The following is a 57,671-nucleotide window of genomic DNA, read 5'->3' as shown; positions in this document are numbered from 1 at the left end:
TGATATCAAAAATAGTATCTCCATCATTAAAATTAACCTTCGTTGCTCCAAGAATGGTCCCGCGGTCTTTTGGGCCAATGATAGAAAGAGTAACGGAAGTGACAGGTTTTGGCGTTTGAGTCGTTGTATTTGGTTTTGGTGTCGTGGCAGCGGCAGATGGTTTACTTTGTTGAGTTGAAGTCGACGTACCGTTTGTTTTTGCCGGCTGGGTGGTTGTCTTGCTTGGTGTTGTTTTCGGCTGGCTAGTTTGGGCAGTTTGTGTTGTTGAGTTAGCTTTTGGAGCTGCTTGCTCAGGTTGTTTTTCTTCTGTTGGAGCGGCAGTAGTGGTCTCATTCTCTTTCACTTGTTCGGGTTTCTGTTCCTCAACAACTTTAGAGTCTTTTTCTTCCTTTTTTACTTCTTCAGTCGTTTTAATTTCTTTTTTTGTTTCCTTCGAACTGTCAGAACCTTGACTGCAGCCAATTAAACTAAAAGCTAATAGAAAAATAAAGATTAATAATGCAGATTTTAGTATTTTCATCCTGTTGCCCTCCCCATCCGCCCCCTCCTTGTAAAAAAGAGGGGGCAAGGAATTATAATGCCTTACGTTTCCTTTGGATCATGTATAATACGCTGCCAAGCATTAATAAAAATAATCCCAATGCTAATAAGTTATACATATTTGAAGCTGTATTTGGAAGCTTGTGGCCTTTTTGACTAGTAGTTTGATCTTCAGTTGCCGGCGTTTGGACTGTAGGCTGCTCTACCTGTGGTGTTTCCGGCTGTGGTGTTTTCACCTCAGGTTTTTGTTCTGCTAACGCCATTTTATAAAGAGCACCATTTCCTTTTGAATATAGCTGATAGGCAACTACTGCTTGAAATGCAAGTGAGGTTGTAAATACGTCACTTGTGTCTCCGCCTTGCCAATCAAAACCGCCATCGGCATTTTGGAAAGATAAGAAAAATTGGAACAAGCTGCTGTTACCTCTTGTAAATTGTGTATCATTTGCATCCATTCCTAATGCAGATAGGGCAATAATCACTTGTGCAGCGGTTGAGCTATTATCAATTTTACCGTTTTGATATTGCGATATTAAATATTGAATCGCGCTATCTACTTTTTCTTTTACGCCTGCCTGATTTTTATAAGGTGCGAGGGCTGTTAGAATCATTCCGGTTGTGTCAATGTCACTTGTTGTGCTTTCATCCCAAGCCCAGCCGCCATCAGCGTTTTGTCTTTCAATCAAATGGTTAACGAGCTTTTCCCTTGTCCATTGGGCCGTATTCGGAACAGTGAAATCCGCGCTGTCTAATGCAATCAATGCGAAGGCTACGCCGTTCAATCCCTGCTTAGTAACATTGCCGTTATAAATTGATTCAACAAGGTTGTATCCTTCAACATTCGTCGGGTCACCTCCTGCTGCAAGAATCCCAAGTACATAGCGCTCAGTATCAGTAATTCTTGTAAACTTCCCTTGTCGCTCTTTAACTAGCGCCTTTACGGAATCCAGATAGTTGGCAGGAATAGTTTTACCAGCTTGCTTTAGGGCTATAGCTTCCCATTCACCAACTTGTGATTTTAAAACATAGTCACTCACTGAATCGACTGCATGTTGAAGGTCGGCCGCTGAAACAGTTCCTGCCGGAGGATTTGGATTTGTAGAAGGATCCCCATTACCTCCAGTCCCCGGATCAGGCTGAAAAGATTCTAATTGAAAGCTGATTTGGTTTCCCGACTGAAGCGAGTACCCTTCAGCCCCAGTGGATGCCATTTCTCCGTTGATATAGAAAGCCCAGTAATTGTTACCTTCTGCTTTAATCCCATTAAGGGATGTAATCATTTTTCCGTATTGGGTATCGGTGTATCCTACATTTTCAACGCCAAGCGCGACTTGTAAAAGCTGAAAAGCATTAGGGTGACCGATAATTTCAATTTCAGGTAATTCCTTAACAATGTTTTTCTTATTATCCATTACTTTAAGTGAAACTTTATTTTCGACAGGCTTGGTCCAGTCTTTTAATTGGAAGGTTAATTTATCGCCATTTTGAACGATATAGGAATCCGATCCAACCTGAGCAGAAACCCCGTTAATGTAGAAAGCCCAAAAATTGGTTCCTTCTGCCTTTACTCCATTAATACCGGTTAACATTTTTCCATATGTAGTGTCGGTAAATTCAACGTTACTCTCTCCAACTGCACTAATTAAACTTTGCGTTGCTGTTTCGTTTTCACCAAATGAAACAGATGTTTCAGGCAGTATTGGATTTGTTTCTTCTGTCCCTATTACGGTAATAGTCCCTTGATTTCCAAGGCCAGCAGCAAAAACAGGTGTCTGAACGCCGCTTATGATAAGTGTGAATACAAGCAACAGAGCCAGCCATAAATTCTTTCTCTCTAACATCCTCTTTTCTCCCCTTCTAGTAATCTCAAAATTTTTGACATAAAAAAATCCCCCAAAAAGGAGGAGTGCTATGTACCAAAATAGAAATACAATAAAATTCCTATTTTAACACACTCCTATCCGCGTAGGCTTTAGGTGTTTAAAACAGGCAGGTTTCCTGGCTCATGGTCATCGCTTCCTATGTCTTCCCATCTATTTGACAGTGACAGTTTATAGGTTGCTCCCATTTACAGTGGCGGGACCGCGTTGGCTCTTTCCAACTTCCCTTTTAAGCTTAAGTTCAAAGACTTTAGCACCTGTTTTTTCATCATATTTTTTTATGTTATTTCTATTATAGTAAAACGCTAATTGTTTTGTATATGGTTTTAAATGAATTATTGCTCAATGTTTCGGCAAAGGTTTGCCATTTCAATGGCTGCACTCGCAGCTTCCCAGCCTTTATTGCCGGCTTTCGTACCTGCACGTTCAATAGCCTGCTCAATCGAATCAGTCGTTAATACGCCAAAAATAACAGGCACACCGCTGTCTAAATTGATACGAGATACTCCTTTTGCGGTTTCATTACAAACATAATCAAAATGTGGGGTTGAACCGCGAATAACAGTTCCGAGTGTAATGACAGCATCATACTTTTTACTGTTTGCCATTTTTTGAGCGATTAATGGAATTTCAAAGGCGCCAGGAACCCAAGCAACGTCTACATCTGTCTCGCTTACTCCATGCCGTTTGAGTGCATCCTGCGCTCCGCTTAATAATTTACTTGTGATAAATTCATTGAAACGTCCTACCACGATTCCAACCTTTAATCCTGAGCCAACTAAATTACCTTCAAAAATATATCCCATCTTAATTCCTCCATTTTTTTATTTGGTGCGATAAACTAAGTTGATGATTTCGCTACGGGCTCTCGCTTTCCGCGGGCGTGCCGGGGCCTCCTCTGCGCCTAAGCGCCTGCGGGGTCTCCCCGGACCCGTACTCCCGCAGGAGTCGAGCACCATCCGCTCCAATCACCAATTTCTAAAAAAATTTATTTCTTTAGAATTTGTTTGCAGTATCTTTTTCTTTATTCTTTCGGTATTTAATTAAATCTTCAATGGTAATCATTTTTACCTTTAATTTATCAGCAATTTTACGGAGTTCTGGGACACGAGCCATCGTTCCGTCTTCATTCATAATTTCACAAATGACTCCCGCAGGCGCTGAGCCGCATAGTTTGGCTAGGTCTACGGCCGCTTCGGTATGTCCTGTTCGCTTAAGAACTCCGCCATTTCTTGCGACAAGTGGAAAAATGTGCCCCGGTCTTTTAAAATCTTCTGGATTTGATTCTGGATCAATCATGCTTAGGATCGTTGCTGAACGTTCAAATGCTGAAATTCCTGTAGTTGAAAATTTATGGTCAATGCTTACGGTAAAGGCGGTTCCATGCGGGTCCGTGTTTTTTGAAACCATCGGATCAAGTTCCAGCTTTTGTGCCAGTTCTTGGTCAATTGGAACACATATAAGGCCTCTTCCATGGATAGCCATAAGATTGATGACATCTGGTGTCGCATATTCAGCAAGGGACAAAAAATCTCCTTCATTTTCCCGACCCTCGTCATCACAAACAATGATCACTTTTCCCTCTTTTAAATCGGAAATTGCTGCTTCAATGGTATCAAACACGGATAATCACTCCTTTTAATAAAAGCCGTTTTCTTCTAAAAATTTAGCGGAAATCCCTCCACTACTTTTGTTCTGATTATTTTTTCCAAGATTATTCATAAAATGCCCCACGTATTTGCCAATCATATCGCATTCCAAATTAACGATATCACCAGAGTCTTTTTGCCCTAATATACTTTCACCAAGGGTATGCGGGATTAAAGATAAGGTAAAGCTATTTTCGGAAACTGCAAAAACGGTAAGGCTAGTCCCATCAACTGCTATAGATCCTCTTACAATGATATATCTTAATAATTCGGGGTCTGTATCAATTTCATAATATACGGCATTTTCTAATGCTTTTTTGCTTTTAATGATTCCTGTTCCATCAATATGCCCTGAAACGAAGTGACCACCAAACCTTCCTCCAGCAGCCATTGCTCTTTCAAGGTTGACTTTAGAACCACGTTTAACCATATTTAAACTCGAAGCCCTAACGGTTTCCGGCATTACATCAACAGTAAAGCGATTTCCCGAGAAGGAGGTCACAGTCAGACATACACCATTAACAGCAATACTATCACCAAGATGGACGTCTTCAAGAATTCTTTTCGCGTCAATGGTTAATACAAACGATTCTCCTGTCCTCTGAATATTTAAGATTGACCCAATTTCTTCAATAATTCCGGTAAACATTTTTTCTTCTCCTTTATTAAGGAATACAAAAAACCCTGAAGAATTTTCTCTTCAGGGTAAAATAAAGACAATAGGAAAGTAAGGCTTAGAAATAGGCAATTTTTGCCATTTTCATAATCCTGTTTTTTCCTTCTCCCATCCAGACTTTAACTGTCGGCCCTGGAATTTCACCAGATCCACCGTTTAACGAGTACGTTAACCGGGTCACGGACTAAGAAGCATCGCTTCATCACCGCCGGTTAGGAATTTCACCTTACCCCGAAGGAATTATTAAAATATACTTTCTATAGTAGTATACTTTAATAAAAGAGTAAAGGGAAAGGACTCCTATTTTCAGAAAAATTCTGGAATGTCATATTATTTTAATATGTTTTCACAGGTAATAAGATTTCAAAATGGAGATCACCATTCGCATTTTGTTGTTTATGTTCTTCTTTATAGACTTCTAAACTTAAAGCATAATGATCCTGTTCATAGCCATATTCCTTCATCCATTCGAACATTTGAAGATATGTATTCTTAACTTCTTCGGGTCTGCCCTTATGGACACCAACGACATAGTTTTTTCGCGGGATAGTAAATCCCACCATGCCTTCTGGGATGGCTTCAATTTTTTCTACAGGTTTCGCGACATAATAGGTAAACTCCGTTTCCCTGCTATGAAACGGCGCAATCAACACTGGTTCTTCCGTTTGATGGGGAACTTCGCTTAAACGATTCTCCATCTCTTTAAATAGACTCGGAATGAGCTCAGCTTCTGAATAAGTTCCACTCCAAGAAATTCCAACTACTTTTATCTCTTCTTTTTCTACAACTTGGATTCCCAAGCAAATCCCCCCCTTAAAATCATCATATTATTAATATTCTAAATTTAGTACTCAAATCCCTCCTTAATAATTCGGTTAATATAATATTTCATTAAAATTTCCATTAAAAAAACAACCTATGTTGTCCTAGGTTGCGCGCGAAAGAAGTTATTTCAAAATATTTTGTGAAATATTAAATATATTCCATAGGAAAGTAGCATATATCGCTGATAGGATCCAAGCTAACCATGGTTTTTTATAGTGGACAGCCAAAACAGAAAACATAACAAAGCTAAAAAATGCAGACCACCATAAATTCCAGCCGTTTTTATGGACCATGGCTCCTAATTTCAGATCTGTGTATTCATTTATCGTATAGACAAGAGTCCAAGCGAGGATATGAAGCATTTTTTTCCAAACCGCCTTAGGCATATGGCCGAGAAAAATACTGATTGTCACAGGATATTTTATTAACATAACTAAGAAAGCAATATGTGTGTGCTTTGCCCATAATTTATCGCTTCCAATCGGAACATATTCCCACATGCTATGTTTAAAAAATAAAAACTGATACACCAAATCCCCAACCATCAAGAAAAGAAAGGTAGGGTAATAGGTCCCCCAATTTTTCCAATCACCCCATTTTATTGCTGAAAAAATAAAAATGGCCCCATACATCACGTTCAGATTCACATGACTGCTCCTTCACATTCTAATTACCTGTATTTTTTCCAGTAAATTGTAAATTAATCACATAAAAAACAGAGGTAAATAAATTACCTCTGCTTCACTAGTCTCCTGCTATAGCAACGCTAGCCGGGTCTTTAATCATCCCATCTTGAATTTGCAAATCACCGAAGGAAATTCGTTGGAGTTCATTCCAAACTGTAAGTTGTTCCCGATCATTTTGTTTTACAATTTGATCGTTAGAGATACGATAAGGCACAAACGTCATCCCAATTTTTTCATTCTTTATATCCAAGTGTAATACACCCGTTTGCGCTGCATTCCCTTTTATATAGTTTGGAAAAAGGAAATTTCCGAGCGAATAGGCAATCGGTTTGTCTTTATAATATTCAAAGCCTTGCAGCACATGTGGATGACTTCCAATGACCCCGTCCGCACCTGCATCAATCATTAACTTTGCCCATTCTCGCTGGAAGGGTTCAGGAGTGCGCTTCGTTTCAATGCCCCAGTGGATAAACACGAATAAATAATCGGCGTCCACTTTTTCTGTTTGAATGGTCCGATTGATCAGACTGATATCATAACCATTCGCTAGACCAGGTTTTGAAGTTGTCGCTACCCAGCTAAAATCAGGCAGAACCTTTGAGAAAGCCAGTATTTTAACTATTTTCCCTTTTATGCTGTAGGATTTGGCTGCATACGCTTCGTCTTTGTTCAAACCACCGCCGACATAATCCAATTGATATTGCTTTAAATTGAAGACTGTATCCGTAAACCCTTGTAGCCCAAAATCAAGCGAATGATTGTTGGCCAGACTAACGAGTTGAAACCCCGCGTTCTTTAATCCTGATAACGCAATTGGGTCTGAACGAAAAGTATATTGTTTCCCTTGCTTAGTCCCTCCGGTGGTAATGGATGTCTCTAGATTGACTACGCTTAAATCACTGGAAGCAAGTTCCGTTTTAATATATACGAAAGGATAATCCGCTCCTTTTTGTTTTACTGTTTGCTTTACTGACCAATCAAACATCGCATCCCCTGCAAACGTTAACCGAATTGGTTCCTCTATGACTGTTGAAGCTACCTTCTGTTTAACGGAGATATTATAGGGTGTTTGCTGGAGAGCCAAAAGTTGATCATAATAGGAAGGCTCCCTATCCATGGAATGAATTTGTTTATTAATTCTTTCAAAAAGCTTATCCGCATAAAAATTGAAAAACGATTTTTTTTCGTAGGTTATGTATTGTTTGCCATAGGCCGTTGAGTGTAATAGTACTTGACCACCTATAAAAATCAACATGATGACCAAGATTTTATATTTAAGCAATTCTCTCCCCCCCTGACTTTATCAATAAGTTTAATAGGAGAAAAAGGAAAATACTGTCGTATTTTGTTGAATTTTTTAGATATTTTTAATGTAAAAGACCGCTCAGTAACTGAACGGTCTTAATAGTTTAATAGATAAATTTAACTTCCTGGGGAATGGCCAGATTTAGCCCTTTTGCTATCCGCTCGCCATACTCCGGGTCAGCTTTGTAGAAATGCTGGATTTGACGGAGCTTAATATCATCTCTTTCGACAGGCTTCATCGCCCCAACGATTGTTTCTACTAAACGTGTCCGCTCATCCGCAGACATTAGTCGATAAAGATCCCCAGCTTGAGTGTAATGATCGTTTTGATCATATGCTGCCTGTTCAGCTGCACCTGTAACCTGAAAGGCCGTTTGCTTTTGTTCTGGTGCTTCCTTTGGTCCGCTAAAGCTGTTCGGTTCATAATAAATGGAACCTCCGCCATTGTTGTCGGAACGCATCGCACCGTCACGTTGATAGTTATTCACTTCAACCTTTGGACGGTTAATCGGCAATAGATTGTGGTTCGAGCCAACGCGGTAACGATGGGCATCGGAATAAGCGAATAAGCGCCCTTGAAGCATTTTATCTGGTGATGCCTCGATTCCTGGTACCATTGTTCCAGGCGAGAAGGTTGCCTGCTCCACTTCTGCAAAATAGTTCTCAGGATTGCGATTAAGCACCATGCGTCCTACCTCAATCAGCGGATAATCCTTGTGAGACAAAATCTTTGTCACATCAAATGGGTCAAAGCGGTATTTATAGGCATCTTCAAATGGCATAATTTGAACATGCAATCTCCAAGCAGGGAAGTCGCCTTTTTCAATCGCATTAAATAGGTCTTCAGTATGATAATCAGGATTCTCGCCTGCTATTTTACCTGCAACATCAGCTGCCATGTTTTTAACGCCTTGCTCTGTCTTAAAGTGATATTTCACCCAAACTGCTTCACCTTCAGCAGTGACCCACTTAAAGGTATGACTGCCGTAGCCATTCATATGTCTTAAGGTTGCTGGAAGTCCGCGGTCTCCCATTAAATATGTGACCTGGTGCAGCGATTCAGGTGACAATGACCAGAAATCCCAAACTGCATTTGGATTTTTCAAGTGGGTTTTTGGATCTCTTTTTTGTGTATGGATAAAATCTGGGAATTTAATCGCATCACGAATAAAGAAAATAGGTGTGTTATTTCCAACAAGGTCGTAATTACCTTCTTCTGTATAAAACTTCACCGCAAAGCTGCGGGGATCACGAACGGTATCTGCAGAACCTAACTCACCAGCAACGGTTGAGAAACGGATAAACATAGGTGTTCTCTTTCCAACACCGTTAAATAGCTTAGCCTTTGTATATTTTGACATATCATTTGTCACTTCAAAATAACCATGCGCACCAGCCCCTTTTGCATGAACAACACGCTCAGGTACACGCTCCCGGTTAAAATGGGCCAATTTTTCAAGGAGATGAACATCTTGGATTAATGTTGGTCCCCGTGACCCTGCTGTCATTGAATTTTGATTATCACCAACTGGTGCTCCAGTTCCTGTTGTTAAGTGTTTGTTTTCATTACTCATTTGATCACCTCGTAAACAATTTTTGAACCATTGACTAAATTATAATATAAATTTTATTAAAATCAATATTAATTTGTAATTATTATAATTTAATATTTAATATCAATTATTAAACATGTACACACACTATTACATAGGATTAAAAAGAAAGGACGTTATTCCAAAATTAAGGAAGAACATCCAAAAAATTTGTATATATAAAATTTTAATATGTAAAAAAATAGATTATACTGTATTTATCATCTATTTTAGGAGGCAATTATGTCAGAATCCAATCAAGTAAATCCGGCTGAAACACAAAAAAAGAAAATTAGCTTACAAGAAGCTATGAAACAGCAGCTAGAAAACAAAAAGAGCAAGGCAGCCGCTGGAAGTGGGAATATGAGCGGTTCTCAAGCGACGAAAAAACTAACAAGCCAGCAAACGAAAAAAGTAAGCAACTCACGCAGAAAAATGGGAGTATAATGAAAGGCTAATACATTAAAAAAACAGACTCAGTAACCTGAGTCTGTTTTTTTAATGTTACTTATGATTTACGGACGTTAACCGCTTGTGGTCCACGTTGTCCATTTTCGATTTCAAACGTAACCTCTTGACCTTCATCTAAGGTTTTGTAGCCTTCACCTTGAATTGCTGAGAAGTGAACGAATACATCATCGCCGCCTTCGCGCTCAATGAATCCAAAACCTTTTTCACCGTTAAACCATTTTACTCTACCTGTTTCCATTTCTTTGTAGCCTCCTAGCATGTAGCCATAACATTTTTTTGCAAATTATACTTGCTTGATTATTTTTACCAATCCTTTTTCTTCCTATACAATCTTTATTCCAAAACATGAAAATTTTCTTATTTAAGCACCCATTTGCGAATGGCTTTGGCAACTCCATCCTCTTCATTTGTTGATGTAATCCAATCAGCAGCCTGTTTGACCGTCTCCTGGGCATTACCCATTGCCACCCCAAGTCCGGCCTCTGTAATCATCGCCATATCATTTAGACTATCCCCGACTGCCATCACTTGATTCATTTGTATCCCTAGGCGTTCGCAGACAATTTTGAGTCCTTTTGCTTTATTGATTCCCGATGGATTTACCTCGATGTTTTTTAAGGTGGAATTGCTTAGTTCGAACTCCCCTTTAGCCTGTAATTCTTTTTTAATCAGCTCTCTTGTTGCATCATCCTCGATATTAAAGCCAAATTTTAACCATTCCTTAGTATGTAAATCCTCAGGCATATCATCATGCCAATTGCGTTCGGTGCTGATTGCCCAGAATTTTGTTTTATGCTGTTTAGATAACTCCCACATCCACTCGATAAGCTCCGATTTAACAAGATTTCTTTCAACTATTTCGCGTTTTTCATCCCATATTTCGCTGCCATTTACAGTAACCAAATAGGATGTGAGTTCAAGAGCGTCAGCGTGTTCCCTGCTGGTGAGCAAAGAACGGCCTGTGCTTAGAACTACAAAAATGCCCTTTTCTTGTGCTTCCTTAATTGCCTGCCTATTCTCTTCTGAAATTTTTCCTTTGTTGTTTAATAGTGTCCCGTCCATATCCAGAGCAATCAGTTTAATGTCAGTATCCATTTCGAAATAACTTTCCCCTTTCAAATGTTTTCATTGTTTAAGTAAACACTTTTTATGAATAAAAATCAAAATTTCTTGACTGTATGAATAAGAAAAAAACTGCGATTTTATCAGAAACTAAATTCCAAATTTATTGATTGTCCCTGCAAATAGTCCTGTTGATTTCAACCAAAATTATTGCAACACACCTATTCTTTCTGGCTAAATGAGTTGCAACTTATTTTATATTTTTGACAAGCTTAGTAGGGAGGGCCTGTTCTCATACATGCTTTAATCCCCTTTACCGGCAGTTTCGAAACCTTTCAGTTCTTTTAAACTGCATAGCTGCGCTAAATTTTCTCCTTTTAAAATTTATAAAGCATTTTTCCCATTAAAAAACACTCTGTTGATTGGCGCGGAAGGCACTAAGACTCCTGCGGGATTACGGGGCAGGGGAGACCCCGCAGGAGCGCAGCGACGAGGAGGCTCCCCGACAACGCCCTCGGAAAGCGAAGTGCCTGGAGAGCCAATCAACAGACATGTTAAAAACTATAAAATTTATTACTAATAATATAACAAATTAACACGGTGAATTACTAAAGGACACAAATAAAATAAAAGGCTATCGAGAGTTTTTCGATAGCCTGACTGTGATTAATTTGCAGTTTCAAATTATTGCTGGTATTGCACACGGTGGAGATTGGCAAAAATTCCTCCCTGCTCAATCAGTTCATCATGACGGCCCTCTTCTGCTATGCCGTCCTCGGTCACGACGATGATTCTGTCGGCATTTCGGATCGTTGCCAGCCTATGGGCAATGATTAATGTCGTTCGATTTTGCGCGAGTTCTGTCAAGGCTTCTTGAATTACCAATTCCGTTTCTGTATCAAGTGCAGAAGTTGCTTCATCCAATATTAAAATTGGCGGGTTTTTCAGGAACATCCTAGCAATGGCAATTCGTTGTTTTTGACCACCGGAAAGCTTTAAACCTCTTTCCCCAATTTGTGTTTCGTATCCATCTGGAAGGGAAGCAATAAATTTTTCAAGATGGGCGCGGCGGGCCGCTTCTACGATTTCCTTATCGGTTGCCTCATGTTTTCCATACGCAATATTTTCCCTGAGTGTTCCTGTAAAAAGAAATACATCTTGTTGAACAATGCCAATTTGTGACCGCAATGATTTTTTTGTCATATTCCGAATATCAAGTCCATCGATGAAAATAGCGCCGCTGTTAACATCATAAAATCTGGGAATCAGCGAGCAAATTGTTGTTTTCCCTGCGCCAGATGGACCGACAAAGGCAACAGTCTCGCCAGCAAATATATTTAGATTTATTTTTTCTAGCACGGGTTTTTGCATGTCATAGCGAAATGAAACCTCATTAAAGGTAATTTTGCCATTAAGTGCAGAAACTCTAACGGCGCCTTCTGTATCTTTTACATCCGGCTCATCATCGATTAACTCGATAAACCGTTTAAATCCAGCCATTCCTTTTGGGTACAGTTCCATTATTGCGCTAATTTTATCAATTGGATTAAAAAGGACATTAACATAGAGTACAAATCCTACCAGTTCCCCGTAGGAAAGCTGTCCTGAAAAGCTTAACCACGCACCGTAAACTAAAACGATAATCGTAATTAGTCTTGTCATCATGTAAATGCCTGATAAACTGAAGGACATAACTCGGTATCCCCCAAGCTTAGCAGCGCGGTATCGTTGATTATTTTTTCTAAATCTAGCAATCTCAAATTCTTCATTTGTAAACGATTGAACGACACGGCTTCCAGAAACACTATCCTCGACGCGGGCATTAACATCAGCGATGCTTGAATACATTTGCCCCCACGCCTTGTTCATTTTCAAATTACAAACAATCACAAGTAAGATTAATAATGGAAGAACTAAAATAGAAACGAGGGCCAGCTTAACGTTTATGGTAAGCATAATCCAGAATGCCCCGATGAACGTCATAACCGCAATAAAGACATCTTCAGGCCCGTGATGGGCAAGTTCTCCGAGATCAAATAAGTCATTTGTTATCCGGCTCATTAAATGCCCGGTTTTGGTATTGTCAAAAAAGCGAAACGACTGCTTCTGTACATGCTCAAACAGTTCTTGCCTCATATCCGTTTCAATATTAATCCCAAGCTTATGCCCCCAATAATTGACGACAAATTGCAGAAATGTACTTAATAAGTAAAGCAGGAATAATCCAATACTAACCGAAACAATGGACGGCCAATCTCCTCCAGGCAGCAGTACGTCAATAAACCACTTGACTGCGAGCGGAAATGCTAATTCTAATACTGCAACCACCACTGCACTGCTAAAATCTAAAATAAATAGCCTTTTGTGGGGTAAATAATAAGAAAAGAAGCGCCGAATCATACCATTCTCCTTTGTTCAAAAGTAGCAATAATAGGATTATATGTAAAAATTATGAACAATTTCAATATTTTTGAAAATAAGACTAAAGCGTTTTTTGGGGGAATTTTTTTAGGTGAGCATTTTTTTAGGCGGGCTGAATTTAAGGCCTCTTAAGGACAAAATTGGTCTTGTTTTCATCCAAAATGTCCTTAATTAAGACCTCATTAATGGCAAAAATCGGTTTAGCACCAAGCAATTTTTTTAATGATGATGGTGATGGCTGCCTTTTGATGGATTGGTAATGACCCATTCCTCTTTTGGCACTTGGAAGTATTGAATCCATACGCCATCCAAGTACTCATCGTTTTTATCGAGTATAAAATCAATATCCTTATCGGTTCTAACAACTTCATCCTTTTCAGTTGGCGTATCAAGCATTAAATCATAGTGCGCATGATCTCCATGAATACTGGTGACGTATACGCGGAACATTTTTCCTTCTGCTTCTTCCACATCCATCATTTTTTTCAATGCTTTGGCTGCAATTCGATTAATTTTGACTTTCATCGTACCTGTCTCCTCTTTCTATGTAGTATTAACATTATCTCATTATTATTCTAAAATAGACAATTTTAAGCCATTTTTCAACAATGATTAAAGCTGTGGAATTATATTTCCAAACTATTCCATGATTAGCATTTTAAATCCTTAACAAATTTGTCACAACTTTTTTTAAAAACCTATATTATCATCATAGACATCTTGGTAATATTGTGAAAGAGGAAACTTAATCCGAAAATTAATCTAAAATAATAATTAGTTTAATTGGATTTTTTGCTTGAATTTTTTTAAAAACGGAGTTATCCTATTGAAGTTTGTGAATGAATTCACGTAAGGATTGTGAAAAAATGAACAATTTGCCTGAGAGGAGCTTTACAATGTTTAAAAAGGGCTATTTAATCCCCCTGTTGGCTTTCCTGCCTGTCTTATTATTAAGTGGCTGCAACAAAATGGTGGTATTCGACCCAAAAGGTCCTGCTGCCAGAGACATTCTTGGTTTGATAAACTGGTCACTCGTTTTAATGCTGATTGTGGTTGTCGTTGTTTTCGGATTATTCGGGTACATTGTTTGGAAGTACCGTGCTACACCAAAGAATAAAGACTACGTGCCACCTGAAGAGCACGGCAGTACAAAATTAGAGATCATTTGGACTGCCATCCCGATTTTGATTGTTATTGCTTTAACAATCCCTACTGTAAATACCATTTATAAACTAGAAAAAGTGCCTGCAGGCTATGAAGATAAAAAGCCAATTACCATCAATGTCACTTCAGCTGATTGGAAATGGATCTTCAGCTATCCTGAGCAAGGCATTGAAACTGTGAACTATGTTAACATTCCCGCTGGGACACCGGTTAAGTTTAAATTAACCTCTGCTGGAACTATGCAATCCTTTTGGGTTCCTGCACTTGGCGGTCAAAAATATACGATGAACAAAATGGAAACAGAGCTTTATTTGACTGCTGATAATCCTGGTGAATTTTTAGGAAGAAATACGAACTTTAACGGGAAGGGATATGCCGATATGGAATTTACTGTTGAAGCAAAATCCTCTAAAGACTTTGAAAAATGGGTTAAAGAAGTAAAAACAAACGCTCCTAAGCTTACAGAGAAAAAATACAATGAGCTTTTAAAACCAACTCACTTAGGACGTGAAACATTTACTGGCACCCACTTAGCATGGGTCGACCATGGGAAAATGAATTCGAAAACTTATACAAATCCTGAGTTATACAAGGTTCACGGAGTTCAAGGTAAGATTTTTAAAGATGAAGAAAACAACACGGAAATGAATGACTCTAACGGAGGTGAACACAATGGGAATTAATTGGCATGACTTTTTCATTGTAGGAAACCCATTAATCCTAGGTTCACAGATTGCTATAGTTTTAACTATGGTTGGTATAGTTGCTGGTATAACCTATTTAAAAAAATGGAAATGGCTGTGGCGCGAATGGCTGACAACTGTTGACCATAAGCGAATTGGGATCATGTACATCCTTTCAGGTGTATTGATGTTCTTCCGCGGTGGTGTTGATGGTCTGTTAATGAAGGCACAAACCTCCCGCCCTGAAATGAAATTTTTAGATGCACAACATTATAATGAAATCTTTACGACTCATGGCGTTATCATGATTTTGTTCGCAGCAATGCCATTGTTAATTGGTTTAATGAACGTGGTCGTTCCGCTGCAAATTGGGGCTCGTGACGTTGCCTTCCCGCAATTGAATGCCTTAAGTTTTTGGCTGTTCTTCAGCGGTGCGATGCTATTTAATATTTCGTTCGTTGTCGGCGGATCTCCAGATGCTGGCTGGACGGCATACTTCCCTCTTGCCGGTAAAGAGTTTACGCCTGGGATTGGTAATAACTATTATGCGGTTGCCCTGCAGATTGCTGGGATCGGGACATTGATGACAGGTATTAACTTTATTGTTACCATTTTAAAGATGAGAACTAAAGGCATGACATTAATGAGAATGCCAATGTTCACTTGGACATCATTTATTGCTTCGGTCATTATTGTCGCATCATTCCCTATCTTTACCGTTGCTCTTGCGTTGATGACCTTTGACCGTATTTTCGGTACCCATTTCTTTACGATCTCAGGCGGGGGAATGGATATGATGTGGGCGAACCTGTTCTGGCTATGGGGTCACCCAGAAGTATATATCGTTGTACTCCCTGCTTTCGGGATGTTCTCAGAAGTTATCTCAACCTTCTCACGTAAAAGGTTGTTTGGATATAATTCAATGGTATTTTCAATCGTCGGTATTGCATTTTTAAGTATGCTAGTTTGGGTTCACCATTTCTTTACGATGGGTGCCGGACCTGCAGTAAACTCAGTCTTCTCCATTACGACGATGATGATTGCCATTCCAACTGGTGTTAAAATGTTTAACTGGCTGTTTACGATGCGGAAAGGCCGAATTGAATTAACAACTGCGATGCTTTGGGCACTTGCATTCATCCCATGCTTTGTCATCGGTGGTGTTACCGGGGTTATGCTGGCAATGGGTGCAGCCGATTATCAGTACCATAATACCCTTTTCCTTGTGGCCCATTTCCACTATGTATTAATACCGGGTGTAGTATTTGCCGTATTTGCCGGTCTTTATTACTGGTGGCCTAAGATGTTTGGACACATGTTAAATGAAAAAATTGGTAAAATTCATTTCTGGTTCTTTACAATTGGATTTAACTTAACGTTTATGCCAATGTTCTTCCTAGGATTAGATGGGGCTGTTAGACGTTCTTACACCTATTCTGCTGAATCTGGTTATGCTCCGTTATTCCTATTATCAACGATTGGTGCCGTTATTCTAGCGATTGGCTTTGGTGCCCTTTGCTATAACATTTACTGGAGCGCAAGATATGCAGACCGTAATATCTCAAACGATCCATGGGATGCACGTACACTTGAGTGGGCTACCGCTTCTCCAGTTCAATTCTATAATTTTGCTAAACTTCCAGAAGTAAAATCAATCGATGCCTTCTGGTATATGAAGAAGCACAATGAAGGTTTAACCTTAAAAGATGAAGAAGTAGAAGAAATCCATATGCCAAGCAATTCAGGTCTGCCATTTTATATGGGTGTTGTCTTTGGAATCACCGGATTCTTCCTGGTTTTCGAATGGAAGATTGCAGCTCTTGTAGCAACAGTCGGAATCCTTGCTGGGTTGATTATCCGGTCATTCGATTATAATGATGGATTCCACGTTCATAAAGATGAAATCAAGAAAACTGAAAAGGCATGGAGAAGTGTGAATAAAGGGGTGAACAACCATGTCAGCTAACATCAATACTGCTTTGCCGCTTGAATATCAAACAGAACAAAACAGAATGAATATTTTGGGATTCTGGATTTTTCTTGGTGCCGAAATCATCCTATTCGGAACATTATTCGCTGTCTTTTCTGTTCTAAATGCCCGCTATGCTGGCGGGCCTACCCCTAAGGACCTTTTTGAAATTAAGGTTGTCATGGTAGAAACCATCCTTCTGTTAACGAGCAGTTTCACTTGCGGTCTCGCAATCTATGAAATGCGCCGCGGTAGCCGTAATGGATTGTTACTTTGGTTCATCATCACTCTTTTACTTGGGGCTGGGTTTGTTTTCATGGAAATAACAGAATTCATTCATTATGTCCATGAAGGCGCAACAATGCAAACTAGTGCGTTCTTATCAAGCTTCTTTGTATTACTAGGAACACACGGGCTTCACGTTTCCATGGGGATTGGCTGGGCCACTATGGTCATCATTCAGATTTTCCGAAGAGGTTTAACGCCAGTTACTGCAAGAAAGACATTTATCATCGGGTTATACTGGCACTTCTTGGACGTTGTGTGGATCTTTATCTTTACATTTGTTTATTTAGCAAGGATGGTGGCGTAAGATGGAGAAAAATCATAAAGGATTTCCAGTCACACATGTAATCGGATTTATTATGTCACTGGTGCTTACCTTTGCAGCACTAGGAGTTGCCATCAAAACCTCCCTTCCCTTTAAAACTATACTTTGGATTATTGGATCGCTTGCCGTCATTCAAGCAGGTCTTCAGTTATACATGTTCATGCATATGAACGAAGGCGAAGATGGAAAATCACAGGTAATCAACGTAGCTTACGGCTTCTTCATCGCAGTCATCACAGTTGCAGGTTCGATTTGGGTTATGTCTTTCGGGATGTAATAAGAAAAAACGTAAAAATAAAGGGTATCAGGCACCATTGAAATATTCACAATGGTGCCTGACACCCTTTTGTTATTTTGGATTTCGTTTTCGTTTTGTCCTTACAAGCTGGTAGCTGATAAAAGCGACATATAAAGGAATCGCCACATATATGAAGTATGGAAACCGGTACTGTTCTTTTTTAAACACGAAATAAATGGCATATCCTAAGAAAAGCGTGATGATGATCCCGTATTTTGGCAGCGGGATATCCTTTAGACTCGGTATTTTAATCGTACTAACCATTAAATAACATAAGACAAAAAACGAAATAGGCAGGATAATTTCAGGCATCTTCCATTGAAACGTTGTTAACAATGTCAACAGACCGCCTGCCGCGGTTATCGGGACACCTGTGAAATATTTAAGTGACGATTTCACCGCATTAATATTAAACCTTGCCAATCGATAAGCTCCGAATAACGGGAAAAGACCGGAAATCGCCATGCCTGGTATCCCAAAATAAGAAAAATAGGAATAATATGCCATCATCGCAGGTGCCACACCAAAGGTGACAATGTCCGCCAATGAATCAAGCTCTTTCCCCAGTTCACTTTCGACCCTCAGCATTCGCGCAATCCGACCATCCATACTATCCAGCATCATCCCTATTAAGATAAGGATGGCCGCATTTTTATAATCACCTTGTGCCGAATACATCACCGACAAGAAACCGCAAAATAAATTTAACAGTGTAAATAAGTTAGGTATACTATTTCTAATAATATGTATCACTCCAATTTTTAACCGCGAAGCTTTCAGTTCTCAACCTCATATCTCGCTTTTATATTTCTTATTATACCGTTTTTCCTTGTAAAATTGGAAAAACCATATTAATACTGCCAGCCAAAATCCACTGGCAAAATAACCGCCGATAACATCACTTGGATAATGTACCCCTAAATAAATGCGGCTAATACCAATTGAAAGGATCATCACAATACTAAAGACAATCAAAATACTTCTTCCCCATTTATTCGGAATATGCCGCCAAAGTAAAAAGGTGATGATCCCATAAACCGTAAAAGCATTCATTGCATGTCCGCTTGGAAAACTGTATCCCTCGATCTCAATCAAACGGTGCAAATCCGGTCTGACACGCTGAAAAATATTCTTTAAAATCCCATTAATACAAGCAGAACCAAGGATGGCTGTAATAAATAAAATAAGTTCAATTCTATGATGGAGTACTTTATAAAGGAAAAACATAAGCAACAGACTAAGAATGATAACAAAGTTTGCTGAACCAATATACGTAAACGTCTTCATAACGCTTGTTATTCCAGGGGATTCTTGTCCTTGAATCATCTGAATTACCAAACGATCAAACCTGATTATTTTCTGGTCGCTGATTAATAAGGAGATTAAACTAAAGCCTATGATACATACAACGCTAACAATAAAAGCCATTATCAAATAGGCTCTTAAAATCATGAAAAAATTCCCTCCACCCTAGTTTATTTTCACCTTAACAGAAAAAGAAGAAAATGTAAAAAAGCAATCCCCCTCATAGAGGAATTGCTTTCACTCATTTAAGAAACCTTTGGTTCTTTTTTCACCGGATTTGATTCCTTGTCTTTCGAGAAAAACCAGCCTGCTGCCGCAATACCAGCTAATACAATATAAAAGCTTATTTTCCAGGCAGTTGAATGGGCAAATTCCTCATTTAAAATAGCAAGCTCGGGATGTGAAAGAGTATATACAGCAAGCTTAACGCCTACCCAGCCGACAATAGTAAAAGCAGCAATTTCAAGACCTGGCCTTTTTTCCAATAGCTTCACAAACTGATTTGCGGCGAAGCGCATAATGATTAATCCGATAATCCCGCCAGCAAAAATGACCAGGAATTTTCCTCCATCAAGTCCGCCAATTGCTGGAAGCGGTGTATCTGGAAGGACAACTGCCATCGCTACCGCTGCAAGAATCGAATCAACGGCGAAGGCAATATCCGCTAATTCCACCATAAAGACCGTTCTCCAAAAGCCCCCGCCTTTACGAACCTTACCATCCTTTTCATTCTCTTTCTTTTTTACAACCTTGCGGAAAATATGATTACCAGCCATGAACAATAAATAAAGTGCACCGATTGCTTGAACCTGCCATACATCGACTAAGAAAGAAATCGCAAATAATGAAGCAAAACGGAACACAAACGCCCCTGCTAATCCGTAAAATAATGCTTTCTTCCTCTTCTCTTCTGGCAAGTGCTTTACCATTATCGCCAAAACCAAGGCATTGTCGGCAGCTAAGAGTCCCTCTAATGCAACCAAAATCAATAATACCCATCCATACTCAAGTAAAATCGTTAAATCCATGAAAATTCCTCCCTTAAAGTTAGATTTTTTCAAAATACTCCTTATGCCATAAAAATAGGCCTTTACTGTATACAGTAAAGGCCATGTAAAAAAGCATACAAAAAGACCTTTACAGTAAAGTAAAGGTCTTGCTAACAACGTAAATGTTGCCAATAAAGCCGGAGAATAAAATTCTCGGAATGACGACTTTATTGTAGCAGCTACTCCCCTTTAAAAAGGAAATATTTAATTACTATTAATATACGATATTTTATTCAAGATGTCAATTTTAATAAAGTCTATTCTTGTAACCTTCTATAAGGCTTGCTTCGATTTCATCGACCGAAACCCCTTCAATGTTTGCGTGCTCAGCTAAGATTTTTGCAGCCCTTGGAAGGAGGGCTTTATCCTTCCATATTTCCGGCTTCCAAAGCCCCGAGCGTAAAATTGCTTTCGCACAATGAATAAAACATTCTTCAACTTCAACCCCTATCCCCAGAAGAGGTCTTTTCCCATTCACCGCCATTTTTTCCAACAAATCATTATCCTTCACTAAACATGCCTTTCCATTTATCCTCAGTGTTTCACCTAATCCTGGGATAAAAAATTGAAGGCCAACACGCGGGTTTTCGAGAATATTCTTCATCGAGTCCACTCGCTTATTGCCGGGTCGTTCAGGGATCAGAAGCTGTTTTTCATTTAAAACCATGACGAAGCCAGAGTGATCCCCTCTTGGGGAAACGTCACAATTTCCTTTTTTATCAGCGGTTGACATGACTAGAAAAGGAGACAAAGAAATAAAATTTTGACAATGTTCGTCAATATAATGGATAACCTTTTTTTTCGCTCTTTCACTCGGCGTGCCAATCCAACTTCGAAGCTCTTCATAAGTTGATATAACGTCTTTAAAAACAAGTGTCCGTGGTATCATAAATTAAAATCCATATACCTCAGCATATTTTTTCTCAAGATACTCGACAAGATATTCTGCGTTTAATTCCTCACCCGTCACCTTAACGATTAATTCATTTGGCGTGTAAAGCTTGCCGTACTGATGGATATTTTCTTTTAACCATCCTTGAATCACGTCAAATCTGCCATTTTCTATATGGTTATAAAAATCAGGCAGGTCATTTTGAATTGTGCGAAGAATTTGTGCAGCATAAAGGTTTCCTAAAGAATAGGAAGGGAAATAACCGATACCGCCAAAGGACCAATGGACATCCTGCAGCACGCCTAATGTATCCGTACTTGGAGTAATCCCAAGGTAATCCTGCATTTTTTTGTTCCAAATTACAGGCAGGTCTTTTGCCTCAATCTCTCCAGCAATCAACGCTTTTTCAATTTCATAGCGCAGCATAATATGAAGATTATAGGTTAATTCGTCTGCTTCCACACGAATAAATGATGGCTCAACCGAATTCACAGCTCGGTAAAATTCATCAAGGGAAACATTCTTCAGCTGGGCTGGAAAATACTCCTGCAGTTTAGGGTAAAAGAATTTCCAAAATTCCTTGCTGCGGCCGACCATATTTTCTAAAAATCTTGATTGCGATTCATGAATTCCAAACGATGCCCCGCTTTGAAGGATGGATTCTTCAAATTCAGGATTAATATGCTGCTCGTAGATTCCGTGGCCGGCTTCATGAATGGTACCGAACAGGGCTGAGCGAACATTTTTTTCTAAATAGCGAGTCGTTAATCGGACATCCCCTGTATTAACAGTTTGGGCAAATGGATGAACAGTTTCGTCTAACCGGCCGGCATCAAGATCAAACCCAATGATCGGCAGAATAAAGCGATTAAACTCTTTCTGTTTTTCAATTTCATATGACTGTTGAAAAACTTCAGCCATTGTCCGTTTTCCATTCTCTCGAATACGCTCTAAGAGTTTAACACTTGATTCTCTTAACTTAGCAAACAATGGATCTAGTCTTTTTACTGTTAAACCAGGTTCAAACTCGTCTAATAAAGCATCGTAAGGATGCTCCTCATAGCCGTATATTTCAGCAAACTTGCGCTTATAGGCTACTATTTTTTCCAAATAAGGCAGGAACTGTGCAAAATCATTGTTCGCTCTTGCTTCTTCCCAGGCATCATTCGCCTGAGCCGTTAGGATGCTATATTCCTGAAAAAGATCGGCAGGAATGCTCTTTGATTTTTGATAATATGCTTTGTATTCACGGACCTTTGCTTTCGTATAGTCGTCTAAATCCTTTACATTTTCTGGTTTAGATAAGGTTTCCAGCAGTTCCCCCATTTCACCTGATACCATTAGCTTAAACACTTCAGTTCTAAGAGTACCGGTTGCTTTGGCGAAAATAGCTCTGCCTTTTTTCGGCGCCATGACCTTTTGGTCCCAATCAGTCAACCCTATGATACTTGAAAAATGGGTGATTTTTTCATCTAGTGCTGTAAATTGTTCCAATGCCTTCTGTAAAACTGGATCAATTACTTTCTGTTCCATATGTAGTAGACCCCCTATTTTCTTTTTTTAATGGTTGGTCGATGAACATTACCAATCCAAATTCATTATAAATTAAAAATTCCAATAAGGGAAAAAATTAGAAAATATTTTGGTTGACAAAAAATTCAGTTTAAAAAAATTCTGTCGACACCTGCATTATTACCCCCCTAATTATTAGAGAAACAGGAAATACTTTACATAAAATCGATGAGAAACGTAAAATAATAATATCGTGGGATGTTTACTGGCTTGTAAAGGATGTGCAAACCTTTGGAAAAGCAAAAAAAGAAAAAATCTCATTTTCCCTTTCGGTTAAATTTTTTGTTTTTTAGTGTATTTCTGCTATTTTCTATCCTTATTTTACGACTTGGCTTTGTACAGATTGTCTATGGGGAAAATTTTAAAAGAGATTTAGAAAGAAAAGAGGATATAACGGTTAGTAATCCGGTTCCAAGAGGAAAAATGTATGACCGTGATTTTAAAGTTATTGTTGATAACATTCCAAAAAACGCCATCACCTTCACCAATGAAGGGTTCAGTCAAAATGAAATGGTTGAAACAGCTGAAGAACTAGCCAAACTCATTGATAAGAAAACAGATAAGGTGACAGACCGCGATCAACGGGATTTTTGGATTTTGAAGCATCCAAAGCGCGCTGATGACAAGATTACCAAAAAAGAAAAAGAATTATATGAAGCCAAAATACTAACCGATAGTGATCTATATAAGTTAAAGCGGGATCGGATAACTCCTCTGGAATTGAAGGAAATCAATCAGGATCTGGAAGTACTTGCACTTTATCGGGAATTTAATAGCGGGTATAAATACACACCGCAAATTATAAAAAATGAAAACGTAACAGAGCAGGAAATTGCTGCCGTGAGTGAAAATCTTCAATCACTTCCAGGTGTTGACACCACAACAGATTGGGATCGGACCTACTTGTTCGAAAACACATTAAGATCCGTGCTTGGAAAGGTAACAAAGTCAGATGAAGGCCTGCCCGCCGACAGATTGGATTATTATTTAGCAAAGGGTTACAGCCGAAATGACCGGATAGGTAAAAGCCAATTGGAAATGCAATACGAGGATATTCTTCATGGCTACAAGTCCAAGGTCAAAAATATTACCGATAAAACAGGAAATGTGATTGAAACCCAAATAATCACGAATGGCAAAAAGGGAAATGACCTTGTCCTTACCATTGATATGGACCTACAAATGGCGGTTGATAAAATTATTGAAGAAGAACTTTGGGCGGCAAAGCAATTTCCTGGAACCAGTCTGACCGACCGGGCTTATGTGGTGTTAATGGATCCTAGAAACGGTGAAGTCTTGGCCATGTCAGGTAAAAAGATTGAAAGAAATCAAGAAACTGGTAAAGTAGAAATGGAGGATGATGCTCTGGGGACATTCACGACCACTTATAATGTAGGATCTGCAGTGAAGGGCGCCACCGTCTTAACAGGGTATAAAACAGGGGCCATTTCTCCTGGTACCATATTTGACGATGCCGGTCTGAAAATTCAAGCCACTCCCTTGAAAAAATCATATGCCTACCTTGGGAAATTGAACGAAATCAATGCCTTAAAGAAATCCTCCAACGTTTATATGTTCCGTACAGCCATCAGAATTGGTAACGGACATTATGAATATGATAAACCTTTGAAAATTGATAATACCGCTTTTGATACCATCAGAAATTCATTTGCTTCTTTCGGTCTCGGTACAAGAACAGGAATTGATTTACCGAACGAGCAAACGGGTGTAAAAGGACAAAGCAAACTACCTGGTTATTTACTCGACCTCGTGATTGGCCAATATGATACATACTCTGCGATGCAATTAGCCCAGTATGTTTCGACGATTGCCAATGGCGGCTACCGGATGCAGCCACATGTGGTAAAGCAAATTCGTGAACCGGTCGAAGGGTCCAATGAGCCTGGAGCAGTTGTAAAAGATATCCAACCTCTAGTACTTAATACGATTGATGCGAAAAAGATGTGGATGTACCGCGTACAAACAGGTTTTAGAAAGGTCATGCAGGAGCCTGGAGGTACAGCCTATAAATTTTTCAGCGGTGTTACCTATGCTCCTGCAGGTAAAACCGGGACTGCAGAAGCTTTCTATGACGGACCGCTTCGAAGCCGTTTTGGGAAAGAGCCGCCTCCTGTCATGAACCTTAGTTTAGTCAGTTATGCACCGAGTGTAAATCCAGAAGTGGCCATGGCCGTATTGGTCCCATGGGCTTACGCAGGTAAAGAGGATAACAAAGCAAACCTAAAGATCGGCCGCCGGGTATTGGATATGTATTTTCAAATGAAAAAGAAATAGGATGCCGTGGGGCACCCTATTTCTTTTTTAACACCGATTTAACAGCCCGCTCAATTTCAGCATAACCAGTACAGCGGCAAATATTCGATTCAAGCCACTCCTTGATCGTTTCGTCATCTGCATCTGGTTGCTGCTCAATTAACGAATGACAATTCATAATAAAACCAGGTGTACAGTAGCCGCATTGGAAAGCGAAGTTTTCAATAAACGCTTGTTGAATTGGAGTATTTTGCAATCCTTCGATTGTTGTCACCTTTTTCCCAATTGCTTCCACGGCCAGCATTAAACAAGATTTCATGGGCCAGCCATCGATGTTCACCGAACAGGCTCCGCAATCACCATTTAAACATCCAGGCTTCGCACCTGTCAGGCCAAGTTTCGCGCGCAAAGTGTATAAAAGAGTATCAGCTGACCTGACGGTAATCATTCGATTTTCTCCGTTAATGTTTAACGTGATTGTATGAAATTTCAAGCTTCACCACCATCCTTCAACGTAACTATCAAACTCTCACATCATCCAACGCCCCAAGCACATCAAACAATAAATTTCGCAAAACAAATAATCGGTATTCTGCTGACCCTTCAACATCATCTAAAAGTGGATCCGGCATAACTTCCAGGGCCCCTTCCACTCGGTCTTCAATCGAGAGTCCTTTATTATTTATAGCGGCCTCTACTTCCTTGGAGCGAAAAGGGAATGGACATAAACCACTGATTGCAACACGCACTAAATCGTGAGTTTTCAATGCGGCTATGGTTATCAGCGGATACCCCATATCCCATTGCTGACGGCGTTTGATACTGATAAACGGCGCCCTGACAAACCTGCTCTCCGTTGCTATTTGAACCAAAAACTCCCCTTTTCTCAATCTGAGTTGGCCGAGAAATATCTCATTAATGGGAATGACTTGTTTTCCTTCAGATCCAACAATTAATACTTGACTATCGGCAAGCAAAAAGGGCAAAACAGCCTCCCTGTAGAAAATCTGCGCACAAATATTTCCACCCAAGGTAATTTTTCCACGTGCTGTATGGTCGGCTACTTGACTTGCTGTCTTTGTTAATAACGGAAAAAGATTGGCTTTTTCAATTTGAGTTAAGGTAAGAGTGCTGCCGAGAAGTACATGATCCCCACTTACCTGCATCACCTTACTTTCCGAAATATCCTTTATGTCAATAACCGCATCCGTATAGGCTAAATCGATTCTCCCAAGCGTAATTAATTCCGTTCCTCCTGAAAAAAACATCGGCTTTTTACCCTGTTGATCTAAATATTGATACAAATCAACTGCTTCTTTCAAAGTTTCCGGCTTATAATATTCAAAATCAAACGGAAGCATTACGTTGACGCCTCCTTTGTTTTCCAAATCAACTCAGGGATCAAGGGCAGATTTTGAAGTGAAACATTTGCTGCAATCGACAAGGCATTCCCGATTGCCCCTGGCATTCCCATAAGTCCTAATTCCCCTATTCCACGAGCACCATAAGGGGAATCAAGCTGTGGGGACTCTACAAATCCCACCAAGTATTCAGGATTTTCACCATATCTTAGCGGCCGGTATGTTCGAAGCTGCGGGTTTAAGACCCGGCCGAGTTCATCAAAATAAAATGTTTCACGACAAGCGAAGGCGATACCCATACTCATCGCACCCATTACCTGCCCTAAAGCCGCTTTTTCATTCAAGACCTTTCCTGCATCTACGACACTACAGGCTTTAATGATACGGTACGTCAAATTGCGCCGATCAAATTCAATTTCCACTGCATATGCTGCAACTGACCATTCAGGCCCAGGCTTCCCTTCACCCGTTTCAGGATCTAAAGCTGTTAAATGCCTTAAGATATAATTTCCTCTTCCAATGATTTGACCGCCAATTGCGTTTCCATTCGGATACTTGTAGCCATAACCGATTTCTTTAAAATGGAGCCCTATGGTTGGATCATCTCTTAAAAATACCCTGCTATTGGCCACCTCCAGGTCTTCCTTTGGTGCCCTTAAAACACATGAAGCTACATCTTTCAGCTGTTTGATGACATCCTCTGCAGCTTTTAAGACAGCCCTTCCTGCCATAAACGTACCTCTGCTTGCAACTGTCTTAAAATGCTCAGGCATTGTTTGAGTATCGACTTCCATTCGTACATGTATATTGTCAATATTCATTTTCAATCGTTCCGCCAGAATTTGGGCTAAGACTGTTTTTGTTCCAGTGCCAATTTCAACCAGGCCTGACATCAAATTAATACTTCCGTCGGGATTAAAGGTTAGAATGGCTCCAGATGGAGCATTCGTGTCAATCGTTGAGGTCTTCCAGCTGCAGCTGACCCCTTTAACTCTTACAAATCTTTCATCTAATTTTTGCACTGCTCCTTTATCCCAGTGGAATATTTCCCTGACTTTTTCAATACATTTTTGCAGATTCCCAACGTTACTTTCATTTAATCTAACCCTGGTCGGCGTGGTGTCGCCTGGTTTAATCGCATTAATATACCTAATTTCAAGCGGATCCATATTTAATTTTTGCGCAAGCAGATCAATTGTTCTTTCTATTACAAAGGTAAGTTCGGAGTGGCTAAAGCCCCTATAGGGTGATGCATATGGATGATTCGTATACATACAGTAGGAATCGCACCAAACATTTTCAATTTTATAAGGACCTGTACAATCCACCGCTCCTGACCTTGTTACATCGATGGCTTTATCCGAATAGGCCCCTCCATCCCATAAATACTGAATATCAGCAGCTTTAATTTTCCCAGTTCTGTCTGCCCCTAATTTAACAGTGGCATCTAAACCAATGTGACAAGGTGAGGTGATAATATCTTCTTCTCTTGTGTTAAAAATCTTAACCGGATTTCCCCCGACTTCTTTGGAAGCAACATAAGCCAGCAGTTCAAGCTGAACAGGAGCTTTCCCTCCATAACCACCCCCGACAAATGGTGTGTGAACAATAATTTTCCCGATATCCTCCCCGAAATAATCGGAGATTAACCTTTTGACCATATACGGTGCTTGAGAAGAAGTCATAATGATGATATTTCCATCCGGAAGAATTTCCGCTGTCGCACACCTAGTTTCCATGGCCGAATGGTCGGAAGGGGCAAAGGAAAAGCTTGCTTCCACCATTGTTTCACTTTCCGACCAGCCCTGATCCATATTCCCCTTGCGGATTTTTATATGGTTGGCAATGTTGGTACCTGGCACAGGATCGGAATCTTCTTCTTTCTTGTATTCACCTAATTGCTCATGGACAAGTGGTGCATCTTTTTGAAACGCTTGTGTAGGTGAATTGACAACCGGCAGTAATTCATATTGGACTTTTATTAAATCGCCTGCTGTTTTGGCTTGTTCAGGAGAATCGGCGACGACAAGTGCAACAACTTCCCCGTGGTACCGAACCTTATCAACCGCAATAACAGGCCGATCACGAATCGCTTCCCCTGTTAATGGATAGTGATTCCCAGCGAGAATTGCACGCACACCCGGAACTTTCCAGGCCTCCTCAGTGTCAATATCGACAATTTTAGCATGGCCAAAAGGGCTGATAACCTTATGCCCCGTAAGCATTGAAACTGAATGATAGTCATTTGTATACTTCGCCCTGCCCGTCACTTTATCAAGTGCCTCTTTGCGAATGACACTTTTTCCTATAACCTCCAATCTCCAGCCCTCCCTTTTAATGGCCAAATCTCTAATAATGCTTGATAGTCATCAAACGTATCAATATCAAAAAAATAAATGCCACCATTTAGTTCCACTTGCTTTCCTTTCAATGCTTGCGCCCCGCGAATTAAGGAACGTGCTCCCTGGTCCCCTTCCAATTCCATTAAAGATGGAAAAAGTTTTCTTCCAAGGAGAACAGGCGGTTTAGAAATTCCATTTTGCGAATAACTTAAATGAGAATACTCATTAGAAGCAGAAAATTCATCCACTAAACGATTAATCATCGCACTTGTCACAAATGGCTGGTCGGCAAGGAGTATCACCACTCCGTCCGCTCCTAATTCCTCTGCAGCCTTTACCCCTGACTTTAATGAAACACTTTGCCCCTGGTCAGCTTCCTCACAAACTAGAATACTTATATCTTTTCTATTTGAAAAAGGAGCTAACCACTTAAGTGAATCTCCTATTCTTGTGACAATTATGGTGTGCTCCAGCTTTGATGCCACTGCAGCCCGTAAGGCCAAGCTTCCCAACCATTGTTCATCGATGGGTAAATTCAGTTTATTCCTGCCCATTCTAGTGCTTTTGCCGGCCGCCAAATATATTCCAACTAATCTGGAACTGTCCATAATAACTCCACTTTTTTGCGAACCGGCTTTCTTAACACTTCAATCATTTCGGATACAATACTGACTGCGATTTCAACAGAACCCTTTGCACCAATTGCGAGGCCAATGGGAGAATGGAGCAGTTTGGGAATCTCCTCATTTCTAAGCAGCCGTTTCGTTCTTTCTTTTGGTCCCAACACACCTAAGTAACTAACATTCTCATTAAGTATGGACAGAAGGATCTCTTGATCTCTCTGAAAATGATGCGTCATAATAATCACAAAATCATAGGATGTAAACGAAATTTCTTTCAGCAGCTCACTGGGAAATCCCAGTAAAAGACGGTCAGCACCAGGGAAATATTTTTTTTGACAGAATTCGTTGCGCCAGTCACAAATAGTAACAGAAAAACCAGTTTCCGCTGCCAAGGAAACCAATGGTCTAGCATCAGGGCCTGCCCCGAATACAATCAATCGAGGCTTTGGCTGATAGGTTTGTTGATAAATAGGCAGTCCCTCGATAACTCCAGATTTCTCCCCGATATCAACATTTGGAATAACGCCTGACCATTGACCAAATGGCGGCCCTTCCTTTGTAAGAAAAACATACTCTCCCACATTATCTAAATTTTTCAATACCATAACTGGATGATTGTTTTCTAATTGTTTCCTTACCAATATCAAATCCTTTTGAAGCTGCTCGCTTATGGGCTCAAGCAAAATATCAATTGTCCCATTACAGCCTGCCCCTTGCCCCCAGCCTAAATCATTATCGTCGCTCATGTCATACTGAAGAGTATAGGCCCTTTGCTTATCGAACACCTCCTGTACCCTGAAAGCTAGATCTGTTTCCAAACAACCCGCACTTAATAGGCCGAGTTGACTGCCATCTTCAAAAAAAAGCATGGACGCTCCTTCTTTTTTATAAGCAGAGCCATTTACACGAATGATGGTCGCAAGCACCTTTTTCCTAGAACATTCTATTGCATCCAAAATCAGGAATATATCTTCCATCCAAACTCCCTCACTTCAGACAAGTAAATTCCTATTTTATTTATATTAAGAAGGAAGCTATTCCTAGAATGGTTAATTTTTCATTCGAATCAATCATAGATATTAGTAACATCAAGAATAAGGGGAGTCATTCATGAAATTAACGAAATTTACAGATCCCTTACCAATTCCCCCTGTTTTAAAACCAAAGTGGAAATCTAAGGATTACACGTATTATGAAGTGTGCATGAGGGAAGCCAAACAATCATTGCATCGTGATTTGCCAAAAACAACGATTTGGGGATATGAGGGAATTTACCCAGGTCCTACGATTGAGGTCAAAAAAGGAGAAAAAGTATTTGTCAAATGGGCGAACGATCTTCCAGCCAAGCATCTTTTTCCAATTGATCACACCGTTCATGGAGCGGAAAAAGAAAAACCAGATGTACGAACTGTCGTCCATCTTCATGGAGGCAGGACAGAACCAGCGAGTGATGGCTATCCCGATGCTTGGTTTACCAAAGACTATAAAATAAAAGGACCCTTTTTTCAAAATCAAATATATCAGTACTTTAATCAGCAAAGCGCCCGTGCCCTTTGGTATCATGACCATGCAATCGGGGTTACCCGATTAAATATCTATGCCGGACTGGCTGGATTTTACCTTATAAGGGATGATAAGGAACGTTCTCTGAACCTTCCTAGTGGACCCTATGAAATACCCTTGCTGCTCCAGGATCGATCGTTCCATGTGGATGGCTCGTTATTATATCCGGAACAGCCTGAGAAAAATGATTCTGGAATCTTTCCCTCGATAATATCGTCCTTTTTTGGAGATTCAATCCTTGTTAATGGCAAAGTATGGCCTTATTTAGAAGTTGAACCGAGAAAATATCGCTTTCGGTTGTTAAATGGAGCAAATTCCCGTTTTTTTGGACTATCCTTGGATTCAAGGCAATTGTTTTACCAAATCGGCACGGATAGCGGATTTTTGGAGCGGCCGATTGGAGTTAAAAGGCTATTGCTTGCGCCAGCGGAAAGAGTCGATGTAATCGTAGACTTTACAAACCTCGAAGGTAAGATGGTTACGTTGAAAAATGATGCACCTACTCATTTTCCCATTGGGGACCCTGTAGACCCAGAAACAACTGGAGTAGTTATGCAGTTTCGAGTAAATAAAACCTTGTCCACGATTGATACCGCTGTGATTCCACCCCATTTAGATCCAATTGGCAGGCTCGCGGAGCAGAACGCATGGAAAAATCGATTTTTAGAATTAAGTGAGGAAAAGGATCAATATGGAAGACCGCTTTTGCTGCTTGATAAGAAGAAATGGGATGATCCGGTTACCGAAAATCCCATCGTCGGTTCAACTGAAGTCTGGAATTTCGTTAATACTAATGGCGATGACCATCCAATACACGTCCATCTCGTTCAATTTCAAATAATCGACCGCCGCCCGTTTGATGTGGAATATTTTAAAACGACCAAACAAATTAAATACACAGGCCCGACAGTCTCCGCAGATCTTTCGGAACTAGGTTGGAAAGACACGGTAAGATGTCCTCCTGGTCAAATTACAAGAATCATCATTCCATTTTTCCCCTTTATAGGACAATATGTCTGGCATTGCCACATGCTCGAGCATGAGGATTACGAAATGATGCGGCCATACATTGTACGGCCGCGGTATTAGCCTATATTTCGGGGCAATTCGTTCAACCTTTTTAACAAAGACGTTGTTTCGTGGTATAAGGTAACATGATATTGATGTTTTTCTAATTCCTTAGAGATTGTTACTTTTAAAACTTGACCTGGTGGGCTTATTTCCACCGGGTTTTCATGTGCCTGAAAAAACGGTGCCAAATTTTAGTTTTCCTAAATGGTAAACATTAATTTATCTGACTAATCAATTGAAATAAATCCTTTCAAAATAGCTTGCAGCAATGCGTAGCATAGCTCTGAATCTTGCAGCTGATTTTCTTTGACAAGTTGAAAACATTCTTGAATACTTATTTTCTTGACTTTAATTTTTTCATGTTCTTCAAGCTGTTGATTAAGGTATACCCCAACTTCTTTCGTAAAAAATACATGCGTTACCTCATTTGTTCTCCATGATGCTGGTTGTAGAGTCCCAAGATAATGTACGGATCCGCATGTATAACCTGTTTCTTCTAGAAATTCGCGTCTAACTGCTTGTTCCAGATCCTCCCCTTTTTTCACGCCGCCACCCGGTAACTGCCATACAGTAGAATTGACAGGCCTTCTATATTGCTCAATTAATAATAGAGAATCATTTTCCTTTGCAAGCATGACAACCCCATGAAAATCCTCTAATTCGAAAAAAGGTCTATTAAAGGAATCCTCCTTTAAAACCATCCCACTTAAGGCTATTAATGTTTTATCACCCATTAAAGGCCGCCCCCAGTCTCTTTTCTCTCCATTAATTTTAGGATATTCTCTTTCGGACTCCAGCAGTTAAATTTATAGTTTGTTTTGGTTTCATAGCCTAAACGGCTGCAGAAATAGCGTATTCTTTCCGGCTTCTTCTCGACTATAAAGTGTTTGCATGTTGCACAGCAATGGAAATCTTTCAACCTGCTCACCTTTCTTAAACTATTAAACTTTCTTTCATAGTTTGTTCATATTTATCGATTAAGATATAAACAGGTTCACAAAAGAACCTTAACCTCCGCCCCCCTTTATATAGATTTTGTTTGGTACCCGGCATTAGGCCGGGTATATTTTTTTGAAGACATAATTATGTATACTTCTATCAAACCCTGTCAATAACAATACCAATCAAGCTAATGAGAAGGTGTTAGGATTGAAGGGTATTTATTTTATCAATGACCGAATAAGTTTAAATGGATTATCAAAGGAAGATAGCAGTAGACTTCAGGAAGAGTCGATTAAACATTATATACTTCAGCAAAAGATAGAGATTGTAACACTCAATCCCTATCAAGTAAATGATTATTACACTATTCCGCATGCCCTTTTATATGATTTAAAGAAAGAAAAACGAGGATTGGATTGCTTGATCCACTATTCCCCTCTGGTTTTGGAGGATTTTATTTACAGCTATCCTGCCAAATGGCTTATTTTAAAAAGCTTTTTTACCGATATCATCCAGGTTGAGAACCAAAATGATGTAAATGTACAAAAAGTCATTTAATCTAAAGATTTTTTGGCTGTTTTTCGATAAATGATGACAAAATTGATGAGGAAGATAATAAGTATATAGATACCATATAAACCAAAGGAATACAGCTTATTGCTCTTAAATAAGGCTCCTGCATAGGACAAGATTAAAATATTTGGAAGCTTTCCAATTGTCGACGCGATAAAAAAGATTGGCCATTTAACATGACTTAATCCACAAATAATATTAACTACCGGGGCAGGAATGATTGGTACTAAGCGGCATGAAAGGATGGCAATGAATGAGTTTCTGTTAAGAAAATCTTCGTATTCTTGAACTTTCGTATGCTTAGCTAATTTTGCCTGCGCGAAATCCCGAAATCCATATCTGCTTAAGAAGAAAAATCCCATTGTCCCAATCATGGCGCCTGTTAAGGAAACAAACACCCCCTGGACTGTTCCAAAGACGCCACCTATGATTCCTGCCAAAACAGGAAAGGGAATGACTGGGAAAAACACACAGATGGCTACGAGAAGCATGCTAATCAGAAGAGAGACAGAACCACCTGCTTTTATTAAATGCAATAATTCATCCTTTTGAAAAAATCCTATCGCAATGATCAACAGTAAAATCGTTAAACTTACGAATCGCTTTATCATTCTATCTCCTCTAAACTCCAAATAATTTGAATTATTTTTTTGATGGAATAGGAAGCCAAATGGTTACGGTTGTCCCATGTCCCTCTTCACTCTCAACGTTTATTTTTCCATGATGGCTTTCAATAATTCGGTAGCTGGTCATTAACCCAAGACCAGTACCTTTTTCCTTAGTTGAATAAAATGGTTCACCAAGCTTTAACAGCCTTCCTTCAGGTATGCCGCAGCCGTTATCCTTAATCTTTATGATAACAGCTAATTCATCCACACAAATAATAACATCAATTTGGCCTTTTTCGGACAATGCATCTAGGGAATTTTGAATGACGTTCATGAAAACCTGCTTTAATGAATTCGGATCTCCAATAATTGCAGGCACTGTATTATTGGAGATAAAATTGATTTCATTGTTCTTCATCAAAGCCTGCGTTTGTAATAATTGAACCACCTGCCCAACAAGACTATTTAATTGAACAAGGCTGGTTTTTTCGGTATGGGGCTTTGCCATCGTTAAAAATTCGGAAATGATTACTTCGAGGCGCTGTAATTCATCCAACACTATACCTAAGTAAACTGGATTGATTTCTTTTTCGGCGTTTAATAACTGCATGAATCCTTTAATAGGAGTTAGAGGATTTCGAATTTCATGAGCTACCGCTGCGGCCATTTGGCCGACAACAGCCAGCTTTTCAGATTTACGCAAACGTTCACCTGTTTCAATCCGGTGCTGGATATCCCGCGAAACTTTCACAATTTCCTGCACTTCACCTGTAAGAGGATTTATTAAAGCCTTGATGGTTGATTCTAACCAAATATAGGTTCCGTTTTTCTTTTTACAACGGTATGTCACTAGCATCGAAGTATTTTCCGTACCTATTTGGCTATGCTGTGTTAGCATTGTCTCCATATCATCCGGATGAATGATTTCCACAGGATTTTTTACAAGCAATTCCTCTGGCTCGTAGCCCAGAATCGTCTTTACTGAGGGTGATATATATAGATAGGAAAAATCCACGCGATGAAGCATGATGACATCTGATGAATGCTCAGCCAGCAGTCTGTACTTTTGCTCACTTTCTCTTAAAACCGTTTCCATTTGTTTTTTTTCCGTTATATCAATAACTTGTGCGAGTAAATAATCTTCCTCGGTACCTTGGGCTCTAATTCTAGAAACATTTAATATACCGGTTTTAATTTCACCAGACTTGTGTATATATCTTTTTTCTATTTCATACTCATTTCTTTGTCCACTTAAAATCTCTTGAAACAAATGAATATCCTTGGCAAGATCCTCTTTATATGAAACTTCTTCAAAAGATATTTCAGCTAATTCATCCATTGTAAATCCAAGAAAATCACAAAAAGCAGGATTGAATTGTATATTAGTAAAGTCAATGCAGCCAATTAATTGAGGAATCCTTGATTGATAAAATACTTCCTTAAAATGTGTGGAATTAAACATATAATCCTCCCAACAAGCTTGCAACTAAAAAAAGAGATACCTATTTAGTATATAGCTAAAACCCTATTTCATAAACTATTAATTTTCGAATTTTCCGAAAGAAAAAAACCTTCTATCATTTTAGATAAAAGGTTTTTTACTATTTTATTAATACGGGGTTCTTGCACCAAGGTATTTTGGTTTCCAATAGGTATTTGTCATATCAGCGATGGCGACACCATGTGATCCCGCTTGAATAAATTTATTGTCGCCTAAATAAATTCCAACATGTGTTGGTCCTGGCGCATAAGTTTCAAAAAATACTAAATCACCAGGATTTGGGGTGCTGATTACCTTTAATCCAGACCACTGGGTTGCAGCTGTACGTGGAATTGTAATACCAACTTTATTGAGGACATAACTTGTAAACCCGCTGCAATCAAAGCCAGCCGGAGTATTTCCTCCCCATAAATACGGGGTTCCGATATATTTCTTTGCTTCATCCATTACCATTTGAGCCTTTGAAACAGTTGGAGTCGGAATTGGAGCTTGCGAATTCGCGACAACCTTTAAAACTTGGCCCACATAAATCGTATCTGATGTTAAGTTATTGATAGATTTAAGCTGTGCTACCGAGAGATTATTTCGGGTTGCAATTCCCCAAAGGGAATCCCCTTTTTGAACTGTATAAGTTGTTTCGTGAGTATGCGGAGCTAATAATGATAGTTTCTGATTTACATAGATATTATCGCTAGTAAGCTGATTCCATGCCCTTAAATTAGCAACCGACACTCCGTTTGCTTGCGAGATTTTCCATAGGGTGTCACCTGATTGGACCGTATAGATATTTTCATGTGCATATACAGCCCCTCCAAAAGAGCTTATCAAGATGCCGGCAGCGGCCGCGACTGTCAGTAGATGTTTTTTCATGGAGGCCCGACTCCTTTAAATTATTATTGGTATATATATCATAAAGGAGATAGATGCCTGGTTAATATGGCAAAGATATGGTTTTCAAGACAGTTCATACCTAAATTGGTAATGAATGCACCTATTATTACATGAAAGAAATATTGCCTTTCTAGGAACTGAATAGGCTAGAACCAATTCTATCGAAAAATCGGCTGCACTCATGTAACATATTTGTAATATATTAAGAACTAGATTATTTACTAGTTTCCTTGAAAACAATGTAGAAATTTTGTAACAAACCATCCATGCATACTACGACGATAAAATTATAATGAACCTATAGAAACAATTTACATGTTTTTAAAAATAATAATGAATCTGGTGATGAAAATGCACGGAATTAGTAAAGGACATCCGCATGGAATGGGAAAGCAGATTGATTATGATCAAAATCCATTTATTGTAATTTGGGAAGTAACAAGAGCTTGTCAGCTAAAATGCGTTCACTGTCGAGCTGATGCGCAGCTTATCCCTGACCCGCGGGAATTATCCTTTTCAGAGGGAACCAATCTCATTGACCAAATTTACGAAATGGATAACCCAATGCTTGTGTTTACTGGGGGAGATTGCATGATGAGGGAAGATCTTTTTGAGCTCGCTGATTATGCCATTAAAAAAGGTATGCGTGTTTCAATGACACCTAGTGCCACGCCAAATGTAACAATCCCAAAAATGAAAAAGGCAAAAGAAGTTGGTCTTTCCCGATGGGGTTTCAGCCTTGATGGACCAACCCCTGAAATACACGATCAGTTTCGTGGAACACCAGGTTCATTTGAATTAACGCTTGAAAAAGTTAAATACTTAAATGAATTAGACATGCCGCTGCAAATTAATACGGTTATCTCACGATACAACTATGATTATCTCGAGGATATGGCCAAGTTGGTTGGTGAGTTAAAGGCAGTAATGTGGTACATCTTCCTGCTTGTTCCAACTGGCCGCGGTCAATTAGAAGCTTGCATTTCACCGGCAGAGCATGAAAAAGTTTTCCGCTGGCTATACGAATTAAGCAAAACCGCTCCATATGATATTAAGACGACCGCAGCACAGCATTACCGCAGGGTGGTATTGCAGCAAAAACAGCGGGAACATTTGATCGAAAAAGGCGAAATTAACTACGAAGATACGATTACAACTGATTTCGCCTCGATGCACGATGGCTTAAAGCGTGCGCCAAAGGGTGTAAACGATGGAAACGGCTTTGCGTTCGTGTCACATATTGGCGATGTAATGCCAAGCGGCTTATTGCCGATTGTCGGCGGTAATGTTCGTGATACTCCACTTGCAGAAATTTACCGGGAATCAAAAGTATTCAAGGCGCTTCGCAAGCCTGACAATTTTAAAGGCAAATGCGGTGTCTGTGAATACAACAAAATTTGTGGTGGTTCCCGATCAAGAACATATGCGGTGACTGGAGACTATTTAGAGAGTGAACCATTTTGTGTATATATTCCACAAGCAATGAGGAATAAAGAAACATCCGCTTTAGTTTAAATTAAAAATGGGCAGTTTTAGGAATGCCCATTTTTTTCATTCAATTAGTCCCGTATCACTAATCTTTACCTTGGTATCTACCTTAAAGGCAAGTTGAGGGTAAATTCGCTGCCATTCCTCCCAATCATTCTTATTAAAATGGCGGGAGCGATAACGTAAGCCAAAACTAATTGGGTCTACATTTGCTTTTTGAATTTTCACCAGTACTTCTTTAATTTGCTTTTTTAATCGCTTTTCGGCTGCTTTTTCATAGCGGGATAATTGTTCATTCGTTATTTTTGCGGTCGTTTCCTAAATAGTCCCTTTTACCTTCACACTTACTTTAATGTTTGGCTGTTTTCCTTTTGGTGTAATGATTTTATATTTTGTTTTTATTTTGGTCGTGTTCACAATAAATTTAATGTTTCCTGTTTTCACTCATAATGCACTTTTATTTTCCCGATTCATTATGTGATTAAGGATTTTCGTCTCTTCTTGAGTTAGACTAAGAATCAATTTGCTTTTATTAAAAAGCCCTACTGAGTTAACTTCCAGTAAATCTTTTTTCGCTTCAATGATTGGAAGAAAGGGGTCTAATCCTCGTTCAATTAATCTTTTTTTCATATCAAAATAAAACTCGGAAATGATATAGGGCGTTTCAGATCCATCTTTACCAAGAGATAGGAATAAGGCGTTTGATGGGAGTTGTTCCGATTTAGGCTTCACCTTCAGTACCTCAATTGCGTTTGGTTTCCCAACTGCTACCCAGGCAATTTCTTGGATATCTCTTCTTCTTGCTAACCAATAATACACCCCTGCGTTATCGTCCATGGATAGAGATATTCCTGCACCCCAACTGAACCGTGAAAACCAATGGGAATAAAAAAGGTGGTAAATAAATTAAATATCCCCAAAAATAAGATTATAATAAAATTCCAAATCTTTATCTTTTCTTTGATTACCCGATTAAATATGATTAAATTTGTAAAACCAGAAAAACTATAAGTTGCTGCAGCAATTGCTTTTAAGCTTGGTTTCTCAAATAAGTGTGTCCCTACTTCTAGTATAGAATCCCAGCTTAAAAACTCGCTTGTAAGCGTCTTATAGATAATAAAACCTATTAACGGTGTATTAAGAAATAAGACAATTTCCAGAAAATACATGACCCTTTTGGTCGGAAGCTTGATGATAAGAAAAATCGCTGCTAAATAAATCGTAATCAGAAAAAGTTTCGGCATCTCCGGATTAATGAAACGGCTTAATATATCGGTAAAACCAAGTAAAGTAATAAGCCCAGCTGAAAACCACATAATTTGAATACTCCATAAGTGAAGATTTACCAACCACCGGTGCTTTGAATGGGCTAATATTTCTGGTAAACCCTGGCCTGGGAATTTATTAAGCGAGTGACTGTATAAATAACTCATTCCAATCCCGATTGGTATGGCAATAAGGACCCCCATAACCGCACCCTCATATCGATACTCAATCAATATTTTCGGAACAAAGATAATAACATTGATCAGCATATTCAATATTTCAATAAAACTAAATATAAAAAATATCGATTCACTGACCTCCGCCCTTAATCAGTTACTATTCTTTGGTGGATTTGGTTTGTATCAGAGTTAAAAATGGCCGCCCGGCTGGAAAAGTGGTTCTGCTTGTATCAGGTTCAATGTATTTTTCATTCGTATGGAGTTCTTTGAAAACAGCATCCTCCGATTGCTGAATTTTCTCTTTTAATTCTTCTTTGATGGATAGAACTTTATTAGATGGCACCTCAGTGCTCCTAACAATTTCTTTCATCGTAATTTCCCTCAAAGATTGGAATTTTATTCTATTAAATCGGGAATGTTGAGTTTAGACAGCTTTTATTTGAAAGGAATATAATGAAATGATGATAAAGGAAAAACAGGTATCACAGGCATTTTATCAATTTATTCTCCCCTTCTCATGGAAGGCAGGTAAGATACGTAATTTCATCTTATATCTACAAAAGAATCAATTTACTTCATTTCACTTAAATGAATTACAAAATGAATCGGCCTATTATGGAGGTTACCAAGTCTCACACAGTGAAATGGAGTCTTTTTTTCTTCCATTAACATCCCAATTTCTTTTCCCTTCTTCTGGACATGAGAAGGGATTCCAAAGATTTACGAAGGCTTTTAGCATGGATGGTTTATTGTCAACTACCGAATTAAAATTACCCTTTCTAATACATTCCATAGATTTAATCATTTGTCCCTATGAGCTTGGATTTATTACGGTGCGGACAGAAATAAAGGATGTCTCTTTATCGAATGCGATAGAGTTTGCCAATCAAATTAATTGGAAGGATTTTGAGGATTTGCTTCCAGATTTTTCTACCTTTGTTAATTGGGATTCCCCTCCGCCTTTTCTGGAGCCAGACAAAATGCATATCCAATCGCTTCTTCAATTTGCAAATGAAGAAGCCATTGATGAACTAGATGTTTTTCGCTCCGTCACACTTTGTGGTGGTGACGCAGGAAATCACGAATATATAACAAACTATGTACAAGACCACATCTATAGCCGTTGGGTTCCCAATACATATATCTGTGTAAATGAACACTGTTTTACATGTCTAACAAATAGCAGCAATCCAAATTTAATGACTTTGGCCAAAAGCTTTTACGGGGAAAATTACTATCTTCACTTGATCAATTTATTTAATAAATTGGTATTTGTTAAAATTGCCCATCTCTATTCAACTATTCATATAGAGAAGGATTATAATAAGATTGAAAAACTGATCTATTTTATAAATTCGTTTACCTCTAATTTTTTCTTTGCCGAATATCCAGCTAAACTCGAAGGGCAGGAGCTTTTTAAACTTTTTAAACGTGCCTATAATATTGACTCGTTGTATTTAAATACAAAAGAAACCCTTTTCAGCTTGTTTAAGTATGAGGAAAATTCAGTGACAAAAAAAGACAGTATGCTCCTTTTAGTCCTTACGCTTTATACGGTTATCTGCGGAATCTTCAGTATGAATCTATTTACAAAGGATCTAGAAGGAAAGATTCATTGGTCACACTTTAAGTCTTATAATCCCTTTGAATACTTCGCCGTCTTTATTGTTTTTAGTGGTATAATCGTGGTAGCCATACTTGGTTTCCAAAGCTTGTATCAAGTCATTCAGGAACGAAAAAATAAAAAACAATGGGATGAGCAGGCGGTGATTTCATCCAGGTTCCCGAAAAAAAGTAACTAGGAGTTTTTAATATGATCAGCTTCATGGGTATTACCCAGTCAAATACATTAGAAAAAAAAGATACCATTGATAAATTAACTTTAACCAAATATAAACGGTTTTGGGTGGATTTTAATGAACCGACTGATGAGGAGATAAAACATTTAAGCGAAACTTTTAATTTTCATCCACTGGCTATTGAAGATTGCATAAATACTACCCTTCAAAGACCTAAACTCGATTATTACGATGAATATACATTTTTTATTACACATATTGTTCGAGAAGAAAGAGAGGAAATCATAAAGGAGGAGCTAGAATTTTTTGCAGGTGAAAACTATATAGTTACTTTTCACCTTAAGCCTTCTATTGAAGTTTCTCAGGTAGTGGATAGAATAACAACTTTAAAAAACTTAGATAAGTTTACTAATACTCATGTGTTTTACGAAATTTTAGACAAAATCGTAGACAACTACTTCCCTATTATTTACAAAATTGAGGATAAGTTAGATGAAATTGAAGATAACACTCTTAATAAACCAATGAATAATTTATTAAAAGAATTATTCGAAACAAGATATATGTTATTGAATCTAACACATACTGTTAATCCAATGCGTGATCTGCTCTACCGAATGTTAAATTCTCAGCATTTGAAAAACATAATAACAAGAAAAGAATATTATTCTGATATCTACGACCATCTCTTAAAATTATCGGAAATGCTAATGGCAAACCGAGAGATAACCGCTGACATTCGGGATAATTATCTTTCGTTAAATTCCCATCAAACCAATAATGTGATGAAGGTTCTTACGATTATGACTTCCATTTTCGCCCCATTAACCTTAATTGCAGGAATCTTCGGGATGAACTTTAAAAATATGCCTGAATTGGATTGGAAATATGGGTATGGCTATTCTCTTGTATTAATGGGAGTAATCGGATTATCTATGTTTCTCTGGTTTAAGAAAAAGGGATGGTTTTAATTGCGGGATATTTGGGAAGCAACAGCCACGTTTAACACAGTATAAATAAAAAAGCTGGCCCAAAAGAGTCGTCATTCAACGGCCTTTTCGGTCAGCCTCTTAACTTCATATTAAAAATCCTTTAGGAATATAAGCGTACCTGAAAACCCCTTATCGAATTCCTTATTTTCTATAGGTGCACATCGACCTTCTATCTTAACTGTTTTTCCATTTACGATGATAGGCCTTATTGCAATAATTAAAAAAATATTTTCATTTGAGTAAGGAAATGAATAATAACCTGTCTCATTGCCTTTCCAAACATTTTCATAAATACCTGACATTTTCCCTGCCCAATGTTTCTTTATAGGGAGGTCAAAAAATGTTTTTCCAATTATATCATGTCGTTTTAGGTTAACGAAATCAAGTAGACTTTGATCTATGTCTGTATATATTAATGTATCATTTACTTTTATCATTTCAAATCGAGCCCTGCCATTAGCTTGTTCATAGTTTTTAATAAGCGTATTTATATGGTGTGTAAAGTTATCGTCCTTCATTATAAAATACCTCTAAAGAGAATTAATTCTAATAGAATATTTGATATTAAAATCAATTAATATACTATATTATTTTACCAGAAATTTGAATTCTCTTCTAGAAATTTCCTGTACCCTTTATAAAAAAATTTTCAAGAAAAAAGGCTGGTCCAAATAAGACAAGATACTGCTGATTATAGGTATAATAAATATGTATGAAAATGCTGAAAGGGGAACATGCCGTGCCAAATAAATATACAGAGGAAACCATGAAATTATTAACGGACTTAGTATCAATTCCAAGCCCGTCCGGCAATACAAATGAAGTTATAACTTTTGTTGAAAAATACCTTTCCGAGCTGAAAATTGAGACGAAAAGAAACCGCAAAGGCGGATTAATTACGACGGTTGAAGGGAAGGATCAAGGGCGCCACAGGATGCTGACGGCTCATGTAGATACACTCGGGGCAATGGTTAAGGAAATCAAATCGAATGGCAGACTCAAAATTGACCTAATCGGCGGATTTAAGTTCAATTCGATTGAAGGAGAATATTGCCAGATAGAAACAAGCAGCGGCAAAAAATATACGGGGACCATTTTAATGCACCAGACCTCCGTCCACGTATATAAAGATGCCGGAAAAGCAGAACGAAATCAGGAAAACATGGAAATTCGAATTGACGAAAAAGTACATAATGCTGAAGATATTCGGGCCCTTGGAATTGAAGTTGGCGACTTCGTATCCTTTGACCCGCGTGTGGAAGTAACGCCGAGCGGCTTCATAAAATCCCGCCATCTAGATGATAAGGCAAGCGTGGCCGTTTTACTACAGTTAATGAAACAGATAAAAACTGAAAATATTACACTCCCTTATACAACTCATTTTCTGATTTCAAACAATGAAGAAATCGGCTATGGAGGTAATTCCAATATTACACCGGAAACGGTTGAATACTTAGCTGTTGATATGGGAGCTATGGGTGATGGTCAATCTACCGATGAATACACCGTTTCCATCTGCGTGAAGGATGCGAGCGGTCCTTACCACTATGGATTACGAAAAAATCTGGTACGTCTGGCTGAAGAAAATGATATCGAATATAAACTCGATATTTATCCGTTTTATGGCTCCGATGCGTCAGCCGCCATACGTGCCGGGCATGATATTGTCCATGGACTAATCGGACCAGGGATTGATTCATCTCATGCCTTTGAACGGACACATCAATCATCGCTTGAAAATACCGCTAAGCTATTGTTCCATTACATCCAATCAGAATTAGTATTATAATCATCATTGAAAAAGGCCAAGCGTCACAACTTGGCCTTTTTTTTATTTATTTTTAGGATTTGGTCACTTAAAATTAATTCTTTTCTCATCTAATTTTAATGCAACAGATGCAAATCCGAATTATTATAGTTAAGTCAGTTGGGATTTAGGGGGTACACCACTATGTTTGGTAAATTTAAAGCTTTCATTGTCAATCAAAAGTTAAAGTGGTTCGGCCGCTTTGTCTATTATTTGCTGATTCTTCTCTTGTTATTTTTTATGTACGGTTTTAATGATGCAAGTGCCGGTTCTTATATTTACAACGACTTTTAATGTGAGGTAGGTAAACAATGAGAATATTAAACACCATAAGAGAGCTTGCACAAACACAACCAGAAACATTAGCCTATATATCACCCACTGCGGAAATTACTTATTCCGAGCTTTGGAGACAGTCAGAGCAAGTGGCTGACTTTCTATTAAACCAAAATTTGCAAAATCAATCACCGATATTGGTTTACGGTCATATGGAAGCCTCGATGCTGGTCTCTTTCTTAGGCAGCGTAAAGTCAGGTCATCCTTATATACCGGTAGATACCTCGATTCCCTCGGAGCGCGTGATAAATATCATCAACAGTGCTCGATTGGAATTAGTCATTAATTGTTCTGGGCAAGTAATGGATATTGATACTTCATCTATTACAGTTGTGACTGTAGAGGATATCCTATTGGGGCAACCCTTTGAACAGCAAGTTGACCAGAAAAACTGGGTGGAAAACCAAGATAATTTTTATATTATATATACGTCCGGCAGCACTGGTAATCCTAAAGGAGTTCAAATTTCAGCTGCTAATTTGGAGAGCTTTGTAGATTGGATGACTGTGGATTTTCCGATCAATGGACCATTTCGATTTTTAAATCAAGCACCTTATTCCTTTGATCTTTCTGTTATGGACCTTTACCCTGCATTGGTCAGCGGTGGAACTCTTTTTGCTATCACAAAAGAAATGATAGCAAAGCCGAAACTATTATTTGAGGCATTAACCGATTCTAAAACACAAATTTGGACATCAACACCTTCCTTTGTACAGATGTGTTTAATGGACCCCTCTTTTAATGAGGAGTTGCTGCCCGAGCTTTGCGTGTTTTTATTTTGCGGAGAAATCCTCCCTGTTGGCATCTGCCGGCAATTGTTCGACAGGTTTCCTAAAGCAAAAATATTCAACACCTATGGACCAACAGAGGCGACGGTAGCAGTAACCTCGATTGAGGTTACTGCTGAAATGTTGGATTCCTATCCATATCTCCCAATTGGAAAACCGAAAGAAGATACACAGATCCTATTTTTAGATGAAAATGGTAATGAGGTTTCCACTGGTGAAAATGGAGAAATGGTTATTGTCGGTCCAAGTGTTAGTAAAGGGTATCTTGGACAGCAGGAACTAACAGAACGGGCTTTTTTTCAATATAATGGACATATTGCCTATCGCACAGGGGATGCCGGCTACCAAAATCAAGAAGGGCTTATTTTTTACAAAGGCCGAATTGATTTTCAAATTAAACTGCATGGCTACCGAATGGAATTAGAAGAAATTGAATTCCATATTGCCAAATCAAAATTTGTAAAAGCTGCAGCTGTCATTCCTGTGTTTCAAAATGAGAGAATTGAATATTTAGAAGCCGTGATTATTCCTGATAACCATGATTTTGAAAAAGATTATCAGTTAACGGGAGCGATAAAAAAAGAACTTGGCGAATTCCTCCCTGCTTACATGATTCCAAGGAAGTTCTCCTATCATAAAGAGCTTCCGATTACGGCCAATGGAAAACTGGACCGAAAAACAATAAAGGATATGGTGCGGACATGACGCCATATGGTTCGTTCTCATTCTTTTTCATCATCGCCATCCTTTTAGCACCGACGATAATTCTTGGTTTACGGGGAAAAAGATTTCATACCTATAATATGTTGGCAACGATTGCTGCCTTAGGTTTGATATTTTCATCTTCTCTTAATCAGGCTTTGGCGTTAATACTGTTTACCATTTGGCAGGTTTTATTAATCAGGTTCTATTTGCATTACCGAAAACAATCGAATGGTAATGGCTTTTTTTACACGGCGGTTTTTCTATCGATTCTGCCCTTGGCCGTTTCGAAGCTCCTGCCTTATTTTTCGCATATTAGCGTAATTGGTTTTCTGGGAATTTCTTATTTAACCTTCAAGGGTACACAAATCATTATGGAAATTAGAGATGGGCTTATTAAAAAGGAACTGCCTTTATCTAAACTGCTGTATTTTATCTTATTCTTCCCAACTATTTCATCGGGCCCGATTGACCGCTACCGCCGGTTTGAAAAGGATTTAGAAACGGAAATATCCGGAGATGATTATAAGCAGCTGCTTTATGATGGAATCAATAAAATCTTCCTTGGGTTTTTATATAAATATATTATTGGTTATTCTATTAATCATTTTTTTATCGCTAATTTACGATTTATTGCCCATAGCCAATTCCAGCATCACTTATATTATATGTATGCTTACAGCCTCTATCTCTTTTTCGATTTTGCAGGATATAGTGCTTTCGCGATTGGTGTCAGTTTTATTATGGGGATTAAATCTCCGGAAAACTTTAACAAACCTTTTATCAGCCGAAATATTAAGGATTTCTGGAATCGCTGGCACTTGGGTCTCTCCTTCTGGTTTAGAGATTATGTATACATGAGGTTTGTTTTCTGGATGACAAAAAAGAAATGGATAAAAAACCGCAACATTGTCTCAAATCTAGGCTATATTTTACTCTTTTTAATAATGGGCTTTTGGCATGGCCTTGAAATCCAATATATTCTATATGGAATCTATCACGCCCTGCTGATGGTTATATATAATTCATTTGAACGATTTAACAAGAAGCATAAATGGTGGCCAAACAATAAATTTACCCATGTGGCGGCTATTATCATCACGTTCCATTTCATTTGCTTTGGCTTTTATATTTTCTCAGGACAATTATTTCAAAAGGGAGTTTGATCAACATGGAATTTAAAAATGAAGTTATCGCATTATTAGCTGAAATCTGCCAGGACGATGTTGTGAAGGAAAATCCGGATATTGATTTATTTACTTCTGGTCTGTTGGATTCTTTTGGCACTGTTGAATTACTAGTTCAGGCCGAGGAACGGTTTAATATTCTTATCCCGATCACAGAATTCGATCGCGATATTTGGAACACACCAAATAACATTGCCAATTTATTGGCTGATAGAAGATGAAAAAACCTTTATTTTCACCAATTTTCTTAGCTTTCCTTGTTCTGGCTATGTTGATTTTAATACCCAATCAATGGATTGAAGACCTAATTCCAAAAACTAGAGTCACTCAAGCGGCAACGGAATTAAATCCATTTATGTTTCAAGGAAAGTATGTTCAAGAAGAAATGTTGAAGAATAAACAGTATTTGCCGATTTATGGCTCTTCCGAGCTTGCAAGGCTGGATCGTTTTCATCCGTCCAATTATTTCAAGGAAACGAAGGATGGATTTACTCCATTTCTTGTTGGTCGGGGCGGGACAGAATCATTAATTCACTTTTTAAATTTTTCAGAGCATACGGATCAGCTAAAAGGGAAAAAGCTCATCTTTGTACTTTCTCCGCAATGGTTTCAACCGGGAGGAGCCGACGAAAGCCATTTTGTTCCAAATTATTCTTCCCTTCAAGGATATGATTTTGCCTTGAATCAAAAAATAGATCCAGTGATAAAGAAAAAAGCGATTAAACGTTTGCTTACATTTTCGCCGATTAATAGTGATCCGCTTCTTTCAACGATGTTAAAAGCGGAAATTACGAATGATCCTTGGACACAGAAAAAGGCTGCTATCTATCGTCCCTTTGCCATTTTTTATCATGATTTATTGGTTAAAAAGGATTATTATTATACGCTCGCAGGCGGTTTTTCCCGTAATCGTGATATTAACAAAAAAGTCCGGAATAAATCCTGGGACCAATTAGAAGTCCAAGCTGAGCATATGGGAGAACGACTATCAACGAACAATTCTTTTTATATTAGTAATTATCAATACAATAAAATAAAGAAATTGGTTCCTTCCTTAAAGGATTCAAAGGTCGGGGCATCCTATGGAGAATCCCCTGAATATAATGATTTCCAACTTGTCCTTGATTTGCTGAAGGAATCCGGAGCGAAACCATTATTTGTTTCTGTTCCCGTAAATGGGAAGTGGTATGATTATACAGGTTTCCCGTTAGAAGGCCGACAATCATACTACACCCGAATAAAAAAGCAAATTGAATCTGAGGGCTTTCAAATTGCCGATTTTTCAAATCATGAATACGACCCCTATTTTATGAAGGATACGATTCATATTGGCTGGAAAGGCTGGGTATATACAGATAAAGTAATAAAAGACTTTTATAATGGGAAAAATGTGTCGGATACAATAGCTGAAGCAAAATTGCCGAAAAACTAGAATAATTATCGTATATCCGTTATAATAATGTAGACTATTTACCAGCCACTCATTAGGAGATGTAATTATGTTTTCAAATATTGGTGTACCGGGATTAATATTAATTTTAATTGTTGCTTTGGTTATTTTTGGGCCAAATAAGCTTCCCGAAATTGGACGGGCGTTTGGCAGGTCAATCCGTGAGTTTAAGAGAGCGACAGAAGGAATTGCAGACGATATCAAGGAAGAAATTAAAGAAGAAATTAAAGAAGTGAAACCGGAAAAAATTGAATTAAAAAAGTAATGTCACAAATGAAAAACATCCCTTCGTTCGAAAGGGATGTTTTTGTTTTTATTTATTTCCGAGATTTCTTTGCCATCTCTTGAAACTGGTTCATTAGCATTTTCCGGGATTTTTCATTTCGAAGTAAAAACGCTGCCCCTAATCCTACAGTTGCCAGCATTAAATTTTTTCGTTTCATTCGGATACCTCCTCATAAATGCATCATTATTAATTTCCCCATGTTTTGTATTTTTAACTACCGAAATTAGAAAAAGCCAATCCATGAGAATTGGCTTTTTAACTGCTTTAATTATTTCTTTAATAATTCTTTAAGCTTTTGGTTATGTTCTTTAGTTTGCTGTAATAACTGATTTAATAGCAGTGCTGCTTGTTTGTTATCCTTTTTCTCAACGGCAAGACTTAAATCATGGTACATTTTCCAGTGTCCCATCCCCTTGCCGCCATGTGCCTGCTTCATGAATTCCTCTTTTGTAATTTTACCAGCATCCAATTGCTTCTTTAATTCCTGTATTTTTGCCATTTTCTCATTTTTCCATTGCTCGCGCTTTTTTGCATTTTCAGGACTCATCCACTGCTTGTGAAGCGTTTTTCTTTCATCAAGAACCTTCGTCCATTCTGCTTTTTTATCGGGCGTAAATTGGTCTACCCAAGCCAGAAGCTTTTGCTCTCTTTCCTGCATATGGGCTTGCCAGTCTCTGTGTATTTGATGATGCTGTTTGCCTTCTGCACAGTCACAAGGCGTTTTTTCCATATGGTCTACCGGTGCATGTCCATGTGCACCAGCCATTCCTGGAAATGCTAATAATAACCCCAACGACAAACTGAACAACTTTAATTTCATTAAATATCCCTTCCTTACTTTTATACTTAGAAGATTAAACCAGTTTATATCGGCACGAATTTATCATGCCCAGTTTGTCAAAAAAAATTTACCATTTCGACAAAAATTTAGGGATAAAACACTTGAGTTCTTTTTTTATGTGTCGTAATCTATAAACGAAGATTATATGTGAAATATTTCACAACATAAAGAAAGAGCGACAGCTCTATTTTTAAAAAGTTTACTAAAAATTACAGCGAAACAGTAATCTGATTTTATCCTTGTTAGCCCACCTTATATCTCCCCATGTAAGGAAAACAGCCCCATTTTTTAAATGGGGCTGTTCGATTAGGATATTGGAATTAGGATTCTCGCCAATTCATTAAAATTTGTTGCTAGTTTAGCCTGCTGGTTTTGCGAGGCAAAATAATTTATATTGCTAAAACGGTGGAGAATTGTATACGTCATTAATTTTTTTTGCAGTACATAATTAACCTGAATTTTTGGAAAACCATAAGACTCAAGGAAATGCTTAATATGTTTTTGATTACTATTAAACATAAACATAATAGGTCCTAATAGATCATAGTCACCATCTCCCAAAAAACAATCGGCAAAATCAATGACTCCAGTTAACTGCCATTTTCCATTCCTTTCGTTTAACAGTAGATTAAAAGGAGTGTATTCACCTGTAAGCAATTTTTTCTCAGGATTTATGTTAATATATTTTTCTTCCACATAATAATCTAAATCTGAATATAAATTCGCATTTAACTCCATATTTAGGTGGTAATGCTTCATATTTTTGAACTGTTTTTGAATGAAACCGTTCCAATTACTTGGCAATTGTTTTAACCTCGTAATCGGAACTTCATGAAATTCCTTTATCGTCTTTCCTAAATCTTTACTTAGCTTCTCTTTTTCATCATTTGTTAATCGATCCCAAATATCAATTAACAGTTCCCCATGCAGCTGGGTCATGATTAAATAATTCCAGCCCTCAAAAGAACCATAATTGACCAGTCTTGGTGTATCAACGATTTTTATTTTTCCTTCAAGAATTGTGAGAACTTCTAATTCTATCGTAAACTGTTCATTTAAGTGCTTAGGAAATAACTTTATGACAAATTGATTTCCTCCGAAACTGTAAACAATGTTGGCACCATAATGAAATCTTCGCATATCAGTTGACGGGAATTTTTCCTTGATAAGTATTTCCGTAACTTTTTGATCCCAAAAAGAACATTCCTCTTTAAGTAATTCAAATTGTTGACTATTAATTTCTATTAATAACATTAAAAGTCTTTTAAACCCACTCCAAAAATTCCATGCGATTGCCGAATGGGTCATGGACATGAATCCGTGAAGCTCCAGGAAGATTTTCGTCTGAAGTAAAATCAACTTGTTTCTCCTGAAAGTGGGCTTTTAAGTCCTCAATATTTTCAACCACGAATGCTGGGTGTGCTTTTTTAGCTGGTGCAAACGGCTCCTCCACACCAATGTGAATTTGGAAGGTACCGAATTCAAACCATACCCCGCCGCGTTTTTTTAATTCCTCTGGCTTCTCCACCTCTGTTAACCCAAGGATTTCACCAAAAAATTCTCTTGCAGCCTCCTCACACCCTTTTGGCCCCGCAAGCTGAACATGATCGATTTTTTTAATGGTAAATGACATATTGACCCCTCCAGTTCTTCATGTATTCACTTCTATTTTATAAAATTAATAATTTTCTATCAAATATAAGTTATATGCAAAAAAAACTATTTCCGCCTGAACGGAGATAGTTTTTTATTAGTAGACATCTTTTTTTGTAAACACTAAAAATGATACGAGAAGGGCTGCTGCCCACCAAACAAATAAAACCATCATTGAAAAAGAAAGATTCATTCCTTCAATGGGTGGAGCCGTACCCTTCATGTAGTCGGTTAATCGTAAATTGACCATAAAAAAGTATTTTGCTGATTCCCAAGATGAAACCATATTACTTAAGATTGCACCTGAAATTAATGCAGCGAGCATTACGCCCATACCAGCTGCCGTACTCCGAATCAATACGGATAACATAAAGGATAATGTACCTACTACGATTGAAACGAACCATACCAGCCCAAAATCCATTAACAAGAACTTCCACAGGCTTAAAAGCTTGACTTCCGAGGTATTTAAACCTGTATCCGTCACATTAAATCCTGTTAAAATTGGGGCTCCCCAGCCTTTATAGCCAAAAACAACCCCAGAAATGGCATAAGACAAAATACCAGCAATCGCAATCACTAATGACACTGCTAAACAGAGAGTTATGTATTTACTTAAGAGCACTTTCCACCGTTTCACAGGTCTTGTTAAAAGCAGCTTTATCGAGCCAAGACTATGTTCAGAAGAGACCAAATCACTAGCTATGACCATGACCATCAGAGGGATAAATAAATCAATCGAGCTTTCCAAGAAAATCCTCATGAACGTTGGGGCACCGGGCTCTGCTGGATTAATGTCATGGTCAAGATAATATTGCTGCTGCTGTAAAGAGATTTGAAGCTGCTTTTTCCATTCGTCTGAAATTCGGCTGCTGCTTAACCGATTAGTCGTATCCACGATTTGCTGTTGTAAAATCGTTCTCCAGTCACTGGTCCCTAATTTTTCCCGCTGAGTTTGAACCTGCTTATACTGTGCATATGTAAATAACATAACAAGAATGCCAATTATGATGGCAATGACTATCAACCGTTTTTTGGCAATCAGCTTCATCATTTCATTTTGTATCAGTCTATTCAATCGTATCACCCCCGGTTAATTCGAGGAATAAGTCTTCCAGTACAGGCATTTTCCGATTGATTTCAATGACAGAAACCCCTGCCTCAACGAGTCGTTTATTCCATTCCGGTGTTTGCTTTTCATCGAATTCTGTTAAAATGGTTCGATCGTCTTTTTCCTCAATGGATGTTAAGGAGCCCAATACTTGTTTTCCTTTTTCAAAGGGATCAACATGCCAAACTACTCGTTCACGATTTTCCAGCAGCTGTTGCACCGTATCAACGCGGATAATGGCCCCTTTAGAAATAATCGCCACCCGGTCACATAAAAGTTGGATTTCACTCAATAAATGGCTGGATACGAGAACACTTAATCCTTCTGCTTCAGCCAAAAAACGGATAAACTGCCGCATCTCGCGTATTCCCGCCGGATCCAACCCATTTGTTGGTTCATCTAAAATTAACACTTTAGGCTTTCCCAGGAGTGCCTGGGCAATTCCTAGTCTCTGCCTCATCCCTAAGGAGTATGTTTTCACCTTATCATGAATCCTTTCCGTCAAGCCAACAAGTTCAGTAACTTCTCTTATTCGCTCTTCCCCAACATCATCAAGCATTCGGGCAAAATGAAGCAAATTATTATACCCAGATAAATATGGATATAATTCCGGATTTTCAACAATACAGCCAAGGCTGTTCATCGCTTCTTGAAAATGGTCTTCTATATTGTTTCCACAAATCTGAATACTTCCAGAAGTAGGTTTAATCAAGCCGACCAGCATACGAATGGTGGTTGTTTTGCCAGCCCCGTTAGGTCCCAGGAAGCCGAATACTTCCCCTTCACGCAAATCAAAAGTCAAATCCTTAATAATCTCTCTTCTTCCAATCACTTTTTTTAAATTCTTGACTGATAATGTGATTTTTTTCTCCATACTATTTCCCTCTCCTTACCAGGTGAGCAATGAGGCAACTCGTTCGGCAATTAAACGATACCCTTTTGAATTCGGATGAAACTTGTCAGAATAAAGATAATCATTAACTTTCAGTTCAAATAAATCAAATGTAGGGACAAATACGATTTTAGGAAAAGCAGCACTTACTTCTGCACTGTCGTAATTCCAGTGACGAACGACCTTTGACATTTCTTTTCCCTGATCCAATTCAATAAAAGGATTATATAATCCGATAAAAAACACGTTTGCCTTGCTGTTGCTTTTACGGATTTGTTCGAAAATAAATTTCAAATTATCTAGATATTTTTTCTCAATAGTGGCAATGTTTCCTGCTTGGAAGTCAACTATTCCTTGTCCTCCTCTAAATAAATCGTTGCCGCCAATTGTTACGAGCACCATGTCAGCTTTTTGAATTTGTCTTTGTACTTCCTTTTGCCCGATTTGCTTTTTAAGCTGGTCCGACCTTTGCCCATTGATGCCGAGATTTGTTAACTGAACAGGACGTTTTGTTTTTTCCTTGATTTCATCCAATAAAACGCCGACATATCCTTTACCGGTTTCGTCCCCCGTTCCTCTTGTCAGGGAATCACCTAAAGCTAGGATAGTTAATCCTTTTTTGTTTTCCTCTTTCTTAGATACCGTGCTTGTTTCCGAAATCTTTTCCGGTTTTCCTGCATAATATCCACCTACTGCAAAACCAAGACCAATCAGCCAGAGGAGGCAAAATAGCACTGAAATGACAGTAATGAATCGTATGACATTTTTATTCAAAAAACTCATCCTTTCTGGCCTTTTCTCTTATTTAATCACAGATGAAGAATGAATCAAACTTTCAGGACTTTCAAATATGTAATATTCATTATTTATTAACATTTAGTGTTAGCCTTGGCTATTGATAAATAAAAATTACCTATTTCATAGTAAAAATAAAAGGAATCCGCAAATGGATTCCTACTTTTTTTCTACCTGGTTTGTTCTTGTTTTAAGATTCCTTTTTTATATTTCTTAAATAGCAAAACTCCTAATAGTAATATCCCAAGAATTATGCAAATTAACATTATGTATTTCTTCATGATACCGTGGAATAGGAGCTCCCAATTCGGACCAAGCATTTTTCCTAACATAATAAAGGTAGCAACCCATAGAAAAGAGCCTATTAAAGAATAGATGGAAAATACCTTTAAAGGTAACCGGGTGATCCCTAAAAAATAGCCCGTGATATGCCTTAAAACCGGGATGAAAAAGACAATAATTAAAAGCTTGTTTCCATATTTATTAAACCATACTGACGTAGAATGAATCTTTTCCGGACGAAAACGCAACTGTGAACCATATTTTTCAAAAAAGGGCATACCGAGCCTTGCCCCAATAAAATACGTGATGATCATACCAATAACACAACCCATCGAAGCGGCAATAATGCAGCCAATCCAGTTTAGCTGACCTTGAAATGAAAGAAAACCTGCATAACCCATCAAGGCTTCCATTGGAATCGGCAGTACGATGATTCCAAGCGCCAATGATAGAAATAGGACGAGGTATCCATATTCGTTCATAAAGGAAAGTAAAAACTCCATAATCTCCACCTCTCCCTAATAATTAGATAAGACCATTTTTTGTCATAACAATATTTTATCCATCTTTCGTATATATAGTAATCGGATGCCATTATTTATTAAATAAAAAATGCCGGCTTCCTGTTTGGAAACCGGCAAATTACTCTATTAATCTTCTAAATTGCCCTTTGGACCAAAGAATTCAAAGTGAATTCGTTCTTCATTAACTCCTAGTTCCTTCAAAAAGCGATTAATTGCTTTCATAAAAGGTACTGGTCCGCAGAAATAAAAATTGGCATTTTCAAGGGAAACTTTTTCTTGCAGCCATTCACTTGTCACATAGCCTTCGACATCGAAACGATTGTTCTTACGGTCTTCTTCTGTTGGTGAATCATAGAAGAAATAGGATGTTACATTTTCAAGTTGAGTTAATTCCTCTACTTCATCCCTAAGAGCATGAACATTTCCATTGGCAGCGGCATGGACAAAAGTAACCTTTCGTTCCGGCTGTACTTCCACAACAGTTTTTAACATACTTATCATTGGTGTTAACCCAACACCGCCACTTAATAGAACCACTGGTGTTGATTTTTCTGTATCAAGGACAAAATCTCCTGCTGGAGCACTTACCTTCAAAATATCGCCTTCATTCACTTGAGCATGCAGGTAATTGGAGACCATTCCATCAGGGCATTGAACTCCTGATTCCCGCTTAACACTGATTCGGTAATAATCTTTCCCAGGCGCATCAGAGAGACTGTATTGACGAATATGGGAATATTCCTCCCCCTCAATCTCCAGCATGATACTGATATACTGACCTGGAAGAAAGTCTGCGATTCCTCTTTGATCCTTAGGCTTTAAGTAAAAGGAAGTAATGACATCACTTTCAACTACTTTTCTATCAACGATGAAATTTCGGAAGCCTTCCCATCCGCCTTTTTGGCTTTCGGCTTCATCATACATTTCCGCTTCAATACTAATAAAGGCATCAGCGATGACACCGTAGGCTTGAGCCCATGCATCAATAATTTCATCTGTTGCCGCATCGCCTAATACATCCTTAATTGCAAGAAGGAGATGTTTTCCGACGATTGGATATTGTTCAGGTTTAATCCCAAGGCTTCGATGCTTATGGGCAATTTGTTTTACAACAGGAATAATGGCTTCAAGGTTATCGATATACATGGCAGCGGCGTATACAGTGCCGGCAAGAGCTTTTTGCTGTCTGCCCTGTTTTTGGTTAGCATGATTAAAAACGTTCAAAAGTTCTGGGTGATTCCCAAACATTAACTGATAAAAGCGGGTTGTAATCTTTTCCCCATGTTGTTCTAAAACGGGTACGGTTGATTTAATGATATCAATTGTTTTTTGGTTTAGCATTTTAAACACTCCCTACTTGTTTTCCCTATTACCAATGTGATTATATGGCTAATTTCACATCAATTAAGTGATTTAAATCACACTTTGCTATCATTTAAAAATTTTTGCGAAACATTTCACAAATTGTTCACTTTTTCGTATGACAAATGTAACTAGTCATAAATTTGCTATTTTTGTATTGTGTACCTAGTTAGAATAGGATTTTATAAAGGCAGGATAGGAAAATATGAAGAAAGCAAAAATTGCATGGATCACCGATACGACTTCTTCTCTAAGTAATGAATTTATTAAACAGCATCATATACATGTGATTCCCTTGCACGTTGTAATTAATGATGAATTTTATAAGGAAACAATTGATATTTCCGAAAAGGAATTTTATGACCGAATGAAAACCGAAGATGGTAAGTTTCAGTCCTCCCAGCCTTCCATCAATGACTTTGTAGAACTTTATCATCAATTAAAAGAAGACTATGACTTTGGAATAGCTCTCCACGCCTCGAGCCTTTTAACTGGTACCTATCAATCATCTGTTATGGCAGCAGGCATGGAAGATTTTAAATTGTTTGCGATTGATACAAAAACTGGGTCTTATCCGCTATCCTTTTTAATCAAGCGCGGAATTGAACTGGTGGAGCAGGGGCTGGATATTCCTGATGTGATTGCTGCTTTAAATGATTACCGTGAGGACACACGATTATATTTAGTGCCCTCCAATTTAGATCAGCTTCACAAAAGCGGCCGCGTGTCAGGCAGTCAAAAATTGTTAGCGTCCCTCTTTAATATCAAGCCGATTTTATCAATTGAAGAAGGAGCCGCAAAAATTAAAGATAAAGTCCGAACCGAAAAAAAAGCCCAAGCCTGGCTTGTTAATAAATTAAAGGAAGACCTCGAATCAAAGATGGTTCGAAAAGTAGCCATCGTCCATGCCAATGACCTAGATAGGTCAATCGGGCTTGAAAAATTAGTAAACGAGTCATTTCCAGACATTGAAACAGAAATTTTAATGCTGATAACGGTTGCGGGGGTACATACGGGAGTTGGGACACTTGGGCTTTCGTGGGTATGTGAATAAAAGGCCTCTTTATTAAGATGCATTCATGAGGATTCGGTTGAAAAAGTAATACATGTCCACATGGGATTTTCATGAAGACCAAACTCCAATATAATTTGCTTACCATGTCCTCATGAGCCCTTCATGAGGACAATACTCCAATAAAACTTGCTATATCTGTCCTCATGAGACTTTCATGAGGACAATACTCCTATATAATTTGCTAAACCTGTCCTCATGAGACTTTCATGAGGACAGAATCCCCTGTTCTTCGTGGCATCTTTTCGTAAGAACATTTGCGAAAATTACCTAGAAACTTTGTAAATGACTTTTATAAAGTTCTAAAAGCAACAAAGGATACGAAAAGAGCCTTGATAAAAGATTCTTCTATTATTATACTCTATTTGAAAAATATGTTAGTAATTTCAGCCAATACTACTTTATTATTTTGTATAATATGATAGATTGGTAAAAAAATTTACTGAAATGGATTTGAAATC

59 protein-coding genes, 1 pseudogene and 2 riboswitches (1 of these 62 only partly in view) are annotated in these 57,671 nt (G+C 38.4%); of the genes and pseudogenes, 19 read left to right on the top strand and 41 right to left on the bottom strand.

Translation table 11 applies throughout. The annotated features are described in order from the left end of the window. From ACIFOT_RS01965 to katA, 9 genes and pseudogenes are all read right to left on the bottom strand, one after another. On the bottom strand, positions 1-520 hold the 5' portion of the coding sequence (locus ACIFOT_RS01965; protein ID WP_430061143.1) for a DUF4430 domain-containing protein. Its footprint begins 218 nt before the window's first position; the window shows 520 of its 738 coding nt (coding positions 1-520); the start codon lies at positions 518-520; the stop codon falls past the left edge of the window. A gap of 52 nt (positions 521-572) precedes the next feature. Next, complete coding sequence (locus ACIFOT_RS01960; protein ID WP_430061142.1) at positions 573-2,381, bottom strand: DUF4430 domain-containing protein; 1,809 nt, start codon at positions 2,379-2,381, stop codon at positions 573-575. A 130-nt stretch (positions 2,382-2,511) separates the two neighbouring features. Then, positions 2,512-2,696: riboswitch (cobalamin riboswitch) on the bottom strand. A gap of 59 nt (positions 2,697-2,755) precedes the next feature. Next, positions 2,756-3,226, bottom strand: coding sequence for a 6,7-dimethyl-8-ribityllumazine synthase (ribH, locus tag ACIFOT_RS01955; protein WP_430061140.1), 471 nt, complete (start codon positions 3,224-3,226; stop codon positions 2,756-2,758). A 211-nt stretch (positions 3,227-3,437) separates the two neighbouring features. Continuing rightward, a pseudogene (gene ribB / locus ACIFOT_RS01950) lies at positions 3,438-4,043 on the bottom strand (3,4-dihydroxy-2-butanone-4-phosphate synthase); the annotation flags it as partial. 15 nt (positions 4,044-4,058) lie between these two features. Continuing rightward, the gene (gene ribE, locus ACIFOT_RS01945; protein WP_430061138.1) at positions 4,059-4,718 is read right to left on the bottom strand and encodes a riboflavin synthase; all 660 of its coding nucleotides are present in this window, start codon (positions 4,716-4,718) and stop codon (positions 4,059-4,061) included. A 123-nt stretch (positions 4,719-4,841) separates the two neighbouring features. Next, positions 4,842-4,988, bottom strand: a riboswitch (FMN riboswitch). A 92-nt stretch (positions 4,989-5,080) separates the two neighbouring features. Further along, on the bottom strand, positions 5,081-5,545 hold the full coding sequence (locus ACIFOT_RS01940; protein WP_430061137.1) for a GyrI-like domain-containing protein: 465 nt from the start codon (positions 5,543-5,545) through the stop codon (positions 5,081-5,083). Between the two features lie 147 nt (positions 5,546-5,692). Then, the gene (locus ACIFOT_RS01935) at positions 5,693-6,217 is read right to left on the bottom strand and encodes a CBO0543 family protein (RefSeq protein ID WP_430061135.1); all 525 of its coding nucleotides are present in this window, start codon (positions 6,215-6,217) and stop codon (positions 5,693-5,695) included. A gap of 97 nt (positions 6,218-6,314) precedes the next feature. Further along, positions 6,315-7,538, bottom strand: a complete 1,224-nt coding sequence (locus tag ACIFOT_RS01930) for a CapA family protein (RefSeq protein WP_430061133.1) — start codon at positions 7,536-7,538, stop codon at positions 6,315-6,317. A 127-nt stretch (positions 7,539-7,665) separates the two neighbouring features. Beyond that, entirely contained in the window at positions 7,666-9,135 is a 1,470-nt protein-coding gene (katA, locus tag ACIFOT_RS01925) for a catalase KatA (RefSeq protein WP_430061132.1), read from the bottom strand. Between the two features lie 261 nt (positions 9,136-9,396). On the opposite strand from katA, the gene ACIFOT_RS01920 reads away from it, so the two are divergent. Further along, positions 9,397-9,600 (top strand): hypothetical protein, encoded by a 204-nt coding sequence (locus tag ACIFOT_RS01920; protein ID WP_430061130.1) that lies wholly within the window; start codon positions 9,397-9,399, stop codon positions 9,598-9,600. A 61-nt stretch (positions 9,601-9,661) separates the two neighbouring features. Here the strand turns inward: ACIFOT_RS01920 and ACIFOT_RS01915 are convergent, their stop codons facing one another. The 4 genes from ACIFOT_RS01915 to ACIFOT_RS01900 form a co-directional block, all read right to left on the bottom strand. After that, on the bottom strand, positions 9,662-9,862 hold the full coding sequence (locus tag ACIFOT_RS01915) for a cold-shock protein (RefSeq protein ID WP_223587819.1): 201 nt from the start codon (positions 9,860-9,862) through the stop codon (positions 9,662-9,664). A gap of 119 nt (positions 9,863-9,981) precedes the next feature. Continuing rightward, complete coding sequence (locus tag ACIFOT_RS01910; protein ID WP_430061128.1) at positions 9,982-10,719, bottom strand: Cof-type HAD-IIB family hydrolase; 738 nt, start codon at positions 10,717-10,719, stop codon at positions 9,982-9,984. Between the two features lie 651 nt (positions 10,720-11,370). Continuing rightward, the gene (locus ACIFOT_RS01905) at positions 11,371-13,086 is read right to left on the bottom strand and encodes an ABC transporter ATP-binding protein (RefSeq protein ID WP_430061126.1); all 1,716 of its coding nucleotides are present in this window, start codon (positions 13,084-13,086) and stop codon (positions 11,371-11,373) included. 240 nt (positions 13,087-13,326) lie between these two features. Further along, positions 13,327-13,632, bottom strand: a complete 306-nt coding sequence (locus ACIFOT_RS01900) for an iron-sulfur cluster assembly accessory protein (protein ID WP_430061124.1) — start codon at positions 13,630-13,632, stop codon at positions 13,327-13,329. A 371-nt stretch (positions 13,633-14,003) separates the two neighbouring features. On the opposite strand from ACIFOT_RS01900, the gene qoxA reads away from it, so the two are divergent. The 4 genes from qoxA to qoxD are packed head-to-tail and all read left to right on the top strand — an operon-like array spanning position 14,004 to position 17,810. Next, positions 14,004-14,954, top strand: coding sequence for a cytochrome aa3 quinol oxidase subunit II (gene qoxA, locus ACIFOT_RS01895; protein WP_430061122.1), 951 nt, complete (start codon positions 14,004-14,006; stop codon positions 14,952-14,954). Further along, positions 14,944-16,920, top strand: coding sequence for a cytochrome aa3 quinol oxidase subunit I (gene qoxB, locus ACIFOT_RS01890; RefSeq protein ID WP_430061120.1), 1,977 nt, complete (start codon positions 14,944-14,946; stop codon positions 16,918-16,920). The genes qoxA and qoxB overlap by 11 nt, the downstream gene beginning before the upstream one ends. After that, the gene (gene qoxC, locus ACIFOT_RS01885) at positions 16,910-17,515 is read left to right on the top strand and encodes a cytochrome aa3 quinol oxidase subunit III (RefSeq protein ID WP_430061118.1); all 606 of its coding nucleotides are present in this window, start codon (positions 16,910-16,912) and stop codon (positions 17,513-17,515) included. The genes qoxB and qoxC overlap by 11 nt, the downstream gene beginning before the upstream one ends. 1 nt (position 17,516) lies before the next feature. After that, the gene (qoxD, locus tag ACIFOT_RS01880; RefSeq protein ID WP_430061116.1) at positions 17,517-17,810 is read left to right on the top strand and encodes a cytochrome aa3 quinol oxidase subunit IV; all 294 of its coding nucleotides are present in this window, start codon (positions 17,517-17,519) and stop codon (positions 17,808-17,810) included. A gap of 72 nt (positions 17,811-17,882) precedes the next feature. Here qoxD and pssA read toward each other — a convergent pair whose 3' ends face one another. The 5 genes from pssA to ACIFOT_RS01855 all read right to left on the bottom strand — a co-directional run bounded on the left by pssA (position 17,883) and on the right by ACIFOT_RS01855 (position 22,610). After that, on the bottom strand, positions 17,883-18,584 hold the full coding sequence (pssA, locus tag ACIFOT_RS01875; RefSeq protein ID WP_335716008.1) for a CDP-diacylglycerol--serine O-phosphatidyltransferase: 702 nt from the start codon (positions 18,582-18,584) through the stop codon (positions 17,883-17,885). A 36-nt stretch (positions 18,585-18,620) separates the two neighbouring features. Then, on the bottom strand, positions 18,621-19,283 hold the full coding sequence (locus tag ACIFOT_RS01870; RefSeq protein ID WP_430061114.1) for a phosphatase PAP2 family protein: 663 nt from the start codon (positions 19,281-19,283) through the stop codon (positions 18,621-18,623). A 98-nt stretch (positions 19,284-19,381) separates the two neighbouring features. Further along, complete coding sequence (locus ACIFOT_RS01865) at positions 19,382-20,164, bottom strand: TerC family protein (RefSeq protein WP_430061112.1); 783 nt, start codon at positions 20,162-20,164, stop codon at positions 19,382-19,384. 268 nt (positions 20,165-20,432) lie between these two features. After that, positions 20,433-21,074, bottom strand: coding sequence for a pyridoxamine 5'-phosphate oxidase family protein (locus tag ACIFOT_RS01860; RefSeq protein WP_430061111.1), 642 nt, complete (start codon positions 21,072-21,074; stop codon positions 20,433-20,435). Positions 21,075-21,077: 3 nt separating this feature from the next. Then, positions 21,078-22,610 carry a carboxypeptidase M32 gene (locus ACIFOT_RS01855; RefSeq protein WP_430061110.1) on the bottom strand — a complete coding sequence of 511 codons (1,533 nt, stop codon included), beginning with the start codon at positions 22,608-22,610 and terminating at the stop codon, positions 21,078-21,080. Positions 22,611-22,880: 270 nt separating this feature from the next. Between ACIFOT_RS01855 and ACIFOT_RS01850 the strand changes: the two genes are divergently transcribed. Then, complete coding sequence (locus ACIFOT_RS01850) at positions 22,881-24,944, top strand: peptidoglycan D,D-transpeptidase FtsI family protein (protein WP_430061108.1); 2,064 nt, start codon at positions 22,881-22,883, stop codon at positions 24,942-24,944. A gap of 16 nt (positions 24,945-24,960) precedes the next feature. Here ACIFOT_RS01850 and ACIFOT_RS01845 read toward each other — a convergent pair whose 3' ends face one another. From ACIFOT_RS01845 to ACIFOT_RS01825, 5 genes are read right to left on the bottom strand one after another with little or no spacing between them, the layout of a single operon-like run. Beyond that, positions 24,961-25,416, bottom strand: coding sequence for a (2Fe-2S)-binding protein (locus tag ACIFOT_RS01845; RefSeq protein WP_335716002.1), 456 nt, complete (start codon positions 25,414-25,416; stop codon positions 24,961-24,963). Positions 25,417-25,444: 28 nt separating this feature from the next. Further along, positions 25,445-26,284 (bottom strand): FAD binding domain-containing protein, encoded by an 840-nt coding sequence (locus tag ACIFOT_RS01840; protein ID WP_430061106.1) that lies wholly within the window; start codon positions 26,282-26,284, stop codon positions 25,445-25,447. After that, positions 26,284-28,602: a xanthine dehydrogenase family protein molybdopterin-binding subunit gene (locus ACIFOT_RS01835; protein WP_430061104.1), complete on the bottom strand. Its 2,319-nt coding sequence runs from the start codon at positions 28,600-28,602 to the stop codon at positions 26,284-26,286. Before ACIFOT_RS01835 ends, ACIFOT_RS01840 begins: the two co-directional genes overlap by 1 nt. Beyond that, entirely contained in the window at positions 28,590-29,234 is a 645-nt protein-coding gene (locus ACIFOT_RS01830; RefSeq protein WP_430061102.1) for a nucleotidyltransferase family protein, read from the bottom strand. The genes ACIFOT_RS01835 and ACIFOT_RS01830 overlap by 13 nt, the downstream gene beginning before the upstream one ends. After that, the gene (locus tag ACIFOT_RS01825) at positions 29,216-30,226 is read right to left on the bottom strand and encodes an XdhC family protein (protein ID WP_430061101.1); all 1,011 of its coding nucleotides are present in this window, start codon (positions 30,224-30,226) and stop codon (positions 29,216-29,218) included. The genes ACIFOT_RS01830 and ACIFOT_RS01825 overlap by 19 nt, the downstream gene beginning before the upstream one ends. Positions 30,227-30,359: 133 nt before the next feature. Between ACIFOT_RS01825 and ACIFOT_RS01820 the strand changes: the two genes are divergently transcribed. Then, positions 30,360-31,901: a multicopper oxidase family protein gene (locus ACIFOT_RS01820; RefSeq protein ID WP_430061099.1), complete on the top strand. Its 1,542-nt coding sequence runs from the start codon at positions 30,360-30,362 to the stop codon at positions 31,899-31,901. Positions 31,902-32,110: 209 nt separating this feature from the next. Here the strand turns inward: ACIFOT_RS01820 and ACIFOT_RS01815 are convergent, their stop codons facing one another. Next, the gene (locus ACIFOT_RS01815; RefSeq protein WP_430061098.1) at positions 32,111-32,617 is read right to left on the bottom strand and encodes an NUDIX hydrolase; all 507 of its coding nucleotides are present in this window, start codon (positions 32,615-32,617) and stop codon (positions 32,111-32,113) included. A gap of 415 nt (positions 32,618-33,032) precedes the next feature. On the opposite strand from ACIFOT_RS01815, the gene ACIFOT_RS01810 reads away from it, so the two are divergent. Then, complete coding sequence (locus ACIFOT_RS01810; RefSeq protein WP_430061096.1) at positions 33,033-33,383, top strand: hypothetical protein; 351 nt, start codon at positions 33,033-33,035, stop codon at positions 33,381-33,383. On the opposite strand, the gene ACIFOT_RS01805 is transcribed toward ACIFOT_RS01810, so the two are convergent. The 3 genes from ACIFOT_RS01805 to ACIFOT_RS01795 form a co-directional block, all read right to left on the bottom strand. After that, a complete protein-coding gene (locus tag ACIFOT_RS01805; protein ID WP_430061094.1) occupies positions 33,380-34,009 on the bottom strand; it encodes a TVP38/TMEM64 family protein in 630 nt (209 codons plus the stop codon). The two genes, ACIFOT_RS01810 and ACIFOT_RS01805, sit on opposite strands and share 4 nt — an antisense overlap. Before the next feature lie 31 nt (positions 34,010-34,040). Beyond that, the gene (locus tag ACIFOT_RS01800) at positions 34,041-35,468 is read right to left on the bottom strand and encodes a PAS domain S-box protein (protein WP_430061092.1); all 1,428 of its coding nucleotides are present in this window, start codon (positions 35,466-35,468) and stop codon (positions 34,041-34,043) included. 147 nt (positions 35,469-35,615) lie between these two features. Continuing rightward, positions 35,616-36,377 carry a LysM peptidoglycan-binding domain-containing protein gene (locus ACIFOT_RS01795; protein ID WP_430061090.1) on the bottom strand — a complete coding sequence of 254 codons (762 nt, stop codon included), beginning with the start codon at positions 36,375-36,377 and terminating at the stop codon, positions 35,616-35,618. Positions 36,378-36,749: 372 nt separating this feature from the next. On the opposite strand from ACIFOT_RS01795, the gene ACIFOT_RS01790 reads away from it, so the two are divergent. Beyond that, the gene (locus ACIFOT_RS01790; RefSeq protein ID WP_430061088.1) at positions 36,750-37,913 is read left to right on the top strand and encodes a TIGR04053 family radical SAM/SPASM domain-containing protein; all 1,164 of its coding nucleotides are present in this window, start codon (positions 36,750-36,752) and stop codon (positions 37,911-37,913) included. A 36-nt stretch (positions 37,914-37,949) separates the two neighbouring features. Here the strand turns inward: ACIFOT_RS01790 and ACIFOT_RS01785 are convergent, their stop codons facing one another. The 4 genes from ACIFOT_RS01785 to ACIFOT_RS01770 all read right to left on the bottom strand — a co-directional run bounded on the left by ACIFOT_RS01785 (position 37,950) and on the right by ACIFOT_RS01770 (position 39,701). Continuing rightward, a complete protein-coding gene (locus ACIFOT_RS01785; protein ID WP_430061157.1) occupies positions 37,950-38,189 on the bottom strand; it encodes a Ger(x)C family spore germination C-terminal domain-containing protein in 240 nt (79 codons plus the stop codon). Between the two features lie 141 nt (positions 38,190-38,330). After that, positions 38,331-38,723: a hypothetical protein gene (locus tag ACIFOT_RS01780; protein ID WP_430061086.1), complete on the bottom strand. Its 393-nt coding sequence runs from the start codon at positions 38,721-38,723 to the stop codon at positions 38,331-38,333. Continuing rightward, the gene (locus tag ACIFOT_RS01775) at positions 38,690-39,421 is read right to left on the bottom strand and encodes a hypothetical protein (RefSeq protein ID WP_430061084.1); all 732 of its coding nucleotides are present in this window, start codon (positions 39,419-39,421) and stop codon (positions 38,690-38,692) included. Before ACIFOT_RS01775 ends, ACIFOT_RS01780 begins: the two co-directional genes overlap by 34 nt. Positions 39,422-39,488: 67 nt before the next feature. Then, positions 39,489-39,701, bottom strand: coding sequence for a hypothetical protein (locus ACIFOT_RS01770; protein WP_430061082.1), 213 nt, complete (start codon positions 39,699-39,701; stop codon positions 39,489-39,491). A gap of 88 nt (positions 39,702-39,789) precedes the next feature. On the opposite strand from ACIFOT_RS01770, the gene ACIFOT_RS01765 reads away from it, so the two are divergent. Both ACIFOT_RS01765 and corA read left to right on the top strand, forming a co-directional pair. Beyond that, the gene (locus tag ACIFOT_RS01765) at positions 39,790-41,133 is read left to right on the top strand and encodes a hypothetical protein (protein WP_430061080.1); all 1,344 of its coding nucleotides are present in this window, start codon (positions 39,790-39,792) and stop codon (positions 41,131-41,133) included. An 11-nt stretch (positions 41,134-41,144) separates the two neighbouring features. Continuing rightward, the gene (gene corA / locus ACIFOT_RS01760; protein WP_430061078.1) at positions 41,145-42,101 is read left to right on the top strand and encodes a magnesium/cobalt transporter CorA; all 957 of its coding nucleotides are present in this window, start codon (positions 41,145-41,147) and stop codon (positions 42,099-42,101) included. 110 nt (positions 42,102-42,211) lie between these two features. Here the strand turns inward: corA and ACIFOT_RS01755 are convergent, their stop codons facing one another. Next, positions 42,212-42,640, bottom strand: coding sequence for a hypothetical protein (locus tag ACIFOT_RS01755; RefSeq protein WP_430061076.1), 429 nt, complete (start codon positions 42,638-42,640; stop codon positions 42,212-42,214). Positions 42,641-42,840: 200 nt separating this feature from the next. On the opposite strand from ACIFOT_RS01755, the gene ACIFOT_RS01750 reads away from it, so the two are divergent. From ACIFOT_RS01750 to ACIFOT_RS01720, 7 genes are all read left to right on the top strand, one after another. After that, positions 42,841-43,911, top strand: coding sequence for a M42 family metallopeptidase (locus tag ACIFOT_RS01750; protein WP_430061155.1), 1,071 nt, complete (start codon positions 42,841-42,843; stop codon positions 43,909-43,911). 162 nt (positions 43,912-44,073) lie between these two features. Continuing rightward, the gene (dltX, locus tag ACIFOT_RS01745) at positions 44,074-44,223 is read left to right on the top strand and encodes a teichoic acid D-Ala incorporation-associated protein DltX (RefSeq protein ID WP_430061074.1); all 150 of its coding nucleotides are present in this window, start codon (positions 44,074-44,076) and stop codon (positions 44,221-44,223) included. A gap of 17 nt (positions 44,224-44,240) precedes the next feature. After that, on the top strand, positions 44,241-45,758 hold the full coding sequence (gene dltA, locus ACIFOT_RS01740; protein ID WP_430061072.1) for a D-alanine--poly(phosphoribitol) ligase subunit DltA: 1,518 nt from the start codon (positions 44,241-44,243) through the stop codon (positions 45,756-45,758). After that, positions 45,755-46,921 (top strand): D-alanyl-lipoteichoic acid biosynthesis protein DltB, encoded by a 1,167-nt coding sequence (gene dltB / locus ACIFOT_RS01735; RefSeq protein WP_430061070.1) that lies wholly within the window; start codon positions 45,755-45,757, stop codon positions 46,919-46,921. The genes dltA and dltB overlap by 4 nt, the downstream gene beginning before the upstream one ends. Positions 46,922-46,926: 5 nt before the next feature. Then, complete coding sequence (dltC, locus tag ACIFOT_RS01730; RefSeq protein ID WP_430061068.1) at positions 46,927-47,163, top strand: D-alanine--poly(phosphoribitol) ligase subunit 2; 237 nt, start codon at positions 46,927-46,929, stop codon at positions 47,161-47,163. Continuing rightward, entirely contained in the window at positions 47,160-48,374 is a 1,215-nt protein-coding gene (gene dltD, locus ACIFOT_RS01725) for a D-alanyl-lipoteichoic acid biosynthesis protein DltD (protein WP_430061066.1), read from the top strand. Before dltC ends, dltD begins: the two co-directional genes overlap by 4 nt. A 67-nt stretch (positions 48,375-48,441) precedes the next feature. Beyond that, a complete protein-coding gene (locus tag ACIFOT_RS01720) occupies positions 48,442-48,657 on the top strand; it encodes a twin-arginine translocase TatA/TatE family subunit (protein ID WP_430061064.1) in 216 nt (71 codons plus the stop codon). Positions 48,658-48,709: 52 nt separating this feature from the next. On the opposite strand, the gene ACIFOT_RS01715 is transcribed toward ACIFOT_RS01720, so the two are convergent. The 9 genes from ACIFOT_RS01715 to hmpA all read right to left on the bottom strand — a co-directional run bounded on the left by ACIFOT_RS01715 (position 48,710) and on the right by hmpA (position 56,117). Then, positions 48,710-48,835 (bottom strand): hypothetical protein, encoded by a 126-nt coding sequence (locus ACIFOT_RS01715; protein ID WP_430061062.1) that lies wholly within the window; start codon positions 48,833-48,835, stop codon positions 48,710-48,712. 111 nt (positions 48,836-48,946) lie between these two features. Then, complete coding sequence (locus tag ACIFOT_RS01710; RefSeq protein WP_430061060.1) at positions 48,947-49,498, bottom strand: hypothetical protein; 552 nt, start codon at positions 49,496-49,498, stop codon at positions 48,947-48,949. A 327-nt stretch (positions 49,499-49,825) separates the two neighbouring features. Further along, positions 49,826-50,878: a phosphotransferase gene (locus tag ACIFOT_RS01705; protein ID WP_430061058.1), complete on the bottom strand. Its 1,053-nt coding sequence runs from the start codon at positions 50,876-50,878 to the stop codon at positions 49,826-49,828. Continuing rightward, entirely contained in the window at positions 50,784-51,152 is a 369-nt protein-coding gene (locus ACIFOT_RS01700; RefSeq protein WP_430061056.1) for a VOC family protein, read from the bottom strand. The genes ACIFOT_RS01705 and ACIFOT_RS01700 overlap by 95 nt, the downstream gene beginning before the upstream one ends. 117 nt (positions 51,153-51,269) lie before the next feature. Then, the gene (locus ACIFOT_RS01695) at positions 51,270-52,250 is read right to left on the bottom strand and encodes an ABC transporter permease (RefSeq protein ID WP_430061054.1); all 981 of its coding nucleotides are present in this window, start codon (positions 52,248-52,250) and stop codon (positions 51,270-51,272) included. Next, positions 52,243-53,157 carry an ABC transporter ATP-binding protein gene (locus tag ACIFOT_RS01690; RefSeq protein WP_430061052.1) on the bottom strand — a complete coding sequence of 305 codons (915 nt, stop codon included), beginning with the start codon at positions 53,155-53,157 and terminating at the stop codon, positions 52,243-52,245. Before ACIFOT_RS01690 ends, ACIFOT_RS01695 begins: the two co-directional genes overlap by 8 nt. A gap of 15 nt (positions 53,158-53,172) precedes the next feature. Then, complete coding sequence (locus tag ACIFOT_RS01685) at positions 53,173-53,949, bottom strand: SGNH/GDSL hydrolase family protein (RefSeq protein ID WP_430061051.1); 777 nt, start codon at positions 53,947-53,949, stop codon at positions 53,173-53,175. 191 nt (positions 53,950-54,140) lie between these two features. Beyond that, positions 54,141-54,755 carry a DedA family protein gene (locus ACIFOT_RS01680; protein WP_430061049.1) on the bottom strand — a complete coding sequence of 205 codons (615 nt, stop codon included), beginning with the start codon at positions 54,753-54,755 and terminating at the stop codon, positions 54,141-54,143. 147 nt (positions 54,756-54,902) lie between these two features. Continuing rightward, the gene (gene hmpA / locus ACIFOT_RS01675; RefSeq protein WP_430061047.1) at positions 54,903-56,117 is read right to left on the bottom strand and encodes an NO-inducible flavohemoprotein; all 1,215 of its coding nucleotides are present in this window, start codon (positions 56,115-56,117) and stop codon (positions 54,903-54,905) included. Positions 56,118-56,343: 226 nt separating this feature from the next. On the opposite strand from hmpA, the gene ACIFOT_RS01670 reads away from it, so the two are divergent. Next, positions 56,344-57,192, top strand: a complete 849-nt coding sequence (locus ACIFOT_RS01670) for a DegV family protein (protein ID WP_430061045.1) — start codon at positions 56,344-56,346, stop codon at positions 57,190-57,192. Positions 57,193-57,671 lie beyond the last annotated feature (479 nt).

This window comes from Neobacillus sp. NRS-1170, from assembly GCF_050468025.1.
Note: the sequence above shows the minus strand (reverse complement) of the source record. Positions and strands in the feature narration are given on the sequence as shown.

Excerpts from the sequence above, each read along its gene's own strand:
- ACIFOT_RS01960 (WP_430061142.1), bottom strand. The coding sequence starts at position 2,381 with ATGTTAGAGAGAAAGAATTTATGGCTGGCTCTGTTGCTTGTATTCACA.
- ribH (WP_430061140.1), bottom strand. The coding sequence starts at position 3,226 with ATGGGATATATTTTTGAAGGTAATTTAGTTGGCTCAGGATTAAAGGTT.
- ribE (WP_430061138.1), bottom strand. The coding sequence starts at position 4,718 with ATGTTTACCGGAATTATTGAAGAAATTGGGTCAATCTTAAATATTCAG.
- katA (WP_430061132.1), bottom strand. The coding sequence starts at position 9,135 with ATGAGTAATGAAAACAAACACTTAACAACAGGAACTGGAGCACCAGTT.
- ACIFOT_RS01920 (WP_430061130.1), top strand. The coding sequence starts at position 9,397 with ATGTCAGAATCCAATCAAGTAAATCCGGCTGAAACACAAAAAAAGAAA.
- ACIFOT_RS01915 (WP_223587819.1), bottom strand. The coding sequence starts at position 9,862 with ATGGAAACAGGTAGAGTAAAATGGTTTAACGGTGAAAAAGGTTTTGGA.
- ACIFOT_RS01910 (WP_430061128.1), bottom strand. The coding sequence starts at position 10,719 with ATGGATACTGACATTAAACTGATTGCTCTGGATATGGACGGGACACTA.
- ACIFOT_RS01905 (WP_430061126.1), bottom strand. The coding sequence starts at position 13,086 with ATGATTCGGCGCTTCTTTTCTTATTATTTACCCCACAAAAGGCTATTT.
- ACIFOT_RS01900 (WP_430061124.1), bottom strand. The coding sequence starts at position 13,632 with ATGAAAGTCAAAATTAATCGAATTGCAGCCAAAGCATTGAAAAAAATG.
- qoxA (WP_430061122.1), top strand. The coding sequence starts at position 14,004 with ATGTTTAAAAAGGGCTATTTAATCCCCCTGTTGGCTTTCCTGCCTGTC.
- qoxB (WP_430061120.1), top strand. The coding sequence starts at position 14,944 with ATGGGAATTAATTGGCATGACTTTTTCATTGTAGGAAACCCATTAATC.
- qoxC (WP_430061118.1), top strand. The coding sequence starts at position 16,910 with ATGTCAGCTAACATCAATACTGCTTTGCCGCTTGAATATCAAACAGAA.
- qoxD (WP_430061116.1), top strand. The coding sequence starts at position 17,517 with ATGGAGAAAAATCATAAAGGATTTCCAGTCACACATGTAATCGGATTT.
- ACIFOT_RS01870 (WP_430061114.1), bottom strand. The coding sequence starts at position 19,283 with ATGATTTTAAGAGCCTATTTGATAATGGCTTTTATTGTTAGCGTTGTA.
- ACIFOT_RS01865 (WP_430061112.1), bottom strand. The coding sequence starts at position 20,164 with ATGGATTTAACGATTTTACTTGAGTATGGATGGGTATTATTGATTTTG.
- ACIFOT_RS01860 (WP_430061111.1), bottom strand. The coding sequence starts at position 21,074 with ATGATACCACGGACACTTGTTTTTAAAGACGTTATATCAACTTATGAA.
- ACIFOT_RS01855 (WP_430061110.1), bottom strand. The coding sequence starts at position 22,610 with ATGGAACAGAAAGTAATTGATCCAGTTTTACAGAAGGCATTGGAACAA.
- ACIFOT_RS01840 (WP_430061106.1), bottom strand. The coding sequence starts at position 26,284 with ATGCTTCCGTTTGATTTTGAATATTATAAGCCGGAAACTTTGAAAGAA.
- ACIFOT_RS01830 (WP_430061102.1), bottom strand. The coding sequence starts at position 29,234 with ATGGACAGTTCCAGATTAGTTGGAATATATTTGGCGGCCGGCAAAAGC.
- ACIFOT_RS01825 (WP_430061101.1), bottom strand. The coding sequence starts at position 30,226 with ATGGAAGATATATTCCTGATTTTGGATGCAATAGAATGTTCTAGGAAA.
- ACIFOT_RS01820 (WP_430061099.1), top strand. The coding sequence starts at position 30,360 with ATGAAATTAACGAAATTTACAGATCCCTTACCAATTCCCCCTGTTTTA.
- ACIFOT_RS01815 (WP_430061098.1), bottom strand. The coding sequence starts at position 32,617 with ATGGGTGATAAAACATTAATAGCCTTAAGTGGGATGGTTTTAAAGGAG.
- ACIFOT_RS01805 (WP_430061094.1), bottom strand. The coding sequence starts at position 34,009 with ATGATAAAGCGATTCGTAAGTTTAACGATTTTACTGTTGATCATTGCG.
- ACIFOT_RS01800 (WP_430061092.1), bottom strand. The coding sequence starts at position 35,468 with ATGTTTAATTCCACACATTTTAAGGAAGTATTTTATCAATCAAGGATT.
- ACIFOT_RS01795 (WP_430061090.1), bottom strand. The coding sequence starts at position 36,377 with ATGAAAAAACATCTACTGACAGTCGCGGCCGCTGCCGGCATCTTGATA.
- ACIFOT_RS01790 (WP_430061088.1), top strand. The coding sequence starts at position 36,750 with ATGCACGGAATTAGTAAAGGACATCCGCATGGAATGGGAAAGCAGATT.
- ACIFOT_RS01780 (WP_430061086.1), bottom strand. The coding sequence starts at position 38,723 with ATGGACGATAACGCAGGGGTGTATTATTGGTTAGCAAGAAGAAGAGAT.
- ACIFOT_RS01775 (WP_430061084.1), bottom strand. The coding sequence starts at position 39,421 with ATGCTGATCAATGTTATTATCTTTGTTCCGAAAATATTGATTGAGTAT.
- ACIFOT_RS01770 (WP_430061082.1), bottom strand. The coding sequence starts at position 39,701 with ATGAAAGAAATTGTTAGGAGCACTGAGGTGCCATCTAATAAAGTTCTA.
- ACIFOT_RS01765 (WP_430061080.1), top strand. The coding sequence starts at position 39,790 with ATGATGATAAAGGAAAAACAGGTATCACAGGCATTTTATCAATTTATT.
- corA (WP_430061078.1), top strand. The coding sequence starts at position 41,145 with ATGATCAGCTTCATGGGTATTACCCAGTCAAATACATTAGAAAAAAAA.
- ACIFOT_RS01755 (WP_430061076.1), bottom strand. The coding sequence starts at position 42,640 with ATGAAGGACGATAACTTTACACACCATATAAATACGCTTATTAAAAAC.
- ACIFOT_RS01750 (WP_430061155.1), top strand. The coding sequence starts at position 42,841 with ATGCTGAAAGGGGAACATGCCGTGCCAAATAAATATACAGAGGAAACC.
- dltX (WP_430061074.1), top strand. The coding sequence starts at position 44,074 with ATGTTTGGTAAATTTAAAGCTTTCATTGTCAATCAAAAGTTAAAGTGG.
- dltA (WP_430061072.1), top strand. The coding sequence starts at position 44,241 with ATGAGAATATTAAACACCATAAGAGAGCTTGCACAAACACAACCAGAA.
- dltB (WP_430061070.1), top strand. The coding sequence starts at position 45,755 with ATGACGCCATATGGTTCGTTCTCATTCTTTTTCATCATCGCCATCCTT.
- dltC (WP_430061068.1), top strand. The coding sequence starts at position 46,927 with ATGGAATTTAAAAATGAAGTTATCGCATTATTAGCTGAAATCTGCCAG.
- dltD (WP_430061066.1), top strand. The coding sequence starts at position 47,160 with ATGAAAAAACCTTTATTTTCACCAATTTTCTTAGCTTTCCTTGTTCTG.
- ACIFOT_RS01720 (WP_430061064.1), top strand. The coding sequence starts at position 48,442 with ATGTTTTCAAATATTGGTGTACCGGGATTAATATTAATTTTAATTGTT.
- ACIFOT_RS01715 (WP_430061062.1), bottom strand. The coding sequence starts at position 48,835 with ATGAAACGAAAAAATTTAATGCTGGCAACTGTAGGATTAGGGGCAGCG.
- ACIFOT_RS01710 (WP_430061060.1), bottom strand. The coding sequence starts at position 49,498 with ATGAAATTAAAGTTGTTCAGTTTGTCGTTGGGGTTATTATTAGCATTT.
- ACIFOT_RS01700 (WP_430061056.1), bottom strand. The coding sequence starts at position 51,152 with ATGTCATTTACCATTAAAAAAATCGATCATGTTCAGCTTGCGGGGCCA.
- ACIFOT_RS01690 (WP_430061052.1), bottom strand. The coding sequence starts at position 53,157 with ATGGAGAAAAAAATCACATTATCAGTCAAGAATTTAAAAAAAGTGATT.
- ACIFOT_RS01680 (WP_430061049.1), bottom strand. The coding sequence starts at position 54,755 with ATGGAGTTTTTACTTTCCTTTATGAACGAATATGGATACCTCGTCCTA.
- hmpA (WP_430061047.1), bottom strand. The coding sequence starts at position 56,117 with ATGCTAAACCAAAAAACAATTGATATCATTAAATCAACCGTACCCGTT.
- ACIFOT_RS01670 (WP_430061045.1), top strand. The coding sequence starts at position 56,344 with ATGAAGAAAGCAAAAATTGCATGGATCACCGATACGACTTCTTCTCTA.